52 protein-coding genes (2 of these 52 cut by a window edge) are annotated in these 56828 nt (G+C 65.5%); 41 read left to right on the top strand and 11 right to left on the bottom strand.

Features of this window, described 5'->3' with window-relative positions:
- Positions 1-616: the 5' portion of an L-ornithine N(alpha)-acyltransferase gene (gene olsB, locus AC1RGE_RS14100; protein WP_015634439.1), read on the bottom strand. 140 nt of this gene lie to the left of the window's left edge; only the first 616 of its 756 coding nucleotides appear in the window; it begins with the start codon at positions 614-616; its stop codon lies beyond the left edge, outside the window.
- A 140-nt stretch (positions 617-756) separates the two neighbouring features.
- On the opposite strand from olsB, the gene AC1RGE_RS14105 reads away from it, so the two are divergent.
- The 10 genes from AC1RGE_RS14105 (at position 757) to AC1RGE_RS14150 (ending at position 11634) form a co-directional block, all read left to right on the top strand.
- Positions 757-1635, top strand: a complete 879-nt coding sequence (locus AC1RGE_RS14105; RefSeq protein WP_401260730.1) for an acyl-CoA dehydrogenase middle domain-containing protein — start codon at positions 757-759, stop codon at positions 1633-1635.
- A gap of 195 nt (positions 1636-1830) precedes the next feature.
- Positions 1831-2928 carry a serine hydrolase domain-containing protein gene (locus AC1RGE_RS14110; protein WP_492584495.1) on the top strand — a complete coding sequence of 366 codons (1098 nt, stop codon included), beginning with the start codon at positions 1831-1833 and terminating at the stop codon, positions 2926-2928.
- Positions 2925-3254: a hypothetical protein gene (locus AC1RGE_RS14115; protein WP_011059685.1), complete on the top strand. Its 330-nt coding sequence runs from the start codon at positions 2925-2927 to the stop codon at positions 3252-3254. Before AC1RGE_RS14110 ends, AC1RGE_RS14115 begins: the two co-directional genes overlap by 4 nt.
- Positions 3255-3425: 171 nt before the next feature.
- Positions 3426-4601 (top strand): M20 aminoacylase family protein, encoded by a 1176-nt coding sequence (locus AC1RGE_RS14120; RefSeq protein WP_072451103.1) that lies wholly within the window; start codon positions 3426-3428, stop codon positions 4599-4601.
- A gap of 101 nt (positions 4602-4702) precedes the next feature.
- On the top strand, positions 4703-6013 hold the full coding sequence (locus AC1RGE_RS14125) for an MFS transporter (RefSeq protein WP_492584497.1): 1311 nt from the start codon (positions 4703-4705) through the stop codon (positions 6011-6013).
- Entirely contained in the window at positions 6010-7473 is a 1464-nt protein-coding gene (locus AC1RGE_RS14130; protein WP_492584499.1) for an amidase, read from the top strand. Before AC1RGE_RS14125 ends, AC1RGE_RS14130 begins: the two co-directional genes overlap by 4 nt.
- 80 nt (positions 7474-7553) lie before the next feature.
- Positions 7554-8321 (top strand): IclR family transcriptional regulator, encoded by a 768-nt coding sequence (locus tag AC1RGE_RS14135; protein WP_015634445.1) that lies wholly within the window; start codon positions 7554-7556, stop codon positions 8319-8321.
- A 183-nt stretch (positions 8322-8504) separates the two neighbouring features.
- Complete coding sequence (locus AC1RGE_RS14140) at positions 8505-9812, top strand: OprD family outer membrane porin (RefSeq protein ID WP_492584501.1); 1308 nt, start codon at positions 8505-8507, stop codon at positions 9810-9812.
- Positions 9813-9893: 81 nt separating this feature from the next.
- Entirely contained in the window at positions 9894-10475 is a 582-nt protein-coding gene (locus tag AC1RGE_RS14145) for a YceI family protein (protein ID WP_011059691.1), read from the top strand.
- A gap of 1 nt (position 10476) precedes the next feature.
- Positions 10477-11634: a phospholipase D-like domain-containing protein gene (locus AC1RGE_RS14150; RefSeq protein WP_015634449.1), complete on the top strand. Its 1158-nt coding sequence runs from the start codon at positions 10477-10479 to the stop codon at positions 11632-11634.
- Positions 11635-11877: 243 nt separating this feature from the next.
- Here AC1RGE_RS14150 and bglX read toward each other — a convergent pair whose 3' ends face one another.
- Positions 11878-14169 carry a beta-glucosidase BglX gene (bglX, locus tag AC1RGE_RS14155; protein WP_492584503.1) on the bottom strand — a complete coding sequence of 764 codons (2292 nt, stop codon included), beginning with the start codon at positions 14167-14169 and terminating at the stop codon, positions 11878-11880.
- Between the two features lie 382 nt (positions 14170-14551).
- On the opposite strand from bglX, the gene AC1RGE_RS14160 reads away from it, so the two are divergent.
- The 5 genes from AC1RGE_RS14160 to AC1RGE_RS14180 all read left to right on the top strand — a co-directional run bounded on the left by AC1RGE_RS14160 (position 14552) and on the right by AC1RGE_RS14180 (position 18994).
- Positions 14552-15160 carry a LemA family protein gene (locus AC1RGE_RS14160; protein ID WP_492584505.1) on the top strand — a complete coding sequence of 203 codons (609 nt, stop codon included), beginning with the start codon at positions 14552-14554 and terminating at the stop codon, positions 15158-15160.
- A complete protein-coding gene (locus AC1RGE_RS14165) occupies positions 15160-16080 on the top strand; it encodes a TPM domain-containing protein (protein ID WP_123397661.1) in 921 nt (306 codons plus the stop codon). Before AC1RGE_RS14160 ends, AC1RGE_RS14165 begins: the two co-directional genes overlap by 1 nt.
- Positions 16081-16113: 33 nt before the next feature.
- Entirely contained in the window at positions 16114-16872 is a 759-nt protein-coding gene (locus AC1RGE_RS14170; RefSeq protein ID WP_072443211.1) for a TPM domain-containing protein, read from the top strand.
- A gap of 29 nt (positions 16873-16901) precedes the next feature.
- Complete coding sequence (locus tag AC1RGE_RS14175; RefSeq protein ID WP_011059697.1) at positions 16902-17519, top strand: TPM domain-containing protein; 618 nt, start codon at positions 16902-16904, stop codon at positions 17517-17519.
- Between the two features lie 257 nt (positions 17520-17776).
- Entirely contained in the window at positions 17777-18994 is a 1218-nt protein-coding gene (locus AC1RGE_RS14180; RefSeq protein WP_015634453.1) for a class I SAM-dependent methyltransferase, read from the top strand.
- On the opposite strand, the gene AC1RGE_RS14185 is transcribed toward AC1RGE_RS14180, so the two are convergent.
- Positions 18982-19896 carry a DMT family transporter gene (locus AC1RGE_RS14185; protein ID WP_072443213.1) on the bottom strand — a complete coding sequence of 305 codons (915 nt, stop codon included), beginning with the start codon at positions 19894-19896 and terminating at the stop codon, positions 18982-18984. The genes AC1RGE_RS14180 and AC1RGE_RS14185 overlap by 13 nt on opposite strands.
- 196 nt (positions 19897-20092) lie before the next feature.
- Here AC1RGE_RS14185 and AC1RGE_RS14190 point away from each other — a divergent pair, with 196 nt between their 5' ends.
- Together AC1RGE_RS14190 and AC1RGE_RS14195 are read left to right on the top strand one after the other, a co-directional pair.
- The gene (locus tag AC1RGE_RS14190) at positions 20093-20674 is read left to right on the top strand and encodes a DJ-1/PfpI family protein (RefSeq protein WP_011059700.1); all 582 of its coding nucleotides are present in this window, start codon (positions 20093-20095) and stop codon (positions 20672-20674) included.
- Positions 20675-20688: 14 nt separating this feature from the next.
- Positions 20689-20994, top strand: a complete 306-nt coding sequence (locus AC1RGE_RS14195) for a ribbon-helix-helix domain-containing protein (RefSeq protein ID WP_011059701.1) — start codon at positions 20689-20691, stop codon at positions 20992-20994.
- A gap of 133 nt (positions 20995-21127) precedes the next feature.
- On the opposite strand, the gene AC1RGE_RS14200 is transcribed toward AC1RGE_RS14195, so the two are convergent.
- Entirely contained in the window at positions 21128-22129 is a 1002-nt protein-coding gene (locus AC1RGE_RS14200; RefSeq protein ID WP_011059702.1) for a GntR family transcriptional regulator, read from the bottom strand.
- Positions 22130-22524: 395 nt separating this feature from the next.
- Here AC1RGE_RS14200 and AC1RGE_RS14205 point away from each other — a divergent pair, with 395 nt between their 5' ends.
- The 8 genes from AC1RGE_RS14205 (at position 22525) to AC1RGE_RS14240 (ending at position 30324) form a co-directional block, all read left to right on the top strand.
- A complete protein-coding gene (locus AC1RGE_RS14205; protein WP_492584507.1) occupies positions 22525-23883 on the top strand; it encodes an amidase in 1359 nt (452 codons plus the stop codon).
- A gap of 45 nt (positions 23884-23928) precedes the next feature.
- A complete protein-coding gene (locus AC1RGE_RS14210) occupies positions 23929-24810 on the top strand; it encodes a polysaccharide deacetylase family protein (RefSeq protein WP_011059704.1) in 882 nt (293 codons plus the stop codon).
- A 28-nt stretch (positions 24811-24838) separates the two neighbouring features.
- Entirely contained in the window at positions 24839-26179 is a 1341-nt protein-coding gene (locus tag AC1RGE_RS14215; RefSeq protein WP_011059705.1) for an MFS transporter, read from the top strand.
- 12 nt (positions 26180-26191) lie between these two features.
- Positions 26192-26953, top strand: coding sequence for an SDR family NAD(P)-dependent oxidoreductase (locus AC1RGE_RS14220; protein ID WP_019094798.1), 762 nt, complete (start codon positions 26192-26194; stop codon positions 26951-26953).
- A gap of 96 nt (positions 26954-27049) precedes the next feature.
- Positions 27050-27799 carry an SDR family NAD(P)-dependent oxidoreductase gene (locus AC1RGE_RS14225; protein ID WP_015634457.1) on the top strand — a complete coding sequence of 250 codons (750 nt, stop codon included), beginning with the start codon at positions 27050-27052 and terminating at the stop codon, positions 27797-27799.
- A gap of 13 nt (positions 27800-27812) precedes the next feature.
- Entirely contained in the window at positions 27813-28112 is a 300-nt protein-coding gene (locus tag AC1RGE_RS14230) for a hypothetical protein (protein ID WP_011059708.1), read from the top strand.
- Positions 28109-29116 carry a CobW family GTP-binding protein gene (locus AC1RGE_RS14235; RefSeq protein ID WP_492584509.1) on the top strand — a complete coding sequence of 336 codons (1008 nt, stop codon included), beginning with the start codon at positions 28109-28111 and terminating at the stop codon, positions 29114-29116. Before AC1RGE_RS14230 ends, AC1RGE_RS14235 begins: the two co-directional genes overlap by 4 nt.
- Positions 29116-30324: an ABC transporter substrate-binding protein gene (locus tag AC1RGE_RS14240; protein ID WP_093404260.1), complete on the top strand. Its 1209-nt coding sequence runs from the start codon at positions 29116-29118 to the stop codon at positions 30322-30324. Before AC1RGE_RS14235 ends, AC1RGE_RS14240 begins: the two co-directional genes overlap by 1 nt.
- 3 nt (positions 30325-30327) lie before the next feature.
- Here AC1RGE_RS14240 and AC1RGE_RS14245 read toward each other — a convergent pair whose 3' ends face one another.
- From AC1RGE_RS14245 to AC1RGE_RS14275, 7 genes are all read right to left on the bottom strand, one after another.
- A complete protein-coding gene (locus AC1RGE_RS14245) occupies positions 30328-30948 on the bottom strand; it encodes a hypothetical protein (RefSeq protein WP_019094800.1) in 621 nt (206 codons plus the stop codon).
- 9 nt (positions 30949-30957) lie between these two features.
- On the bottom strand, positions 30958-31248 hold the full coding sequence (locus AC1RGE_RS14250) for a hypothetical protein (protein WP_225368733.1): 291 nt from the start codon (positions 31246-31248) through the stop codon (positions 30958-30960).
- 210 nt (positions 31249-31458) lie between these two features.
- Positions 31459-34020 carry a TonB-dependent receptor gene (locus AC1RGE_RS14255; protein WP_346624418.1) on the bottom strand — a complete coding sequence of 854 codons (2562 nt, stop codon included), beginning with the start codon at positions 34018-34020 and terminating at the stop codon, positions 31459-31461.
- Positions 34021-34141: 121 nt separating this feature from the next.
- Entirely contained in the window at positions 34142-35104 is a 963-nt protein-coding gene (locus AC1RGE_RS14260) for a FecR family protein (RefSeq protein ID WP_011059714.1), read from the bottom strand.
- Positions 35101-35649 carry an RNA polymerase sigma factor gene (locus AC1RGE_RS14265; RefSeq protein WP_011059715.1) on the bottom strand — a complete coding sequence of 183 codons (549 nt, stop codon included), beginning with the start codon at positions 35647-35649 and terminating at the stop codon, positions 35101-35103. Before AC1RGE_RS14265 ends, AC1RGE_RS14260 begins: the two co-directional genes overlap by 4 nt.
- Before the next feature lie 252 nt (positions 35650-35901).
- Positions 35902-37485: a rhodanese-related sulfurtransferase gene (locus AC1RGE_RS14270; RefSeq protein ID WP_492584511.1), complete on the bottom strand. Its 1584-nt coding sequence runs from the start codon at positions 37483-37485 to the stop codon at positions 35902-35904.
- Entirely contained in the window at positions 37482-38111 is a 630-nt protein-coding gene (locus AC1RGE_RS14275) for a cysteine dioxygenase family protein (protein WP_492584513.1), read from the bottom strand. The genes AC1RGE_RS14270 and AC1RGE_RS14275 overlap by 4 nt, the downstream gene beginning before the upstream one ends.
- 106 nt (positions 38112-38217) lie before the next feature.
- Between AC1RGE_RS14275 and AC1RGE_RS14280 the strand changes: the two genes are divergently transcribed.
- The 16 genes from AC1RGE_RS14280 to AC1RGE_RS14355 form a co-directional block, all read left to right on the top strand.
- On the top strand, positions 38218-39117 hold the full coding sequence (locus tag AC1RGE_RS14280) for a LysR family transcriptional regulator (protein WP_011059718.1): 900 nt from the start codon (positions 38218-38220) through the stop codon (positions 39115-39117).
- Between the two features lie 222 nt (positions 39118-39339).
- Entirely contained in the window at positions 39340-40161 is an 822-nt protein-coding gene (locus AC1RGE_RS14285) for an ABC transporter permease (protein WP_011059719.1), read from the top strand.
- Between the two features lie 3 nt (positions 40162-40164).
- Positions 40165-40944 carry an ABC transporter ATP-binding protein gene (locus AC1RGE_RS14290; protein ID WP_011059720.1) on the top strand — a complete coding sequence of 260 codons (780 nt, stop codon included), beginning with the start codon at positions 40165-40167 and terminating at the stop codon, positions 40942-40944.
- The gene (locus tag AC1RGE_RS14295; protein WP_011059721.1) at positions 40941-42146 is read left to right on the top strand and encodes an acyl-CoA dehydrogenase family protein; all 1206 of its coding nucleotides are present in this window, start codon (positions 40941-40943) and stop codon (positions 42144-42146) included. Before AC1RGE_RS14290 ends, AC1RGE_RS14295 begins: the two co-directional genes overlap by 4 nt.
- Positions 42143-43081, top strand: coding sequence for a D-isomer specific 2-hydroxyacid dehydrogenase family protein (locus AC1RGE_RS14300; RefSeq protein ID WP_492584515.1), 939 nt, complete (start codon positions 42143-42145; stop codon positions 43079-43081). The genes AC1RGE_RS14295 and AC1RGE_RS14300 overlap by 4 nt, the downstream gene beginning before the upstream one ends.
- Before the next feature lie 176 nt (positions 43082-43257).
- The gene (locus AC1RGE_RS14305; protein WP_011059723.1) at positions 43258-44067 is read left to right on the top strand and encodes a class II aldolase/adducin family protein; all 810 of its coding nucleotides are present in this window, start codon (positions 43258-43260) and stop codon (positions 44065-44067) included.
- A gap of 12 nt (positions 44068-44079) precedes the next feature.
- Positions 44080-45042 (top strand): ABC transporter substrate-binding protein, encoded by a 963-nt coding sequence (locus tag AC1RGE_RS14310; RefSeq protein ID WP_011059724.1) that lies wholly within the window; start codon positions 44080-44082, stop codon positions 45040-45042.
- 203 nt (positions 45043-45245) lie between these two features.
- Entirely contained in the window at positions 45246-46457 is a 1212-nt protein-coding gene (locus tag AC1RGE_RS14315; RefSeq protein WP_019094807.1) for a dipeptidase, read from the top strand.
- 266 nt (positions 46458-46723) lie between these two features.
- Entirely contained in the window at positions 46724-48301 is a 1578-nt protein-coding gene (locus AC1RGE_RS14320; protein WP_015634470.1) for a flavin monoamine oxidase family protein, read from the top strand.
- 88 nt (positions 48302-48389) lie between these two features.
- Positions 48390-48887, top strand: coding sequence for a RidA family protein (locus AC1RGE_RS14325; protein ID WP_015634471.1), 498 nt, complete (start codon positions 48390-48392; stop codon positions 48885-48887).
- A 25-nt stretch (positions 48888-48912) separates the two neighbouring features.
- On the top strand, positions 48913-51381 hold the full coding sequence (locus AC1RGE_RS14330; RefSeq protein ID WP_011059728.1) for a TonB-dependent receptor plug domain-containing protein: 2469 nt from the start codon (positions 48913-48915) through the stop codon (positions 51379-51381).
- 52 nt (positions 51382-51433) lie between these two features.
- Complete coding sequence (locus AC1RGE_RS14335) at positions 51434-52504, top strand: aliphatic sulfonate ABC transporter substrate-binding protein (protein ID WP_492584517.1); 1071 nt, start codon at positions 51434-51436, stop codon at positions 52502-52504.
- A gap of 292 nt (positions 52505-52796) precedes the next feature.
- Positions 52797-53573, top strand: a complete 777-nt coding sequence (locus AC1RGE_RS14340) for a 2OG-Fe(II) oxygenase (RefSeq protein ID WP_011059730.1) — start codon at positions 52797-52799, stop codon at positions 53571-53573.
- Positions 53574-53577: 4 nt separating this feature from the next.
- Positions 53578-54327, top strand: coding sequence for a tRNA-dependent cyclodipeptide synthase (locus AC1RGE_RS14345; RefSeq protein WP_011059731.1), 750 nt, complete (start codon positions 53578-53580; stop codon positions 54325-54327).
- Positions 54328-54457: 130 nt separating this feature from the next.
- Positions 54458-55885, top strand: a complete 1428-nt coding sequence (locus AC1RGE_RS14350; RefSeq protein ID WP_072443231.1) for an MFS transporter — start codon at positions 54458-54460, stop codon at positions 55883-55885.
- Positions 55886-55898: 13 nt separating this feature from the next.
- Positions 55899-56828 carry the 5' portion of an LLM class flavin-dependent oxidoreductase gene (locus tag AC1RGE_RS14355; protein WP_011059733.1) on the top strand. It continues 402 nt past the right edge of the window, so 930 of the gene's 1332 nt are visible here — the first part of the coding sequence; the start codon lies at positions 55899-55901; its stop codon lies beyond the right edge, outside the window.

Raw genomic sequence — 56828 nt, forward strand, 5'->3', positions numbered from 1 at the left:
TGAGCAGGGGCGGCATCTCGGCGATCACATTGGACGGAATGTCCAGGCTCGGCAGCGGGTTCTTCGGCTCGGCCCGCAGGTGCTCGGTGCACAGGTAGCGCTCGCGCAGGCGCTGCATGATCGCCTGGGCCTGCACGCCGCCGTCCTGCATGGGAATGCTGGCGCAACCCATCAGGTAGCTGTAGCCACCCTGATTGAGCACTTCCGCCAGTTCGCCCCAGAGCACGGCGATGGTGCCGCCGTTGCGGTAGGCCGGGTCGACGCAGGTGCGGCCGATCTCCAGGATCGGCCCCTTGAGCTGTACCAGGCCGTGCAGGCTGAATTCTTCTTCGCTGTAGAAACGCCCCAGGCTGCTGGCGGCCTGGTGGTCCAGCAGGCGGGTGGTGGCCACCAGGCGCCCGGTGTTCAGGTCGCGCACACCGATGTGGCTGCAATGAACGTCATAGTCATCCATGTCCAGACCCAGTTCCGCGCCCTTGAGCTTGGCGTTGAACTCGCCACTGAAGACGTTGAAACGCAGGGCCTGGGCTTCTTGCAGAGCCTTCGCGCCGATCAGGCGTTCGGCTTGCAGGCGGCGTTCAGTGCCGGTGTCGCTGATGCGGGCGATCTGAGTCATCGTGAATCTCCGTGCGGGCTACTGACCCGCCTTGGGTTGCAGCCAATCGACTTTGTTGTGCAAAGTCAGGCTATGTAGCCCCGGTGTCATCGCCATGAAGCTTTGGTGATGCTTATATGACAGCCCCTGAGGACCTTCGAATGCCCTGGCAAGCCCTGCTCGAGAGCCGTGAACGATTGCCCGCCAACCCCGACCTGGCCGAGGGCTACGGGGCTTTGCTGGCGCACCTGGGCAACGTCACGCCCTTCGAGCTGGCGGTGCGCGGCGGGCGCTTGATGGCCACCCCGGGGCTGGCCTTCCTGGTGGGCTACCAGGCGGCATTGCGCATGTTGTGGCCCAGCGCGCCGTCCAGTCTGGGGGCTTTGTGCGCGACCGAACGCCGCAGCCTGCGCCCGGCAGACATGCAGACCCGCCTGGAGGATCTGCGCCTGCACGGGCGCAAGGATTTCGTCACTGCCGGCGATGCCGCCGACTGGCTGCTGGTGGCGGCTCGCTGCGAAGCCCCGGGGGAGCGCGCAGCCCTGCGCCTGACGGTGGTCTATCCCGGCGAGCCCGGGGTCAAGGTCCAGACCCTGCCCGCCATTGCCTTGATGCCGGAGATCAGCCACGGCTGCCTGGAGCTGGACAACGCCGCCTGCGAGTTGCTCGCCGGCGACGGCTGGGATGCCTACGTCAAGCCGTTCCGCACCCTGGAAGACATCTATGTCCTGAGCGCCATGCTGGCCTGGCTGTATGGCGTGGGGCAGGACAGCGGCTGGCCGCAGCCCTTGCAATTGCAATTGCTGGGCTTGCTGGCCGGCTGCGCCGAAGCCAGCCGGCAGAACCCGGCGCTGAGCAGCGGGCACATTCTGCTGGCGGGCCTGTTCGTGCAGTTCGAGGCGCTGAAACCCGAGATCGGCATTGCCTTCGCCCAGGGGCCACAGCTCTGGCGCGAGCAATGGACCCGCGACCAGGCCCTGCTGGACCTCGCCGCCAGCGCTCGCGTACAGCGCCTGGCCAAGGCCCTGGCCTCCCTGTAGGAGCCGGCTTGCCGCGAGGAATGCGCAGTCTCCGAAACCGCATTCGCTGGCAAGCCAGCTCCTACAAGAAGCGGTTCTCGCGCCCTATCGAATATTCGCCCAACCCTGTAGGAGCCGGCTTGCCGGCGAAGGTTGTCGCGAAACGGTCATGTGCCCGCAATAGGCTCGGCCCCAGACGGCTCTCGAGTGTCCTTCATGCCCAAAGCTTGGTTGCTGCTGGCCCTGCTTCTATTACTCAGCCTGCCGGCCCGGGCCGAGGAGTGGCCGGCGCTGCAATGGAGCCAGGGCACGCCAGCCAGCGGCCCGGCGCTGCAGGCCCTGGAGGAATACGCCTTTGTGCCCCGGGACGATGAGTCCCGCCAGGGCATTCGCACCGACGCCTTGCTGGTGATCCGCGACGGTCGACTGCTCTACGAGCGCTACGCCGGGACAACCGGGCCACAGACGCCCCATCTCGCCTGGTCCGCCAGCAAGAGCCTGCTGGCGGTGCTGCTGGGGGTGGCCTTTGGCGAGGGGCGGTTCCAGTTGCAGGACCCGGCGGCGAAGTTCTACCCGCCGCTCGAGGCCCATCCCGACATCACCCTGGCGGACCTGCTGCACTGGGCCTCGGGCCTGGATTGGCAGGAAGACTATGAATACGCCCCTCTCAACTCTTCGGTGGTGGCCATGCTCTACACCCGCGGGCACCGGGACATGGCCGCCTTCACCGCGCAACAGGCCGCCTCCGGCCCGCCGGGCCAGGTGTTTCGCTATTCCAGCGGCGACAGCAACCTGCTGGCGGCCAGCCTGCGGGGCATGGTGGGGGAGGGGCAGTATGCGGACTATCCCTGGCGTGCCCTGTTCGAACCCCTGGGCATCACCCAGGCGGTGTGGGAGCGGGATGCTGCTGGCACTTTCGTCGCTTCCTCGTACCTCTACCTGACGGCCCGCGATCTGGCTCGCATTGGCCTGCTGATGCAGCGCGATGGCCGTTGGCGCGACCGGCAATTGCTGCCCAAGGCCTGGGTCGAATTCTGCCGCACGCCCTTTCGTGGCTATCGGGCCAACCAGGACGTGGCCGTGGCGGGCGGGCACTGGTGGCTCAACCGCGAGGTGGACGGGGCGCCACGGCCCTGGCCGGATGCCCCCGCCGATACCTACGCCGCGCTGGGACACTGGGGCCAGGCGCTGTATGTGCTGCCGGCGCAGCGCCTGGTGATCGTGCGCTATGGCGACGACCGTGACGGCAGCTACCAGCACAATGAATTGCTCAAGCGGGTGCTGGCCGCCTTCGCCACGCCGGAGCAGCCATGAAGCCCTGGCCCTTGATCCGTCGGCGTCCGCTGCTCAGCCTGCTGGCGCTCGGGCTGCTCCTGCTGCTGGGCTGGGGCTGGCAGCAGCGGGTGGCGTTGCAGGCCTTCCCGGACATCCTCGGGGCCTACACCGCCAAGGAGTACTGCTCCTGCCGTTACGTCATGCAACAACCTGCCGACTACTGCCGCGCCTACGTGCGCCAGTACCTGCCCACCAGCGCTTTTCTCGATGAGCCGCAGCCCCGTCGTGTCACCGCCAGCGCGCTGGGGCGCACCCATAGCGCGGTCTGGCGCAGTGCCCGTGAAGGTTGCCGCCTGGACCCCTGACCGGGGTCGAAACGATGGCGGCAGCTTTGTGTTCCATCCAGTGGAACCACATTTGATTGTCCTGTGCCCCGGCTCGCGGTTATCTGACGCAGAGCTTCGAGCACGCCCTGGCCCTCGTGCAGCGCTCCGAAAAAAAGAACGGGAACCCACCCGGCCCAGAGGAGATACGCCATGACCCGACACCAGCACATTCTTGCCTGGCTCAACGATGTCGCCAGCGACCTGCGGGCCATCCGCCAGGACATTCACGCCCACCCCGAGCTGGGTTTCGAGGAAAACCGCACCGCGGCGCTGGTGGCCCGCAACCTTGAAAAGTGGGGTTATGAAGTGCACACCGGCGTGGGCCGGACCGGCGTCGTAGGGGTGCTGCGCAACGGCAGCAGCCCCCGCACCCTGGGCCTGCGGGCCGACATGGACGCCCTGCCGATCATCGAGAACACCGGGGTGCCCTACAGCAGCCGCTACAGCGGTTGCATGCACGCCTGCGGGCATGACGGCCACACCACCCTACTTCTCGGGGCGGCCCGTTACCTGGCGGCGACCCGGCAGTTCGACGGCACCCTGAACCTGATCTTCCAGCCGGCGGAGGAGGGCCAGGGTGGCGCCGAGGCCATGCTTGCCGACGGCCTGCTGGAGCGTTTCCCCTGTGATGCCCTGTTTGGCCTGCACAACATGCCGGGGCTGCCGGCCGGGCACCTGGGCTTTCGCGAGGGGCCGATGATGGCCTCCCAGGACCTGCTCAACGTGATAGTCGAAGGCGTCGGCGGCCATGGCTCCATGCCGCACCTGACGGTAGACCCGCTGGTGGCAGCGGCGAGCATGGTCATGGCCTTGCAGACAGTGGTAGCGCGCAACATCGATGCCCAGGAAGCCGCGGTGGTCACCGTCGGGGCCCTGCAAGCGGGCGAGGCGGCCAACGTCATTCCCCAGCAGGCCCTGCTGCGCCTGAGCCTGCGGGCCCTCAACGCACCGGTGCGCGAGCAGATGCTGGAGCGGGTCAAGGCCATTATCCGCACCCAGGCCGAGAGTTTCGGTTGCTCGGTCAGCATCGAGCATCGCCCGGCCTATCCGGTGCTGGTCAACAGCCCGGAGGAAACCGAGTTCGCCCGCAAGATCGGTGTCGAGCTGGTGGGGGCCGAGGCGGTCAACGGCAATACGCCGAAGCTGATGGGCAGCGAAGACTTCGGCTGGATGCTGCAGCGCTGCCCGGGCAGCTACCTGTTCATCGGCAACGGCGTGGCCCAGCCGATGGTGCATAACCCGGGTTACGACTTCAACGACGACATCCTCCTCACCGGCGCGGCCTATTGGGGCGCCCTGGCGGAAAGCTGGCTCAAACCGTCCTGACCCTTCCTGTTCCCGTGTCCCTGACTGCCCCGGGCGTGTTGTAGGCGCCCGGCACTTTAGCGAGCCCGCCAGAAGGCTCAAAAGTCTCCAAGGAACATCCCATGAGCGTCTCGACTCCCTCTGTTTCCAGGACCCGGCAGGTGGTTGCCGCCGTGGTCGGCAACGCCCTGGAATGGTACGACTTCATCGTCTACGGCTTTCTCGCCAGCTTCATCGCTCGCCAGTTCTTTCCCGCGGAAGACGAATACACCTCGCTGCTGATGGCCCTGGCCACCTTCGGCGTGGGTTTCTTCATGCGCCCGGTGGGCGGTGTGCTGCTGGGGATCTATTCCGATCGCAGGGGCCGCAAGGCGGCGATGCTGGTGATCATCCAACTGATGACCCTGGCCATCGCGATGATCGTGTTCGCCCCCAACTATGCGGCCATCGGTATCGGAGCGCCGCTGCTGATCGTGGTGGCACGCATGCTCCAGGGCTTTGCCACCGGTGGCGAGTACGCCAGCGCCACGGCCTACCTGGTGGAGAGTGCGCCGCCCCACCGCAAGGGCCTTTACGGCTCCTGGCAGTTGGTGGGGCAGTGCCTGGCGGTATTCAGCGGGGCGGCGATGGTGGCGGCGGTGACCCATTTCTTCTCGCCCCAGATCCTGGAACTCTGGGGCTGGCGCCTGCCATTCGTGATCGGCCTGCTGATCGGTCCGGTGGGGCTGTGGATCCGCAAGTACATGGAAGAGCCGCAAGCCTTTGTCGAGGCACGCAAGCAGGTGCGTGGCAAAGGGCCCGGGTTGTGGCAGGTGGTATCGGCCTATCGCCGAGCGATCCTGGTGTCCATGTGCATGTGCTGCGGGGGCACCGTGTCCTTTTATGTGGTGCTGGTGAACATGCCGACCTTTGCCCACACCAACCTCGGCCTGCCCCTGGATCAGGTGCTGTTGGTGCAGATGTTCGCCGTGGCCCTGATGACCCTGGTGATTCCCTTTGCCGGGGCCTTGTCGGATCGCATTGGGCGACGTCCAGTGCTGATGGCGTTCACCCTGGCGTTTTTTGTCATGGTCTATCCCTTGTATGTGTGGGTCGCTGCGGCGCCATCCATCGAGCGCCTGCTGGTGATGCAGATGCTGCTTTGCGGGGCCATCGGCGGTTTCTTCGGCCCCGGCCCCACGGCCCTGGCCGAGCAGTTTCCCATCGAGGTGCGTTCCACCGGAGTGTCGGTGGCGTATAACGTCACGGTCATGCTGTTCGGTGGCTTTGCGCCGTTGATCGTGACCTGGCTGAGCAAGGTCATGGCCACGCCGGTGGCGCCAGCCTTCTATGTCCTGCTGACCTCGGTCCTCAGCCTGCTGGGTACCTACTGCATGTATGACGCGGTCAGAGACGAAAAACCCGATGCCGTGACCCTGGAAGGTGAGTCTTGATCAACCCCGCAGAACCATCGATCAATGCGTCGATTGTCGACCTGGATGCCCTGGCGCTGTCCCGGGCCATCCATGCCCGCGAGCTGTCCTGCCGCGAAGTGATGCAGGCCTACCTGGCGCAGATCGAGCGCTGCAATCCACTGGTCAATGCCCTGGTCTCGCTGAGGGACCCCGAGGCCCTGCTGGAGCAGGCCGACGAGCGAGACCGGCAGTTGGCCCAGGGCCAGTCCATGGGCTGGATGCACGGCATGCCCCAGGCGATCAAGGACCTGGCGGCCACCGCCGGGATGACCACCAGCATGGGTTCGCCGCTGTTTGCCGAGCATGTGCCCCAGCAGGATGCCATCAGCGTGGCGCGGGTCCGGGCCAGTGGCGCGATCATCGTCGGCAAGAGCAACGTGCCCGAGTTCGGCCTGGGCTCCCATACCTACAACCAGTTGTTCGGCACCACGGGCAACGCCTACGACAGCACCCTGTGTGCCGGCGGCAGCAGCGGCGGGGCCGCGGTGGCTCTGGCCCTGCGCATGCTGCCGGTGGCCGACGGCAGCGACATGATGGGCTCGTTGCGCAACCCCGCAGCCTTCAACAACGTGTTCGGCATGCGCCCCTCCCAGGGCCGGGTGCCGTTCGGCCCGACTCCGGAACTGTTCGTGCAGCAGTTGGCCACCGAAGGTCCCATGGGGCGCACGGTGGCCGACGTGGCGCGGCTGTTGGGTACCCAGGCCGGGTTTGACGCCCGGGCGCCTCTATCGCTGAAGGACCTATCGGCGCAACCGGAGGCGGCGCTGCAACGAAATGTGAAGGGCCTGCGCCTGGGCTGGCTGGGGGACTACAACGGCTACCTGGCCATGGAGCAGGGCGTACTGGGCCTGTGCGAAAAGGCCCTCGGGGATTTCGCCAGCCTGGGCTGCGAGGTGGAAAGCTGCCAGCCGGACTTTTCCCTGGCCCAGCTCTGGGATTGCTGGCTGGTACACCGCCACTGGCTGGTCCAGGGCTCCCTGGGGGCGCTGTACGACGACCCGGACAAGCGCCGCTGGCTCAAGCCGGAAGCGTGCTGGGAAGTGGAGGGCGCGGCGAAGCTGAGCGCGGCGGATGTGTATCGCGCTTCCCAGAGCCGCAGCGACTGGTATCGCGCGTTGCAGCGCCTGTTCGAGCGTTACGATTTCCTGCTGCTGCCCACCGCCCAAGTGTTCCCTTTCGATGCACGGCAAGCCTGGCCGCGGCAGATCGATGGGCAGGAAATGGACACTTACCACCGCTGGATGGAAGTGGTGATCGGCCCGACCCTGGCCGGCTTGCCCAGTATCAGCATTCCGGTGGGTTTCAACCTGGCCGGTTTGCCCATGGGGCTGCAGATCATCGGTCCGGCCCAGGCCGACCACGCCGTGCTGCAATTGGCTTACGCCCATGAGCAGCTGACGCAGTGGGTGCGGCAGCGGCCGCCGGGCAACCTGCGGTAATCAAAGGGGTGTGGTCGCCAAGGTCCGCAGGCCCGCATCTTGCTGGGTAAAACCTTTTCCTCAGTCAGGGAGCTCGGACTATGGCCAGCAAGGTAGAAACCGGCAGCGTGCGCTCAGTGGAGCGGGCCCTGGCCATTGTCGAGCTGATCGGCCAGCACCAGGCCCTGGGCCTGGAGGAGCTGCACTACCTGACGGGCCTGGCCAAGGCCACGGTATCGCGCATGCTGCTGACCCTGCAGGAACAGGGCTGGATCTATCGAGGCCTGAGTGACCGGCGCTACCGCCTGAGCGCCCGGAGCCTGTTCGGTGACAGCCGGCAGCGCTTCAAGCGCCAGATGGTGGAGCAGGCGGCGCCCTGGTTGCTGGAATTGAGTGCACGTACCGGATTGGTCACCGACCTGTCGAGCTTCGACGGCGAGAGCCTGGAGGTCCTGGAAAGTGCGGTGCCCGAGGTATTGCGCAAGCGCTACCCGAGCAACAGCCGGATTGTCGGCCAGCATGCCAGCCTGTTTCATTCGGCCATGGGCAAGGCCTGCCTGGGGGCCCTGGCCAGTGCAGAAGTCGAGCGTCTGGCCGAGCAGGAGCAGGTGCCGGCCGAAGCCCGGCAACAGTGCCTGGAATCCCAGCACCTGGGGTTCGGCCAGCGCACCGAAGGGCACTGGGAATACCCGGTGCGCCTGCCGTTCCTGATCCGCGCCGTGGCCTTGCCGCTGCAGGCCGAAGGCCGGGTGATCGGCAGTATCGCCCTGCACTGGCCGCGGGACCTGGCCTGTGTCGAACAGGTGCGCAACCGCCACCTGTGGCTACTGGCGGAAACCGTCGAGCAGGTGCAGAAAGACATCGCCTGAAACCTCCCGCTCGGGCCTTCCGGCTGCCCTGATCGTGCTGCGCGGACAACGCTCTCCTCAGACACCGGGTTCCATTCTGCGGAACCAGTGCCCATTGCCCTTTGCCCCGCTGCTCCGAGAATGAAGCCTGGTCCGCCTTCGGCGGCCATGACGCCAATTCCAATAATAAGAACAGGTGATCTCATGCGGGCTGAGCAACGTTATCTGAGCGGGCTGTTGTGTTGTCTGGTGGCCGGTGGGGCCTTGGCCGAGGGCTTTTTCGAGGACAGCCGCAGGTCCTTGCGTTACAGCCAGTCCTACTGGAAGGAAAACGACGGGGGAGGGTTCGGTCCGACCCGGGATGAATGGGTACAGGCCACCCAGTTCAGCTTCAGTTCCGGCTGGTACCGCGAGGTGCTGGGGCTCGACTACAGCTATGGCCTGGCCGATGCCTTGCACGTGGGGCGAGACGCCAACAACATCAGCAACCTGCGAGCCGACCGCAGCGTGCAGCAGCCCCATGGCATCGCCAAGCCACTCGAACTGTACCTGCGTGGGCGCTGGGTGGATGAAGCCGGAACCTTCAGCGCCGGAGTGGGGAAAAAAAGCCGGCAATACCAGCTTTACCGCGACGATCGCTATTCGCGCATCCTGCCGGCGGCCACCCTGGGCCAGGACCTGAGCTACGAGCGTGGCTCGCTGAGCCTGAACTTCAGCCGCATCGACGGTTTCAGCCCGCGCAACGACTCGGGCTGGAGCCAGGACCTGCGCAACTATCGAGGGCAGAGGATCGATGACCTGCGGCTCTATGCCCTGGGTCATGTGTTGCCTGGTGGCAGCAACCTGCAGCTTGAATACGGCGTGGCCCGGGACTACCTGCGCGCGTCCTCGGTGAAACTGACCCACAGTTTCGAACTGGCCCCCGAGCGCGGCATCGATGTGTATGCCATCTGGGGGCGCCAACAGGATGCCGGCAAGCGCTTCGAGTATTCCGGCGTGCGCGGGCTGTATGAGGCGGAGCGCTCTCACGATGCTCGGCATCTGGATCTGCTGTTCAAGTACCGGTTCAGCCGCTACTACGCCGGGCTGACCTGGAACAAGGTCTGGGGTGACGACTATGACCGCACCTTCTTCGCCCAGGACAACGGCACCTGGAACAGCAGCGGCAAGCTGTTCTACTACTTCGGCCTGCAGGACGAGGAGATGTTCAAGCTGCTGGGAGGCATGGATTTCGCCGACTTCGGCTTGCCGCGGCTGAAGTTGGATATGCACTACGCTGCCTCCAATCACGCCAAAGGCTACGCAGGTTTTTCCCGCCGGGAATTTCAGAGCGTGCTGCGCTATGCCTTCGACGGCTGGTTCGATGGGCTCGATGTCGCCTGGCTGCACGGGCGCTTTCGTACCCACGGCGAGCCCGACGGCATCCAGCGCCAGAGCCTCTCCAGAGGACCGGCAGGCATCATCAGCCATAGCGCCGAACGCTTCTACCTGAACTATACCTACCGCTTCTAGCTCTACTGCGCCGCCTGCCGTGACGTTTGCCAGCCTTCTGGCGGGCGGTTAAGGTGGCGCCTTCTGTTCATGGGAGCTTGCATGCGTACGCCGATCCGCCTTCTTTTCAGCCTGCTCGGGGTACTGGCCCTGCCGGCCCAGGCCAACTGGTACCTGGACAACGAATCTTCCCGCGTGTCCTTCGTCACCACCAAGAACGCCAGTGTTTCCGAGGTCCAGCGCTTTCTGGTGCTGCATGGCAAGGTCGATGGCAAGGGCCAGGCGCAGTTGCAGATCGAACTGGAGTCGGTGAGCAGCGGGATTCCCTTGCGCGATGAGCGCATGCGCCAGGAACTGTTCCAGATCGCCCAGTTTCCCGAGGCGCGGATCAGTGCACAGATCAACCTGCGACCGATCAACGACCTGGCCCCCGGCGCACAGATCGAATTGCTGCTACCGGTCACCGTCGCCCTGCACGGCGAGGAACACACCTACAACGCCGAATTGCTGGCCACCCGCCTGGATGACCGGCGCTTCCAGGTGGTGACCCTGGAGCCTCTGGTGCTCAACGCCGAGGACTTCAACCTGGCCCCCGGCCTCGACAGCCTGCGCAAGATGGCCGGGTTGTCGGCCATCAGTTTCTCGGTGCCGGTGGGTGCGGTGCTGATCTTCACGGCGCGCTGACATGCGCGCAGCGGTGTTCCCCTGGCGCGAAGGCAACCGCTTCGAGTTGCTGATCGACGGCCCGCAGTTCTTCCCGCGGATGCTGGTGGCCATTGCCCGCGCCCAGCACCAGGTGGAACTGGAGCTGTACCTGGTGGAAGCCGGGACCTGCGCCGAGGCCATGGTCCAGGCCCTGGTGCAGGCAGCGCAGCGCGGGGTACGGGTGCGCTGCCTGTTCGACGACTACGGCAGCCTGGCCTTTACCCAGGCCCTGCGCCGCAGCCTGACCGAGGCCGGTGTCGAGCTGCGCTTCTACAACCGGCTGAAATGGCGCCAGGGCTTTCTCAACCTGTACCGCGATCATCGCAAGCTGCTGCTGGTGGACCAGGCCCTGGCGGTGGTGGGCGGCACCGGAGTCACCGATGAGTTCTGGAAGCCCGAGGACAATAGCTGCGACTGGCATGAGGTGATGGTGGAGATTGCCGGCCCCATGGTCAGCGACTGGCAGCAGCTGTTCGACCGGCAATGGAGCGCCAACCTGTATCGCGGGGCCTGGAAGCCCGGTGCCGATTTCGGTCTGCCACGCCTGCCGCGCCTGCCCGATACCGGCGAGGGCATGGGCCGGGTGGCCTACGCCGACGCCCGTCAGCATCGCGACATCCTGCATTCGCTGATCCGGGCCCTGAGCAGCGGGCAGCGGCGCATCTGGCTGGCGACTCCGTATTTTCTGCCCACCTGGTCAGTGCGCCGTTCGTTGCGCAAGGCGGCGGCCCGAGGCCTCGACGTACGCCTGCTGCTGACCGGGCCGCGCACCGACCACCCGGCGGTGCGCTATGCCGGGCACCGCTACTACCCGCGCCTGCTCAAGGCCGGGGTGCGGATTTTCGAGTACCAGCCGCGTTTCCTGCACCTGAAGATGGCACTGGTGGACGACTGGGTGAGCGTGGGCTCGTGCAACTTCGACCACTGGAACCTGCGCTTCAACCTGGAAGCCAATCTGGAAGCCCTGGACCCTGCGTTGACCCAGGCAGTGGTGGCGAGTTTTGACGCCGACTTTGCCCAGAGCGAGGAAGTCAGCCTGGCGGTGTGGCGCAAGCGACCGCTGTGGCGGCGGATCAAGCAGCGGATCTGGGGTTGGGTCGACCGTCTGGTGGTCAACCTGCTGGATCGGCGCGGCTGACTCACGTGGCTGACTGTCACGGCTGACACGGCTGGCTGTGGCCGCTGCCGCAGGCTGCGAACGAGCGCGAAGCGGTCGCGGCGGTCGTGAGTCCGATGGAGGTTTGGCGGGAGATCGACAAGCACGGTCCTGCGGACCTTTGCGCAGCCTCGCAGGCTCGGCAGCGGCGACAGATATTGCAGCGATTGTGGGGGTTACAGAAGGAGTCGGCCGGCGCAGGTCCTGCGCCGGCCGCTGGCAGGCTCAGAGCAGTTCGAAGCTCTGTTGCTTGACGTCCTGGGAATCCAGGCCGATCTGCACATTGAAGTCGCCCGGCTCTGCGGCGTACTTGAGCTGCGCGTTGTAGAACTTCAGGTCGTCCTCGGTGATGGTGAAGTGAATGGCTTTCTCTTCACCGGCCTTGAGCATGACTTTCTGGAAGTTCTTCAATTCCTTGATCGGGCGGATCATCGAGCCGGCCACGTCCTGGATGTACAGCTGCACCACGGTTTCGCCGTCACGCTTGCCGGTGTTCTTCACCGTCACGCTGGCGTCGAGCTTGCCGCTCTTGTTCAGGGTGGTGGAGGACAGGGCCATGTCCGACAGGCTGAAGCTGGTGTAGCTCAGGCCATAGCCGAACGGGAACAGCGGGCCGGTGGTGTCGTCGAAGTACTGCGAGGTGTAGTTGCCCGGCTTGCCCGGGGTGAACGGCCGGCCGATGGTCAGGTGGTTGTAGTAGGTGGGGATCTGCCCCACGGAGCGGGGGAAGGTGATCGGCAGCTTGCCCGACGGGTTGTAGTCGCCGAACAGCACGTCGGCGATGGCGTTGCCACCTTCGGTGCCGCTGAACCAGGTTTCCAGGATCGCATCGGCCTGCTGGTTTTCTTCCAGCAGCGACAGCGGCCGGCCATTCATCAGCACCAGCACCAGTGGCTTGCCGGTGGCCTTGAGGGCCTTGATCAGGTCGCGCTGGCTGGCAGGAATGTGCAGGTCGGTGCGGCTCGAGGATTCGTGGGACATGCCCCGGGATTCACCCACCGCGGCCACGATCACATCCGATTGCCGGGCGGCCTTCACCGCTTCGTCGATCATCTGCTGCGCCGTGCGCGGGTCGTCCACCACTTCCGGGGCATCGAAGTTGAGGAAGTTCAGGTAGTCCACCACCTTCTTGTCGGCGGTGATGTTGGAACCCCGGGCGTACACCAGTTGGGCCTTGTCTCCCAGTACATTGCGCATGCCGTCGTAGAGGGTCACCGATTGCGCCGGCACCCCGGCGGCGGCCCAACTGCCCATCATGTCGATCGGCGCCTTGGCCAGCGGGCCCACCAGGGCGATCTTCGCGGTTTTCTGCAGTGGCAGGGTGTCGTTCTGGTTCTTCAGCAGCACCAGGCTGCGTCGCGCGATATCCCGGGCGTCGCTGCGGTGCAGGCGGCTTTCGGCGTTGGTGTCGGCGGGGTCGTCCTCGGCCTTGCCGATGCGCACGTACGGGTCCTTGAACAGGCCCATGTCGTACTTGGCGGCCAGCACTTCACGCACGGCGTTGTCGATGTCCTTCTGTTCGATCTCGCCGGACTTGAGCAGCCCCGGCAGCTCCTTGCCGTACAGCGAATCGTTCATGCTCATGTCGATGCCGGCCTTGATCGCCAGTTTGGCCGCTTCACGTCCGTCCTTGGCGACGCCATGGCGGATCAGTTCGATGATCGCCCCGTGGTCGCTCACCGCCAGGCCCTTGAAGCCCCATTCCTTGCGCAGCAGGTCGTTCATCAGCCAGGTGTTGGAGGTGGCGGGCACGCCGTTGATCGAGTTCAGGGCCACCATCACCCCGCCGGCGCCGGCGTCGATCGCCGCGCGGTAGGGCGGCAGGTAGTCCTGGTACATCTTCACCGGGCTCATGTCGACGATGTTGTAGTCGCGACCGCCTTCCACCGCGCCATACAGGGCGAAGTGCTTGACGCTGGCCATGATGCTGTCCGGCAGGGCCGGGCTCTGGCCCTGGTAGGCCTTGACCATGACCTTGGCGATGCGCGAGACCAGGTAGGTGTCTTCGCCAAAGCCTTCGGAGGTACGGCCCCAGCGCGGATCGCGGGAGATATCGACCATCGGTGCAAAAGTGATGTCCAGGCTGTCGGCGCTGGCTTCCTTGGCGGCAATGCGCCCGGAGCGGCCGATGGCATCCATGTCCCAGCTGGAGGCCAGGGCCAGGCTGATGGGGAAGATGGTCCGGTGGCCGTGGATCACGTCGTAGGCGAAGAACATCGGGATCTTCAGCCGGCTGCGCATGGCCGCGTCCTGCATCGGCCGGTTTTCCGGGCGGGTGATGGAGTTGAAGGTGCCGCCGATATTGCCCGCGGCAATTTCCTTGCGGATCAGCTCGCGGGGCATTTCCGGGCCGATGCTGATCAGCCGCAGCTGGCCGATCTTCTCTTCCATGGTCATGCGCTTGAGCAGGTCGCTGATAAAGGCTTCTTTGTTTTCCAGGGGGACCGGGGCAGTTTCGGCCAATACAGGGTGACTGGCCAGGCTGACCAGCAGGCCCAGCAAACACAGCTTCTTCATGAATATTGTTCTCAAGGGCTCAAGACCGACGCATGAGTGACGCGTCGAACAGCCAAAATTTAGGGAGCGACTATTGTTGTTCAGATAATTCCCGCACACTTCAGGCCATGTGAAAACTGCTGCGTTCGGCAATACGGCGTTAAAAACAGGCTCGGAATGCTCATGTAGGCTCCTACACTCCGCTTCCTCGCCTGTTTTTGCCTTGTCTTGCCTTCACTCGCGACGTTTTCACACCGCCTTATTTCTGAACTCTTTTTCGCGCTGGGCATCTTTTAGCCCATCAGCCCGATGCATTCCAGTGGCGCAGGCAGATTTTGCCCACAGGATGTGTGAAAGCGGGCAAAAGCTTCATTTCAATCAGGTTGTGCAAGGAGCCTCACCCATGAACATCACTCAAAGCCTGCGTTCGAGCTGGCCCATCGCTGCCTTGTTGCTGCTTACCAGCCTGCTCAGCGGCTGCGGCATCAACAACATTCCGACCCTGCACGAGCAGGTCAAGGCCGACTGGGGCCAGGTGCAGAACCAGTACCAGCGCCGCGCCGACCTGATCCCCAACCTGGTGGAAACCGTCAAGGGCTACGCCAAGCACGAAGAGCAGACCCTCACTGCGGTGATCGAGGCGCGGGCCAAGGCCACCTCGATCCAGGTGGACGCCAGCACCCTGGACAACCCGGAAAAACTCAAGCAGTTCCAGCAGGCCCAGGACCAGTTGAGCGGTGCCCTGAGCCGCCTGATGGTGGTCTCCGAGCGTTACCCGGACCTCAAGGCCAACCAGAACTTCCTGGCCCTGCAATCCCAGCTTGAAGGCACCGAGAACCGCATCGCCGTGGCCCGTCGCGACTTCATCCTGGCGGTGCAGAAGTACAACACCGAGATCCGTACCTTCCCCGGCCGCCTGTGGCACAGCCTGATGTACAGCGACATGCCGGTGCGTGAATCCTTCGAGGCCACCAGCCCCGACGCCGACAAAGCGCCGCAAGTCAAATTCTGATGAGCCATGGGCGGCGCGTGCTGCAAGGCGCGCTGCTGTGGCTTTGGCTGGTGGGTGGCGCCGTACTGGCGCAAACACCCGGGCCCACACCCACGGATGGGGTGCCGTTGCGTTCGTCGCAACCCGCTGTCCAGGTCGAGCCCGCACCGACCACTGCGACAGCGGCACCGATTGAACGCCTGTTTCCCAAGCTGACCGGGCGGGTGGTGGACACCGCGCAGTTGCTCACGCCATCGGCGCAGGTCTACCTGGCGCAGATGCTGGAGCGGCTCGAGCAGACCACCACCGACCAGGTCGTGGTGGCCACGGTGCCTAGCCTGGGTGGCCATAGCATTGAGGAGTTCGGCCTGCAGTTGGGCCGGCACTGGGGGATCGGCCGGAAGGACAAGAACAACGGCGTCCTGCTGCTGGTGGCCAAGGACGATCGCAAGGTGCGGATCGAGGTCGGTTACGGCCTGGAGGGGCGGCTCAACGACATGGTGGCCCACTTCATCATCGATGGTTCGATCATTCCGTACTTCAAGGACGACCTGTATTCCTCGGGGATCATTGCCGGGGCCACGTCCATCGTGAGCGTATTGTCGTCCACCGACCGGCCGATGCTGGTGTACCGCTCGGTGGAGAAAAGCTGGTACCAGGACATCGAGTGGATGTGGTGGTTCGAGAGGTTGTTCTACCTGGTGTTCGTCGGTGTACCGTTGTTCGGGTTCCTGACCCAATGGCGCAGCGGCGATGACTCGCCGGTTGTTGCCAGCGGCGATTCGGCCAGGCGCGAAACCAGGGCCGAGCGCGACACCGGTTCGAGCAGCAGTGCGTTCGACTGGTTCGACTCCAGCAGCTCCAGCTCCAGTTCAAGCTCGGACAGTTTCAGCGGGGGCGGCGGCAGTTTTGGCGGTGGCGGGGCGTCCGGCAGTTGGTAGCACACGCGGACAAACATTAAGGATGAGGTGCTGATGCGACTCTATAAAATTGGCCTGGTGCTGTTGCTCTGGGTCTTTGCGGTCTCGGCCCAGGCCGAGCTGAGGTTTCCGGCCCTGAGCGGGCGGGTGGTGGACGACGCGCAGATGATCGAGCCGAGCATCAGCGCCCTGCTGACTCGGCAACTGCAAGCCCACGAACAGGCCACCGGCGAACAGTTGGTGGTGGTGACCCTGCCGAACCTGCAAGGCGTCAGCATCGAGGAGTTCGGCTACCAGTTGGGGCGCCACTGGGGCATCGGCCAGAAGGACAAGAACAACGGCGCGCTGCTGATCGTCGCCCGGGACGAGCGCAAGCTGCGCATCGAAGTGGGCTACGGCCTGGAGGAGCGCCTGACCGACGCCCAGGCCTCGGTGATCATCAACCAGGTGATCACCCCGGCGTTCAAGACCGGGCAGTTCAGCAAGGGCATCAGCGACGGGGTTTCGGCCATGCTCCTGGTGCTCGGCGGCACGCCGCTGGACGAGCCGGCCACGGCCTATGACAGCGGCGGCCAGAGCAGCGACCAGGACGATTTTGTCCAGCGTCACCCGTGGCTGTTCATCTTCATGGTGCTGCTGTTCATCCTGGTGGTGATGGTGGCGCAGGCGCTCGGGTTCATCACCACCACCAGCGGGCGCGGCGGTGACGGAGGCGGTGGCTTCGGCGGTTTTGGTGGCGGCTCCGGCGGCGGGGGCGGCTTCAGTGGGGGCGGCGGCAGCTTTGGCGGCGGCGGTTCCTCCGGCGGCTGGTAACTGACAATAAAAAGCGGAAATCCAACGACATGGCATTACTCAGTGAATTCGAACAACGGCAGGTGGCCGAAGCCATCGCCCGGGTGGAACAGCAGACCGACGCCGAACTGGTGACGGTGCTGGCCGCCCGGGCCGACGACTACGCCTATATCCCGCTGCTCTGGGCCAGCCTGCTGGCGCTGGTGGTGCCGGGGCTGGTGCACTACGCCACCGGCTGGCTGAACATGCACCTGTTGCTGCTGGCGCAGTGGGCGACCTTTATCGTCTTGTGCCTGGTGTTCCGCCTGCCGCGGGTCACCACCCGGCTGATTCCGCGATCGGTGCGTCACTGGCGCGCTTCCAACCTGGCCCGGCGCCAGTTCCTCGAACAGAACCTGCACCACACCGTGGGCGGCACCGGGGTGCTGATCTTTGTCAGCGAAGCCGAGCGCTATGTGGAGATCCTGGTGGACGAAGGCATTTCCAGGCGCCTGGACAACAAGCACTGGAACGCGATTGTCCAGGCCTTTACCCAGCAGGTCCGGCAAGGCCAGACCCTGCAGGGCTTCCTTGATTGCATTGAAGCCAGCGGCGAGTTGCTCAAGACCCATGTGCCCCTGACCCAGGTACGCAACGAATTGCCCAACCGCCTGGTGGTGCTCAACTGACCCACCCAGCTGGGGACTATGGCGTGCTACCTGTGTAGGAGCCCTTGCCGGCGAAGAGGTCCGTGAGCCTTGCACCGCCTTTGGGGACGCCTTCGCTGGCAAGCCAGCTCCTACGGGGCTGGATTGGGGGGATTTTTCCGGGGGGCGACAAAATTTTACCCTCGGGTCAATAACTCCGTGCCCTGAGGGGCCATCCCCCCCTAAAATACCCGCCATTCCCTGATCGACACCGCGCATCGCCCGAGGCTCCCGCCCCCATGTCTGTTACCGCACCTTCCGCCCGCCCCGCGCCGGATCATCACGCCCAGTTCCTGCAACTGCTCGACACCAGCCTCACGCAGAACGCCTTTATCAAGCTGGTACTGGCCAAGCACGTGGGCCCGGAGGCGGACCTGCAACGCCTGATCATCAAGCAACTGACGGTCAAGGAGCAGCCGTGCCTGTCCTTCGTCTATCGCTACAAGACCCGGGACATCACCAAGAACTTCTCCCTGGACGAAGGCATCGCCGCCATCGCCGAGCTGCTGCCGGCTGCGTTCAAGAACGCCCACCTGCTGACCCTCACCGACGAGGTACAGCTCGAATACAGCAAGAAGGGCAAGAGTTCGCTGTTCAAGGGCAAGCCGCAAACCCAGCGCGATGCGCCGTCCGCCGAGCACAACCGGGAGAAGAACCGCTTCCTCGACCTCAGCCGGCCGTTTCTCGCCGACCTGGGGGTGACCAACAAGCAGCATGAGCTGATTCCGGCGATGTCACGCAAGTGGAAGCAGATCAACAAGTTCATCGAGGTCTTCAGCCACGCCCTGGGCAGCTCGCCGATCAAGCTCGACCAGCCGGTGCGGGTGGCGGACTTCGGCTCCGGCAAGGGCTACCTGACCTTCGCCATCCACGACTACCTGCGCAATACCCTCAAGGCCGAGGGCGAAGTCACCGGCGTCGAGTTGCGTGAAGACATGGTGACCCTGTGCAACGCCGCCGCGCAGCGCCTGGAGCACCCGGGCCTGGTGTTCAAGTGCGGTGACGTGCGCAGCGTGGCCCCCAGCCAGCTGGAAGTGATGATCGCCCTGCACGCCTGCGACATCGCCACCGACTACGCGATCCACACCGGTATCCGCTCCGGCGCGGCGATCATCATGTGCTCGCCGTGCTGCCACAAGCAGATCCGCCAGCAGATCCAGAGCCCGCTGCTGCTCAAGCCGATGCTGCAATACGGCCTGCACCTGGGGCAGCAAGCGGAAATGGTCACCGACAGCCTGCGGGCGCTGTTCCTCGAAGCCTGCGGTTATGAAACCAAGGTCTTTGAATTCATCTCCCTGGAGCACACCAACAAGAACAAGATGATTCTGGCGGTCAAGCGTGCCGAACCGCAGGATCCCAGCCAGCTGCTGGCCAGGATCGAAGAGCTCAAGGCCTTCTACCAGATCAGCGAACACTGCCTGGAAACCCTGCTCAAGGCCGACGGTTACCTCGGCTGAGGGCTGGCCGGCGGCGTGGGCAGCGGTGTGGCCGGGCGCACCGCGGTCTTGCGCCCCAGGACCACGGTAAGGATCACGCCCACCGCGAACACCCAGGTAATGGGCTGCACCTGCTCACCGAAGAACAGGGCGGAAAAGGCGATGGTGAAGAAGATCTGCAGTAGCTGGATCTGGCTCACCCGAGCAATTCCGCCCATGGCCAGCCCGGCATACCAGGCGAAAAAACCCAGGAACTGCGAGAACAGCGCAACGTAGCCGAAGGCCCACCAGGTCCTCATGGAAATCGCCCCCTGGTGCTGCGCCGCCAGGTACCACACCGGTCCGATCAGCAGCGGCGTGGACAGCACCAGAGCCCAGCAGATCACCTGCCAGCCACCCATCTCCCGCGCCAGCCGGCCCCCTTCGGCATAACCCAGGCCGCCCACGGCAATCGCCCCGAGCATCAGCACATCACCGGCCTGGATGCTGCCCGCGCCACTGAGCAGCGCATAACCCAGCACCAGCGCACTGCCCAGGGCGGCGCAAGCCCAGAAGGCCTTCGACGGCCGCTCGTGGGACAGCCACGCCGCATACAGCGCCACGCACAACGGTTGCAGGCCATTGACCAGCGCGCCGTGGGACGCGGGCAGGGTCTGCATGGCCCAGGCCGAAAGCACTGGAAAGCCGAGGATCACCCCGAGAATCACCACGCTCAGGCCCTTGACCTGTTTCCAGGTCGGCCATCTTTCCCGGCGCCAGAGCAGCAGCAAGGCCGCCGGGATCGCCGCGAACAGCGCGCGGCCCAGGCCGTTGAGCAAGGGGTGCATCTGCTCCACCACTATCCGGGTGAAGGGCAGGGTCAGGCTGAAAATGATGACACCCAGCAGGCCGAGGGCCATGCCGGTGTTTTCGCGCGAGGACATGATGGCTACCAGAATTCGTACAGGGACACAGGTGCCTGCATCTAGCCATAAAGCCGCGCGATCCTGGTGCTACAGCTGGGTGCAGAGTTGTCCGTACAGTTGTCGCTGTAGTACCGGGTTATTACCCGGGCCGGTGGATTGGGGCTACCTTGAATACTCCTTGCGCCCCCGTCTTTCACTGAAAGGAGTCCACTCCATGGCCGCGAAAAAGATTCTCATGCTGGTTGGCGATTACGTCGAAGACTACGAAGTGATGGTGCCGTTCCAGGCCCTGCTGATGGTCGGTCACAACGTGCATGCGGTGTGTCCCGACAAGAGCGCCGGGCAGACCGTGCGCACGGCGATCCACGACTTCGAGGGCGACCAGACCTACAGCGAAAAGCCGGGCCATCTGTTTGCCCTGAACTTCGATTTCGCCCAAGTGAAGTCCAGCGATTACGACGCCCTGCTGATCCCCGGTGGCCGTGCCCCGGAATACCTGCGCCTGAACGAAAAGGTCCTGCAACTGGTCAGGGAATTCGACCAGGCCGGCAAGCCGATTGCCGCGGTGTGCCACGGCGCGCAACTGCTGGCGGCGGCCGGCATCCTCGAAGGCCGCGAATGCAGCGCCTACCCGGCCTGCGCCCCGGAAGTTCGGCTGGCGGGGGGCACCTATATCGATATCCCGGTGACGCAGGGCCACGTTCAAGGCAATCTGGCCACCGCCCCGGCCTGGCCGGCGCATCCCAGTTGGCTGGCCGGTTTCCTGGGCCTGCTGGGCACCAAAATCACCCTGTAAGCGAGGGCCACGCCATGTGCGAGCTGTACGTCAAAGCCGACCCGATTCTCTACGAATCCCGTTCCCGCTCGTTGCGCATCTGTGGCGTGGTCACGACCTTGCGCCTGGAAAACCAGTTCTGGGACATCCTCAGCGAGATCGCCGAAGTGGACGGCATGACCACCAACCAGCTGATCGCCAAACTGTATGAAGAGGTCATGGATTACCGTGGCGAAGTGGTGAATTTCGCCTCCTTCCTGCGGGTCAGTTGCACCCGCTACCTGAGCCAGCGCCGCAGCACCGTCCCCGACCTCAGCCTGGTAAAGCGCAACGCACTGTAGCCGCTGCCGCAGGCTGCGAACGGCCCGCAGGGACGCGGGGTTCTGAGGGCCGCTGGAGGTTTGGCAGGCGATCGCCAGGCAAGGTCCTGCGGACCTTTGCGCAGCCTCGCGGGCTCGGCGGCGGCTACGGGGCTCAGCTGATTTTGCTGAGGAAGCCGGGTAGTTCCGGTTCCGGGAGCACCGACAGCACTTTGAGGCGTTGCAACATGCGCTGGCGGGCGCGTTGCAGGTGTTCTCTGAGGTTCAGGGCCGCAGCGTCGTAGGCCCCGTGCAGCAGCAGTTCGAGGATCAGTCGGTGCTCGGCGAGCATCGCCGGGTCGGCGCCGATGCCCAGCAGGCGGTAGAAGATCCGGTTGATGATCATCGGGCTCTGGGCCTGACGGATCAGCGCCGCCATCTTGCGGTTCTGCAAGCCGCCCAGGCATTGCTGGTGCAGGTCTTCTTCCAGGCGTTCCAGGGCCTCCAGCCCACAGTGCTCGGCCTGTTGCGCCTGGGTCACCCGTTCCAGCATCTGTTCCAGGCGTTCGCGGCCCAGGCCCGGCGCGCTCTGGCGCAGGGCTTCGGGTTCCAGGCAGGCGCGCAGTTCGTAGTCTTCGGTGACTTCCCGGGCGGTCAGCGGTCCGGCCAGCCATTGGGAGTAGGGTTCCTTTTCCACCAGGCCGCGATCGCGCAGGCGCATCAGTGCTTCGCGGACCACCGCGCGGCTGACGCCGTAGTGCTCGGCTGCGGCCTGTTCGTCGAGGCGAAAGTGACCGAAGGCGATGCAGGTGGAGAGGGCACTGCCCAGTTCTTCGTAGATCCGTTCCCCCAGGGGCCGGGTGTCCACCAGTTCTTCGTCGCTGGCCAGCCCCAGGTGGGCATGGCTCAGGGGCAGGCGCAGCGGTTCGATCTCCAGGCCCTGGGGGTTGATCAGGTAGCCGCGGCCGTCAAAACGGCTGATCAGCCCTTCGCCGTGCAACAGATCGAGGGCCTTGCGCACCGGCACTCGGCTGGTGCCGAACAGTTCCGCCAGGGGCGCTTCCAGCAGCACCAGGCCCTGCAGGGCGGTGCCCTGGAGGATGGCGTCGCGCAAGACCTGACGGATCATGGCGTAGCGCGATGCGGTGCGCGGGTCCTCTGCTGACACTGCTTTCATCGGTTCCTCTAGGGGCTGTTGCCGGTGGGTGACGAGCCCGTTGCCGGGCCGCGGTGGCCGGGGATTCTCTCACAGTTGCCAAGTGTCACTGAGTGCCACGTTTGGTTGCCCCGTCCTGGGGCCGCCCTGGGTGGGTTGTTACCTTTCTGCACCAAAATGTACTTTTTAATAAAAGATACATTATTTCAATGGCAGACCCTTGGGCGAGGATTTTCTCCGTCGGTTGTCGCGCGATCTCTGTCAGTAACCCACTCTGGCTCGCTATTACAGGCGAATCTGGGGGATTTTCCGAAAGCACGCGGTGCTCCCTGCGTTTTGAGCTGGCACGGAATCTGCTCTGTATAAAATGTACATTTTAATATTTAGTACATTTTTAGATTTTTGCGGAGTGAGCCATGCCCCCTGATTCGCTGAACGACGCCACGGCCATGGCGCAAGCCTTTGCCTCGGGCCGCACCGATCCGGTCCAGGTTCTGGAGCAGGCCCTGGCGTTGGCCGAGGCAACGCCCCATGTGTTCATTTCCCTGTGCCCGGCCCGGGCCCGGCGCGAGGCTGAGGCGGCGGCTGCCCGCTGGCGGGCGGGCCAGCCGCTGAGCCTGCTGGATGGCGTGCCCCTGGCCTGGAAGGACCTGTTCGACCTGGCCGGCAGTATCACCACCGCCGCCGCCCAGGTGCGTCGCGAGGCGCCGCCGGCCAAGGTGGATGCGCCCAGCGTGCGGCAGCTGTGCCGGGCCGGGCTGGTCAGCCTGGGCAAGACCAACCTCAGTGAGTTCGCCTATTCCGGGCTCGGCCTGAACCCGCACTTCGGCACTCCGATCAACCCCCACAGTGATGCCCAGCCACGGATTCCCGGTGGTTCCTCGGCAGGTTCCGCGGTGGCGGTGGCGGCCGGTATCGTGCCGATCTCCATGGGCACCGACACTGCCGGTTCGATCCGCGTTCCCGCAGCCTTCAATGGCCTGGTGGGCTACCGCGCCACCTCCCTGCGCTATGACCGCGAGGGGGTGTTTCCCCTGGCCGAAAGCCTCGACAGCCTCGGGCCGCTGACCCGCAGCGTGCGCGATGCCTGGCTGATCGACGGGCTGTTGCGCGGTGGCGACCCCCGGCAATTGCCGCCGCCCCGCAGCCTGGCGGGGCAACGCTTCTGGGTCGATTCGCAAGTGCTTGACGACAGCCGTACCCAGGCCGCCGTGCGGGCCAATCTGCTGGTGGTCATCGAAAGCCTGCAACAGGCCGGGGCGCTGGTGGAGCAACGGCCGCTGCACAGCCTGCAAGCCACCCTGCAACTGATCCAGGAACAAGGCTGGCTCGGCGCCGCCGAAGCCTTCGCCCTGCACCAGCCGTTGCTCGACAGCGAGTACGCCGAACAGCTCGATCCGCGGGTGCGACGGCGCCTGGAAAGCGCCCGGCAGATGCCCGCCAGCCAGTTGCTGCGGCTGTACCAGGCGCGGCGCCAGTTGCAGCAACAGGTGCAGGACGAACTGGACGGCGCGGTGCTGATTACCCCCACCGTGGCCCATGTGGCGCCGCCCCTGGCGCCCCTGGAGCAGGACGAAGAGCTCTTTGCCCGGACCAACCTGGCGACCCTGCGCCTGACCATGCCCGGCAGTTTTCTCGACATGCCCGGCGTGGCCCTGCCTAGCGGCCGCGATGCCCAGGGCTTGCCCACCGGGCTGTTGCTGAGCCTGCCCCAGGGCCATGACCGGCAACTGCTGGATGCGGCCCTGGCGCTGGAGGCGGCGTTGCCGCGCTAGCTCCGACGATTTTTTTCAACCACAAGCAATCACTGGAGGCCGCTCATGGCTAAAGAAATTCTCTGTGCATTTGGTGTCGATGTGGACGCGGTGGCCGGCTGGCTCGGTTCCTACGGCGGCGAGGACTCGCCGGACGACATCTCCCGCGGCCTGTTCGCCGGCGAGGTCGGCGCGCCGCGCCTGCTCAAGCTGTTCGAGCGTTATGGCCTGCGCACCACCTGGTTCATTCCCGGCCACTCCATGGAGACCTTTCCCGAGCAGATGAAGGCGGTTGCCGAGGCCGGCCACGAGATCGGCGTGCACGGCTACAGCCACGAAAACCCCATCGCCATGACCCCGGAACAGGAAGAGATCGTCCTCGACAAATCCATCGAGCTGATCACCCGGGTCACCGGCAAGCGCCCCACCGGCTACGTTGCGCCCTGGTGGGAATTCAGCAAGGTGACCAATGAGCTGCTGCTGAAAAAGGGCATCAAGTACGACCACAGCCTGATGCACAACGACTTCCATCCCTACTACGTGCGGGTCGGCGACAGCTGGACCAAGATCGACTACAGCCAGCACCCCGACACCTGGATGAAACCTTTGGTGCGGGGCCAGGAAACCGACCTGGTGGAGATCCCGGCCAACTGGTACCTGGACGACCTGCCGCCGATGATGTTCATCAAGAAGGCGCCCAACAGCCACGGTTTCGTCAACCCGCGGCACCTGGAGGAAATGTGGCGCGACCAGTTCGACTGGGTCTACCGCGAGCATGAGCACGCGGTGTTCACCATGACCATCCACCCCGACGTCTCCGGCCGCCCGCAAGTGCTGTTGATGCTCGAACGCCTGATCGAACACATCCAGAGCCATGCCGGCGTGCGCTTCGTCACCTTCGACGAGATCGCCGACGACTTTATCCGCCGCCACCCGCGCAACCGCTGACCCCGGCCACTTCATCGAGGCGTGACTGATGTCTATCTATAACAAGCTCGACCTGACTGGCTGGAAACCCCAGCAGTTGACCCCGGCCCAAGTGCGCTTCGCCACCTGGATCGCCTTCTTCGCCTGGGTGTTTGCGGTGTACGACTTCATTCTGTTTGGCACCCTGCTGCCGGAGATCGGCCGGCACTTCGGCTGGGGCGAGGTCGAGCAGGCCGAGATCGCCACCTGGGTGGCGGTGGGCACCGCGGTGGTGGCCCTGGCCATCGGGCCGCTGGTGGACAAGCTGGGCCGGCGCATGGGCATCATTTTCACCGTCAGCGGCTCGGCCATCTGCTCGGCGCTGACCGCCATCGGCGGCGCCTGGGGCAAGTCGCCGCTGATCCTGATCCGCTCCCTGGGCGGCCTGGGCTATGCCGAGGAAACGGTGAACGCCACCTACCTCAGCGAGTTGTACGCGGCATCCGACGACCCGCAACTGGCCAAGCGCCGGGGCTTCATCTACAGCCTGGTGCAGGGTGGCTGGCCGGTGGGGGCGCTGATCGCCGCCGGGTTGACCGCGGTGCTGCTGCCGATCATCGGCTGGCAAGGCTGCTTCATCTTCGCCGCGATCCCGGCCATCGTCATTGCGGTGATGGCGCGCAAGCTCAAGGAGAGCCCGCAGTTCCAGATCCACCAGCGCATCAGCCAGCTGCGCAAAAGTGGTTCGGTGAGCGAGGCCCAGGCGGTGGCGCTGACCTATGGCGTGGACTATGACGAGCACAGCAAGGCCGGCCTGGCTGCGGCCTTTCGTGGCCCGGCGCGGCGCGCGACCCTGGTGATCGGCGCGGCGATCCTGCTCAACTGGGCGGCGATCCAGGTGTTCAGCGTGCTCGGCACGTCGGTGATCGTCAGCGTGCACCACATCTCCTTCGAGAACTCGCTGATCATCCTGGTGCTCTCCAACCTGGTGGGCTACTGCGGCTACCTGAGCCACGGCTGGATGGGCGACAAGATCGGCCGGCGCAATGTCATCGGCCTGGGCTGGATGCTCGGCGGCCTGTCGTTCGCCGGCATGCTCTACGGCCCGAGCAACATGCCGATGGTGGTGGGTCTCTACAGCCTGGGCCTGTTCTTCCTGATCGGCCCGTACTCGGCGGCGCTGTTCTTCATCAGCGAAAGCTTCCCTACCAGCATCCGCGCCACCGGCGGCGCGATCATCCACGCCATGGGGCCGATCGGCGCGGTGGTGGCGGGTTTCGGCGCCACCCAGGTGCTGTCCGCCGGTGGCGACTGGCAGACCTCGGCGCTGTATTTCGGCGCGCTGCCTTGTTTCCTCTCCGGTGCGCTGATGTTCGCCGCGCGCCATGTGCGTCCTGAATCCGTTCAATAAGGAAAGTTATCCATGACTCAAAAAGTCGCCGTGATCACCGGTGCCGCCAGCGGCATCGGCCAGGCCCTGGCCGTGGCCTATGCACGGGCCGGTGTGGCGGTGGTGGGCGGGTATTTCCCTGCCGACCCCCATGACCCGCAAGCCACCCGCGACCTCGTGGCCGAGGCGGGCGGGCACTGCCTGATGCTGCCCCTGGACGTGACCGACAGCGCCTCGGTGGACGCCCTGGCCGAGCAGGCCGTGGCGCACTTTGGCCGCCTCGATTACGCCGTGGCCAATGCCGGCCTGCTGCGCCGCGCACCCTTGCTGGACATGACCGACGCGGCCTGGAACGCCATGCTCGATGTGGACCTGACCGGGGTCATGCGCACCTTCCGCGCGGCGGTCAAACACATGGGTGAGGGCGGTGCCCTGGTGGCGATTTCCTCGATTGCCGGTGGCGTCTACGGCTGGCAGGAACACGCTCACTATGCAGCGGCCAAGGCCGGGGTGCCGGGGTTGTGCCGCTCGCTGGCGGTGGAATTGGCGGCCAGGGGCATTCGCTGCAACGCGGTGATCCCAGGGTTGATCGAGACCCCGCAGTCGCTGGACAGCCAGAACTCCCTGGGCCCGGAAGGCCTGGCCAAGGCGGCCCGGGCCATCCCCCTGGGCCGGGTCGGGCGGGCCGATGAAGTGGCGTCCCTGGTGCGCTTTCTCACCAGCGAGGAGTCCAGCTACCTCACCGGGCAGAGCATCGTCATCGATGGCGGCCTGACGGTGCGCTGGCCGGATTGAACCCCTTCGCCAGCCAGCCGGCTCGTGCAGGCGGCTCACCGCCTCCGTAGGAGCTGGCTGGCCAGCGAACCGCACACCTTTGAAGGAGAAAGTCCCATGCAACACCTGCACAACCGCCGCGCCGTGATCACCGGCGCCGGCAGCGGTATCGGCGCCGCTATCGCCCGGGCCTACGCGGTGGCGGGAGCACGCCTGCTGCTGGCTGACCGCGACCCCGCGCGCCTGGCCGAGAGCGCCCAAGCCTGCCGCGAGCTGGGCGCTGAAGTCGTCGAATGCGTGGCCGATGTCGGCAGCGTCGAAGGGGCCCAGGCCGGAGTCGATGCCTGTGTCGAGCATTTCGGCGGTATCGATATCCTGGTGAACAACGCCGGCATGCTGACCCAGGCGCGCTGCGTCGATCTGTCCATCGAGATGTGGAACGACATGCTGCGGGTCGATCTCACCAGCGTCTTCGTCGCCAGCCAGCGGGCCTTGCCCCATATGCTGGCGCAGCGTTGGGGGCGGATCATCAATGTCGCCTCGCAGCTGGGAATCAAGGGCGGCGCCGAGCTGACCCACTACGCCGCGGCCAAGGCCGGGGTCATCGGCTTCACCAAGTCCCTGGCCCTGGAAGTGGCCATGGACAATGTGCTGGTCAACGCCATCGCCCCGGGGCCGATCGAGACGCCGCTGGTGTCTGGCATCAGCAGCGCCTGGAAAACCGCCAAGGCCGCCGAGCTGCCCCTGGGGCGCTTCGGCCTGGCCGATGAAGTGGCGCCCACCGCGGTGCTGCTGGCCAGCGAGCCGGGGGGCAACCTGTTCGTCGGCCAGACCCTGGGCCCGAACTCCGGGGATGTCATGCCATGAAGGAGGGCTGAGCATGTGCGGGTTATGCGGGCTGCTGGGCGAAGACGTGCACTGGAGCGACCCGCTGGGGGATGAACTGCCCCGGCGTCGCGAACGCTTGCGCAGAATCGCCGCGATCAACCGGGTACTGGTGCCGTTGCGGCTCAAGGTCGAAGACTTCCAGGGCTCGGCCTATCTGCTGCTGGGGGCGACCGGCCGCCAGGAACTGGCCAGCGGCCTGGAGCAGTTGTGGAGCCTGGCCGAATCCATGCTCGGCCGGCCCCTCGATCCTCTGGACCCTGTGATCCTCAAGCACCTGGAGCAACAGCCATGAGCCTGCCCCTGAACGTCATCACCGGGTTTCTCGGCAGTGGCAAGACCACCTTGCTCAACCGCCTGTTGCAGGACCAGAGCCTGGGGGACACGGCGCTGCTGATCAACGAGTTCGGTGATATCGGCATCGATCATTTGCTGGTGCAGGAGGTGGCGCCGGACACGGTGCTGCTGCCCAGCGGCTGTGTCTGCTGTTCGGTTCGCGGCGAACTGAAAGAGGCGCTGTTGGCGCTCCTGGCGCGGCGTAGCCGGGGCGAGGTTCCGGCCTTTCGCCGGGTGCTGCTGGAAACCACCGGGCTGGCCGACCCGGCGCCGATCCTGGCCACGGTGAACAACGATCCGCAATTGCGCGGGCGGGTGCACATCGGCCTGCTGGTGACCCTGGTGGACGCCAGCCACGCGGCGTTGCAGGAGCGCCTGCACCCGGAGTGGCTGGCCCAGGTGGCGGCCGCGGATCGCTTGCTGCTGAGCAAGACCGATTGTGTCGACGAAGCAACCCAGGCGGCATTGCGCGAGCATTTGCAGCGGCTCAATCCCGGGGCGCCCCTGTTGCTGACCCAGGCGATCCAGAGTGGCGATCAGCTGTTGCTGGGGGAGGGGCTGCGCGGTGCGACGGCAGAGCGGGAAGTGGCGCGCTGGCAGTTGCAGGGGCCACTCAAAGCGGCTGCGCCACAGCATGGCGCGGCGCAAGTGTGCAGCCTGGAGTTCGAGCAAACCCTGGATTGGGTGGGCTTCGGGGTCTGGTTGTCGATGCTGCTAAGATGCCACGGCGAACGAATTCTGCGGGTGAAAGGATTGCTCAACATCAACGCCAACCAGGCCCCCATCGTCATCCATGGCGTGCAGCATTGCCTGCACGCCCCCGTGCATCTGCCCCGTTGGCCCAGTGCCGACCATCGCTCGCGGCTGGTGTTTATCCTGCGCGGGCTGGAGCCCGAACAACTGCGCCGCTCCTTCGAGGTGTTCGCCCGCAGTTTCGCCCCGGCCGCCGGGGAGGGTGCCTGATGGCGGCGACGCAACCGGTCACCCTGCGGGTGCTGGGCACCTCGGTGACCCTGCTCGAATCCCTGCGGGTGCGTGCCGAGCAGGACCTGGGCATCCGCCTGGTGTATCAGGTACACGATGTGGAGCAGGCCCAGCGCATCGCGGTGATGCAGCCGGACAGCTACGACCTCTATGACCAGTGGTTTCACAACGTCGATTTTGTCTGGCCGGCCCAGGCGATCCAGCCCATCGATACCCGGCGCATTGCCCTGTGGCACGAGATCAACGACCTGCCCAAGCGCGGGCGCCTGTCGCCGGACGATCGCCTGGGCAGTGGCAGCGTGCCCAGCGAACGGCTCTATGTGCAGCACGACGGTAGCCTGGGCAGCACGGCCAGCGAGCGCATCAGCATGCTGCCGCTGACCCACAACGCCGACAGTTTCGCCTACCGCCCGGAGCGCCTGCCGGCGGGTTTTTCCAGCGCCAACGAAAGCTGGGGCTGGCTGCTGGAGCCGGCCTGGAGCGGGCGCATTGCCTTGCAGAGCGATGCGGCGATAGGTGCCCTGGACGCCGCCCTGGCGGTGCAGGGCTGTGGCCTGGAAGCCTTCAAGGACATCGGCAACCTGAGCATCGAAGAGATCGACCGACTGGCAGGGATCCTGGTGCGCAAGCAGCGTGAAGGGCATTTCGCGGCGTTCTGGTCGGACGATGAAGAGGCCGCGCAATTGATGCTCAGCCCGCGCATCGATATCCAGAGCCTGTGGTCGCCGACGCTGATGCGCCTGCACCGGGCGGGGGTCAAATACCGCCTGGCAGTGCCGAAGGAAGGCTACCGCGCCTGGTTCGGCGGGCTGTCGTTGTCGCGCCACGCCAAGGGCGCGGTGCTGGATGCAGCCTATGCCTACCTCAACTGGTGGCTGTCGGGCTGGCCCGGTGCGGTGATGGCACGCCAGGGCTACTACATCGGCAACCCGGCGCGTACCCGCGATCACCTGAGCAGCGCCGAGTGGGATTACTGGTACGCCGGCAAACCGGCCCGGGAAGAGTTGCCGGGCAGCGACGGCGAACCGCTGATCGATATCGGCGAGACCCGCGATGGCGGTTCCTACCAGCAGCGCATGGGGCATATCGCCGTGTGGAACTCGGTGATGGACGAGCACAACTACCTGGTGCGGCGCTGGGGGGATTTCCTGCGGGCGGGGCGGGTCGCGGGCCGGGGCAAAGGCTGAAGGTCAAAGCCCCAGGCGCGCCAGCTGGCGCAGGTCGGCGATCACCGCGGGGTTGCCGCCTTCGAGCACATCCAGGCGCATCTGCGCGATCAGCGCTTTCAGCAGCTCGGTCTGGGTCATCCGGGTGGCTTGCAGCAGGCGCGCAAGATCCTCGGCCACATAGTGGTTGACCTTCAGCGACAGGCGTTTCATGGCATGCACGGCAGGCAACTGGCGGGCCTCGGCCTGCTCGGCCAGGTACGCGGCGAAGCCGCTGTGCACTTGCTCCAGGGAAGACGCCGCGGGGGCGCTGAAGTAGTAGCCGAGGAACAGTTTGCGCATCTGCACTCCGGCATCCGGGGCCACGCAGTGCATCGCCGCATCCAGTACATCGAGGTAGACCGCCGGCAGCCGCGCCTCGATGGAGGTCAATGACTGCTTGCGTGCTTCCTTGATCGCCGGAGTGGACTGGGGCGGGATGGCCACCACCGTGGCGCAGAGGTCGCAAACCCCCACCAGGATGTCCCGGGCCAGGCCATGGCCGTCGCTGAAAGGGACGTCGCGCCGCAGGTAGGTGATGCCGACGACCTGTTGGCAATGCTCGCAGAGCGCCTTGCCCCGGTCGCCTTGCAGAAAGAGTTTCATGGGATGCCCTCATCGGTGAACGCTGATGAACCACGCATCTGGCTCGATAAAGTAGAACTTGATGTACCAGCCGGCCTTTTTCAGCACGTGGACCGCGATGCCCGGGACGCTGTGGTGGGCGCTGCAACTGTGGTCCTGGCCCTTGCAGGCATTGATGACCTCGATCAGTTGACTGGTCGAGATCTCGCCGGTGGCCAGCAGGTTCTTGACCTCGATCGAGCCGCGCGCGGCATGCAGATAGTGGCCGCTTTGTAAGGCATTGATCAGGTCCCGCCTGACCTTCCTGAAGCCTCTGTCCATGACGTCTTCTCGTTTGTACGACAAGTGTCGTACGGAATCAATGGGAAGTTGACTGAAAGCGCCCAAAGGCATTTCAGCGGTTTTCAGAGGGGAGTCGATCTTAGCCCGGCAGGTGCGGGCGGCAGGGCTTGGCTAACGGTTTGCAATACATCCGTGATGGCCAACGGCTGGCCTGTTGCGGTGCGTCCGATGCACCGCAGCCAGTTGCCGTCAGAAGAAGCGGGTCACGCTGATCTTGGCGTTGCGCCCCAGGCTGGATGCGTTATCGCCGCTCAGTGGTGGGCGATAGTCACGGTTGAACATGTTGTCCAGGGTGAAGTTGACTTCGGTGCCCTTGAGGTAAGGCTGCTGGGGTTTCCAGTTGGCGAACAGGCCGTGCACGTTGTAGCGGTCGTTCTTGTACTGGTCCCAGTAGGCGTCGCCCAGGGCGCTGGCCGGGCCGCCGGCATAGATGTCGCTGGGTACCCGGTCAGTCTGGCGCACCCACTGGCCCTGCCAGCCCACTTGCGCATCCCACTGTGGAATCTTCACCCCCAGGCTGGCCACCCACTTGCGTGGCGGAATGTCCCGGGCCCAGACGTTCGGCCCCCAGGGGTTGGTGTAGGCGCCTTCATGCTTACCGGTAATCCACGAGTAGGACAGCGAGCCGAACAGGTAGGTCGAGTCGTAGAAGCTTTCCACCTCGAAGCCCTTGATGGTCAGGTCGCCGATATTGCGGTAGACGCCTATGGTCGGCTGGTTGCACACCTGGCCGATGCTCTTGCCGCTGCTGAGTTGCTCGGGGCAGCCGATCCCGAGGTTCTTCATGATTTCGTCTTTGATGGTGTTGTGGAACAGCGTGGTACGCACCTGTACGCGGTCGGCCTGGGTGAACACGTCGGAGAAGCTGGTGATGTTACCGGCGCGCAACGCGGTGATGCGTTCCGGGTCGAGATTGCGGCTGGTGGCGGAGCGGGTGGAGGCGGCCGACTGGACCTCGTACTGCTCGTCGATCACCGGCGCGCGCCAGGTCTTGCTGTAGTCGGCGAACAGGGCGAATTGCGGGGTCACTGTCCAGAACGCCGACAGCCGAGGCGACCAGCCGGTGTAGGTCTTGTCGCCGTAATCGTGGCCCGCCACCGGGTCGGGGCTGTTGTAGAACGGTGCGTCGTTCTTCTCGCCGCGGTTGCGCACATGGTCGTAGCGCAGGGACGGGGTCAGGGTGAAGTCCCCCAGGGTGATGGCGTCCTGGATGTAGAAGGCATTGTTGTCGACCTTGCCGTGGGGCATGAAGCCAGGCTGGTAGTGGCCGTAGTTGTACTTGGGTACTTCATAGGTCTTGCCCGGCATCCACATGTCCACTTCGCGAGTGTGCTTGCGGATCTGGATGCCATTGGTCAGCGCGTGTTCCAGCGGGCCGGTGCTGAAGCGGCTGGTGTTTTTCAGGGCCAGGATCTTGTCGTCATAGCCCACGGTGATCTTGCGGCCACCGGAGGCCGGCTGGAAGAAGGCGTTCGGCCCGCGTTCGTCGGTCTGGTCGGTGGTGGAATCGGAGTACTTGGCCTCGAAGTCGATCCATGGATTGTCCACGGGGGTGTACTGGTACTTGGCGATCCAGGTGGTGTCGATGGTATTGCGCTGGGCCAGGAAGCGGCGGGTGGCGCCGTCATAACCGTACTTGTTGATGTCGCTCTGGCTCGGTGGCGTCGGGTAGCTCTTGGCCGAGAAGGGCGCCCAGATGTCGCTGTTGGAGCGCATGTAGCTGAAGCCCAGGCGATGTTCGTCGGTCAGTTGCATGTTCAGCTTGAACAGCTCGCCTTCCATGTCCTGGGCGGTATTGGGCAGGCGCTTGGGGTTGATCGGGTAGGCGTTGCGCGGGTCGGGCTGGGCGCTGGCGATCTTCATGTCGTCGCCGTCGCGCTTGGTCCAGTAGGCCAGGGCATCGAAGCGGTGATCATCGGTACGGCCGTACACCGCGCCGGTGTAGGCCTGTTCATGGCTGTTGCTGCTGTAGCCGTACTTGACCATGGCGCCGGCGTTGCGACCTTCCTGCAGCAGGTCCGGGGCGTCCTTGGTCTCCATGTGCACGGTGCCGCCGAAACCACCGTTGCCGGTCTCGGGGGAGTGCGGGCCTTTTTCCACTTCGATGCGCTTGATCAGCTCCGGCTCGATGAACACCGAACCCTGCTGGTAGCGTTCGAAGCCGCTCTTGGTGGCGCCATCAACGCTCATCGGTACGTCTTCGGCATCCCCCAGGCCCCAGATGTTGATGGTCTGGCCGCCGGGTTTGAGCGAGCCGCCCAGGCTCACGCCGGGCAGGGTGTCGATCAGGCTGACCACGTTGGTGGCCTGGTGGCGATCGATTTCCGCCTGGTTCAGGGTCGAGCGGCCGACACTCGAGGAATCCACTTCGGTGCCGTTGCCGATCACGCTCATGGCCCCCAGTTGCAGGGCCGAACCACTGCTCAGGTTGGTGTCGGCGGGGCGCACGATGTAGGTGTTGTCGACCTTCACCAGGTTGAACCGACCGTCCTGCAGCAAGGTGCGAATCGCCTCTTCCGGGCTGTAGTCACCCTGCAGGGCCGGCGCCTTGGCGTTGCGCAGCAGTTGCTCATCGAACAGCAGCTGGATCTTCGCCTGCTGGGCGATCTGGCTCAGGGACGCGGCCAGAGGCTGCGCCGGCAACTGGAAATGCAGCGGCCCGGCGTAGGCCTGCAGGCTGAATGCCAGGCAGGCGGCGAGCAGGGTAGGGCGGGTACGGACTAACGGAACAGGCAAGAGCGCGCGAAACATGACTTCCCCCAGAGCGGCTTAAAGGCCAAAAAAGCGCTGCGTACAGATCGCAGACGGGAGGAAGACGCGGCAGTGAAAAAAAACCTCATATGCGAATGCAAAATATTCTCATATGAGTGGATCAACGAGCCTCGAGCCTCAGCTGGCCGTCGGCCAGGGGTACGGCTTTTACCGGAATCAGCACGGGCAGTGCCTTGATCAGGGCGTCGGGGTCGTTGACATCGAGGTTGCCCGAGACCTTGTAGGCCCCCAGCGAACCCTCGGCCAGTTGCACCGGCTGGCGCCGATACAGGTTCAACTCATCCACCAGGCTGGCCAGGTCGCGGTTGCGAAAGGCCAGGTGCCCGCTGCGCCAGTCCGCGACCTCATCGCTGTCCAGGGTCTGCTGGCGCAGGGTGCCTTTGTGCAGGTCATAGGTGGCTTGCTGGCGGGCGCCGAGCAGGGTCAACTCCCCGGGCTTGCCGTCCGGGCTGAAGGCCACCTGGCCGTGGGCGACGCTGACCACCAGTTGGCGCTGGCCACGACGCACGTCGAAGGCGGTGCCCACCACCCGCACTTTGGCCGCGCCGCTGTGCACCCACAGCGGGCGCTCCTTGTCGGCGGCCACTTCCAGGTACAGCTGGCCCTGTTGCAGGTAGATATCACGCTGCTGGGCGCTGAAATCCACTTTCACCTGGGTGTTGGCGTTGACGTACAGGGTGCTGCCATCGGGCAGCTTGAAGGCGCGGGCGCCCTTTTCCTGGGCCGCCACCTGCTGGATGTAGGGCCCCTGGGGCGTGCCCAGGTTGACTGCCAGCACCGCACAGAGCACCGCCGCGGCCGCCGCCAGGGCCGGGCGCCAGGGGGCGGGCTTGCGCCGGGGCAGGGGAATGGGCCGGCTCAGTTGCTGCAATTGCGCAAGATCGACCCACAGTTCTTCGAACTCGGCATAGGCCCGGGCGTGGGCCGGCTCGCTGACCCAGGCATCGAAGGCCTTGCGCGTGGCGCGGTCCGGGTCGTTGCGGTTGCGGGCGAACCAGCTGGCGGCCTCGGCGTCGATCTGCTCGCTGTCGAGGTCGTTGTGGGTGCCGGAAAAGCGGGTCATTCAGGCTGCTCCTTGCCGTTTTCTCGTTGTAGGTGCTGCTTGCAGTGCAGCAGGGCAAAGGCGATGTGTTTTTCCACCATGCTCACGGAAATGCCCATGCGCTCGGCGATCTGCGTCTGGCTCAGCCCTTCGAAGCGGTGCAGCATAAGGGCTTCGCGGCGGCGCGGCGAGAGTTGGGCGAGGACTTCTTTCAACTGTTCCAGGCGTTGCAGGCGCTGGGCCGCGGGCAGGGGCTCGTGCTGCTCGTCGGCCAGGGGTTCGTTGTCCAGGCTTTGCTCGTGGTGCCCGTCCTGATGAGCCCGGGAGCGTACCTGCTGGCGCCGCCAATGATCACGCAGCAGGTTGCGTGCCATCTGGAACAGGAAGGCCCGGGGCTGTTCGACCTGGGCCCGGTCACGGTAGTCGAGCCATTGGGTGAACACGTCCTGGGTCATGTCCGCCGCGTCGCTGGCGTTGTCCGTGCGTTTACGCAGGAAATGCAGGATGTCCGCATAGAACCCGCGAACAGAGTCCGCCGACGCAGAGTCGGGCTTGGAGCGAGACATGGATATCCTTCTTGACGACGCGGTGAGCACAAGGTCGCGAATGATATCGAGAATTATTGCTATTTGCCATCCGGGCAGATTGATGATCGACCAGCACCGCCTACGCGCCCGAAATACCCCTCCTCGCAGGAGCGGGCTTGCCCGCGAGGGTGCCCTTGCGAGCGATGCCAGGCCTGCGGCCTCTTCGCCGGCAAGCCGGCTCCTACAGTGCAGAGGCGGGGTCTGTAGGAGCTGGCTTGCCAGCGAAGCGGTTCAGATGACGAAGAAGCCGTGGGTGCCATCCCGGCCCAACTGCGCCACCAGGCCGAATTCCCAGTCCAGGTAGCCCTGCATGGCTTCTTTCGGGTTGTCGGTGCCTTCATAGGGGCGCCGGTAGCGGTCGATCCGGGGTGAAGCCAGTTGCTGGCGGCTTTCTTCCACGGGCAGGCCGGCTTCGATCCAGGCCGCGGTGCCACCGCTGAGGAGGAACACCGGACGCTGGGTCAGGGCCTGCAGCTGCGGCACCACGAAGCGCGCCAGCAGGCTGCTGCCGCAGGTCAGGACATAGCGCTCCGCCTGTGGCAACTGGGCCAGGGCTTCCTGCAACTGGCTGGGCAATGCCCACCAGGCGCCGGGGATGTGGCGCTGCACGTAGTTGGCGCTGGCGGTGAAGTCCAGTACCAGGGTGCCGGGCTCCTGGAGCCAGGTGGCGAGGGTGCGGGGGCTGATTTCTTCGGCCGGCGAGGTGTCCGGCAGTGGCGCCTGCCAGGGGCCGCGCACGCTGAAGTCGCTGTCGCGCAGGCCGTCCAGCACCGCCACCTGCCAGCCCATCTGGGCCAGCCAGGAAGCGCTCATGTTGGCGCGCACGCCGTCGTCGTCCACCAGGACCAGGCGCGCACCGCGCACGCTGGCGAAGTGGTCGGTTTCCTGCACCAGTTGCCCACCGGGGGTGGAGCGGGCGCCGGGCAGGTGGCCAGCGGCGAATTCCTCCGGGGTGCGCACATCGAACAGGTAGCTGGTGCGCTTGGGGTCGGCCTGCCAGCGCCGCCACTGGGCCAGGTCGATGCGTGCCACGTCGGCGCGGTCGGCCACGGCCCGAGCGGCATCCTGGGCTGGGGCCCGCTGGGCCTCGTTGATGACCTTGAAGCGCCGGCTCTGACCGTGTTCGAGCTTCTGCCCGGCCAGGGTCCAGCCGATGGTGCCATTGCGCAGTGCCGCCACCGGGTTGGGGATGCCGGCATTCACCAGGGACTGGGTGCCGATGATGCTGCGGGTGCGCCCGGCGCAATTGACCACCACCCGGGTGCGGGGATCGGGGGCCAGCTCACGCACCCGCAGCACCAGTTCGGCCCCGGGCACGCTGGTGCTGCCGGGGATGCTCATGGTCTGGTATTCGTCGAAGCGCCGGGCATCGAGCACCACCAGGTCGGCCTGCTGGTCGAGCAGTGCCTGGAGCTCCTCGGCGGCCAGGGACGGAGTGTGGCGCTCGGCTTCCACCAGTTCGCCAAAGGCCTTGCTCGGCACGTTGACGTCCTTGAACAGCTCGCCGCCGGCGCTGCGCCAACCCTCCAGGCCGCCTGCCAGCAGGGCGACATCGCTGTAGCCCAGTTGCCGCAGGCGCGTGGCGGCGCGCTGGGCCAGCCCTTCGCCCTGGTCGTAGAGGGTGATCGGGGTGTCGCGGCGGGGGATGCGCGCATACACCTCCAGCTCCAGTTTCGACAGCGCGATGTTGGCCGCGAACAGCGGGTGGGCCTCGGCGAAGGGCGCTTCTTCACGCACATCGATCAGTGCCAGCTCCTGGCGGTCGAGCAGGGCCTGGCGGATCTGTGCCGGGCTGCGGGTCGGGAAATCGGTCATTGCAGGGGCTCCTTCGACAAGTCCCAGAGGTTAGGCAGCAAATGGTTGGAGTAGCCGGAGACAAAGGGTTTTTCCTGGCCGTCCAGGTCGTACACGGCGCGCTGCACGGCACCGATATTGGCGCCATACACATGGATGCTGACGGATACCCGATCGGCATGGGCATTGCTCACCTGATGGATGTCGCCAATGCGTGGCGACACCGCTTCCACCTGGCCCGGCACCAGGCGCAGCGGCGCGCCGGCAGGCTGCAGGCGGCCGTCGGCCAGGCGTTGGAACCCCTGGCTGTCCTCGGCGCCGCGCAGCATGCCGATCAGGCCCCAGACCCGGTGGTCGTGGATCGGTGTGCGCTGCCCAGGGCCCCAGACGAAGCTGACGATGGAGAAGCGCTGGCGCGAGTCGGCATGCAGCAGGAACTGCTGGTAGCGCTGCGGATCCGGCTGGGCGAAGGCCGCGGGCAGCCAGTCGTCCTGGCTCACCAGCTGGTGCAGCAGCGCGGCGCCCTGGTCCAGCACCCGGGCTTCATCGGGATGGCTGTCCAGCAGCTCGGCCAGAGCGGCGATAAAGTCCCGCAGGCGGGCGAAGTTGGCTGATTCGATGGCGACTGTCGTGGCGTTGTGGGGCATGGGCTCCCTCCGTGGACACAAGGCAAATGACGCGAACTACACGGGCGAGCTAAAAGGTATTATTCTTATCGAACATTTTTCCAGTCATTTATTATGCGAAAAAAGAATGAAGATAGATGATCTGAATGCGTTCGTGGCGGTAATCCGCTGCCAGACCATCAGCCAGGCGGCCGATGCCCTGCAGTTGACCCAGCCAGCCATTACCCGCCGGGTGCAGAATTTCGAGGAAGCCCTGGGGGTGGAATTGCTGGACCGCAACACCAAGCCGCTCAAGCCCACCAGCATGGGCTTGCGGGTCTATGGCCAGTGCCTGGAAGTGCTGCGCAGCATTGACGCGCTGAATGAACTGGTGGCCAATGACGGCGCCCCCAGTGGTGCCCTGCGCATCGGCGTGCCGCAGACCATCGGCGATGTGGTGCTGCTCGATGCCCTGAGCCAGTTGAAGGCGCTGTATCCGCAGTTGCAGACCTCGGTGGCCACGGGCTGGGGCAGCCACCTGTTGAGCAAGGTCGAGAACGGTGAGCTGGATGTGGTGGCGGCGCTGTTTCCCGCTGGCAAGGTCTTCCCCGAAGGGGTGGTGGGCCGTTCCCTGGGCAGCATGAACCTGGTGGTGGTGGCGGCCAAGGGCGAGGTGCGCAAGCGCTCGTGCAAACTGGCCGACTGTTACCAGCGCGGCTGGGTGCTGAACCCGGACGGCTGCGGCTTTCGTGCCGGCCTGCAACGGGCGCTGAGCGCACAGGGGCTGTCGTTGCAGATCAACCTGGAAACCTTCGGCACCGAGCTGCAACTGGGGTTGATCGCCAATGGCCTGGGCTATGGCCTGGTGCCGCTGCCGCTGCTGGAAAACAGCAGCCATCGGGACAAGCTGGAGATCGTCCCGGTCAGCGACTTCAAGCCGGTGATCGACCTGTGGCTGGTCCACCCGCGGTTCCTCGGCAACCTGCAAGAGCCGGTGAGCATGTTCGGCGAGATGGTCGCCGCCCGCGTCGGCAAGGCTGCGCCGTAGGAGCTGGCTTGCCAGCGAAGGCGCCCTCAAGGCCGGCGCAAACCTCAGGGGGCTGTTCGCCGGAAAGCCGGCTCCTTCGGATTGTTTTTGATTATTGATTTGCATGTCTTGGCAATCATTGAATGCAATTTTTGTATATTAAGTTAGAACCAAAACGAATTTCACGGACGTTTTTTATGTAGTTAGCATGGGGCTCGAACGCGCTGAAATAAGGATGTTGCGATGCCTGCGCCAGCCCCCCTCACCTCGTCCCGTCGCTGGGCCGAGCGCCCCGGATACCAGCTCCTGGGCAACCTGCTGCTGCGCCTGGTCAGCCCGTTGCTGCTTCTGCTGGTGTGGGAACTGGCCTCGCGCAGCGGGCTGTTGCCGGCGCGGATCATCGCCGCTCCCAGTACCATCGGCGGCACCCTGTGGCAGATGCTCGGCAGCGGCGAACTGGCCGGGCACCTGTGGGTGTCCCTCAAGCGCGCCCTCAGTGGCCTGACCATCGGCGTCAGCCTGGGCACGCTCCTGGCCCTGGTGGCCGGGTTGTCCCGGCGCGGCGAGCTCGCCATCGATTCCCCCATGCAGATGCTGCGCACCCTGCCGTTCCTGGCCATAGTGCCGCTGTTCATTCTCTGGTTCGGCGTGGGCGAGACGCCGAAGATCGCGCTGATCGCCCTGGGCACTACCTTTCCTATCTACCTCACGCTGTTTTCCGGCATTCGCAGCCTCGATCCCAAGCTGGTGGAGGCCGCGACCCTGCTGGGCCTCAAACGCTGGGAACTGATCGTCCACGTGATCCTGCCCGGGGCCCTGCCGGCGTTCTTCGTCGGCCTGCGCTATGCCTTCGGCATCAGTTGGCTGGGGCTGGTGGTGGTGGAGCAGATCAACGCCAGCGCCGGTATCGGCTACCTGGTCAACGACGCGCGGGACTTCATGCGCACCGACGTGATCGTCATCTGCCTCCTGGTCTACAGCGTGCTCGGCCTGGGCATCGACGGGCTGGTGCGCGGCCTTGAACGTTGCGCCCTGGCCTGGCGCCCGACCTTTATCAGGAACTGACCCATGACTCTGTCATTGCCCCAGCAGGGCCGCCTGCGCGCTGCCGTCGAATGCCGCCGGATCACCCGGCGCTTTGCCGGGCAGGCGGTGCTCGATGGCCTGGATCTGGACATCGCTCCCGGGGAGTTCGTGGCCCTCCTGGGCAGCAGCGGTTCGGGCAAGACCACCTTGCTGCGAACCCTGGCCGGGCTGGAACCCATCGACCAGGGCCAGTTGCAGGTGCCTTCGGCCATGGCCGCAGTGTTCCAGGAGCCACGGTTGATGCCCTGGAAGCGCGTGTGGCGCAACGTTGCCCTTGGCGTGCGTGGGGCCGGGGCCCGGGAGCGGGCCGAGGCAGCGCTGGAGGAGGTCGGGCTGGCCCACCGGCTCAATGCCTGGCCAGGCACCTTGTCCGGCGGCGAGGCCCAGCGAGTGGCGTTGGCCCGGGCCCTGGTACGCGAGCCGCACCTGTTGCTGCTGGATGAGCCCTTCGCCGCTCTGGACGCCCTGACCCGGATCCGCATGCACCAACTGATCATCCGCCTGTGGCGGGTGCACACCCCGGCGGTGCTGCTGGTGACCCACGATGTCGACGAGGCGCTGCTGCTGGCCGATCGGGTGCTGGTGCTGGCCAACGGGCAAATCGCCGAGCAATTGCCAATCCGCCTGCCGCGTCCGCGTCAGGCCTCCACCCCTGGGTTCCAGGCACTGCGCGCGCGGTTGCTGCAACTGCTGGGTGTGGAAACCGAGGCCGAGCCGGCCGTCGACATCTCCCTTCCCTTGAGCAGGACCGCCAGCCGATGAGCCTTTCCAGCGTGCAACCGTCTCCGTCCGTGTCCCGTCCCGTCCCTGATCCAGACTCCAGCGAGTTCGCCGACCTGCTGCAGCAACTGAGTGAAGAATTCGCCGCTACCGCAGCGCACTACGACCGTCACAGCGAATTTCCCCACGCCAACCTGCAACGCCTGCACCAGCATGGCCTGCTGGCCCTGACCGTGCCCCGGGCCCTGGGCGGCAGCGAGGCGACCCTGGCCCAGGCGCGACGAGTGATAGGCGCCGTGGCCCGGGGCGAGCCTTCCACTGCGCTGGTGCTGGTGATGCAGTACCTGCAGCACACGCGCCTGCAACAGAACACGGCCTGGCCGCTGCACCTGCGCCAGCGCGTGGCCCGGGAGGCGGTGCAAGAGGGTGCCCTGATCAACGCCCTGCGGGTCGAGCCGGACCTGGGTACCCCGGCCCGGGGCGGTTTGCCGGCGACCCTGGCACGACGAGTCGAGGGCGGCTGGCTGCTCAGCGGGCGCAAGATCTACTCCACCGGCATTCCCGGGCTGACCTGGCTTGCGGTCTGGGCCCGCAGCGACGAGGCCGAGCCGCAAGTGGGTACCTGGCTGGTCCACCGTGACAGCCCCGGGATCAGCGTCGAGGAAACCTGGGACCACCTGGGCATGCGCGCCACCGGCAGCCACGACGTGATCTTCGATGAGGTGTTCGTGCCCGAGGAACAGGCGGTGGATATCCAGCTGGCTCACGTGCCCCGGCCTTCCGAGCTGGACAGCAAGGGCGTGCTCTGGCTGGCGGTGCTGCTCTCTGCCATCTACGACGGCGTGGCCCGGGCCGCCCGCGACTGGCTGCTGGGCTGGCTGGCCCAGCGTGCCCCGGCCAACCTTGGCGCACCGTTGTCGAGCCTGCCGCGCTTTCAGGAACTGATCGGGCGCATCGACGCCTTGCTGCTCAACAACCGGGTGCTGCTCGATGCCGCCGCCGAAGGGCGGATCGCCCCGGGGGAGGCGACCCAGATCAAATACCTGGTGACCAGCAACGCCATCAGCGCCGTGGAGCTGGGCATCGAAGCCATCGGCAACCCCGGGCTGGCCCGGGGCAACCCCATCGAGCGGCATTACCGCGATGTGCTGTGCAGCCGCATTCATACCCCGCAGAACGACGCGATTCTCGGTGCCGTGGGGCGCGCCGCCTTTGCCTTGCCCAGCCGCGGAGCCCAGGCGTGACGCGCATCGCCAGCCAGCTCGACGAGCACTTCAACCAGCAGTTGCGCCAGTGGCTGCCGGGGGTGGAAGTACTGAGCCTGCCCCGGGGCCTGCCGTGTGGCTTGCCCGCCGATATCGAGGTGCTGCTGGCCGCGCCCCACGCCGATTTTCGCAACGCGCCAGTGCCGCCGGCGGGCTGGCCGTTTGGCCTGCGCTTCGTGCAACTGGTGACTTCGGGCCTGGATTATTTTCCTCGCTGGCTGTTCCAGGACCTGCCGGTGGCCAGTGCCCGAGGCAGCACCGCCGAAAGCATTGCCGAGTTTGCCCTGGCGGCGATCTTCGCCGCCGCCAAGCAACTGCCCCAGGTGTGGATCGAGCGCGCCGAGCACTGGCAGCAACGGCCGCTGGCCTCGGTGGCCGGCAGCACCCTGGGGCTGTTCGGCTTTGGCAGCATCGCCCGGGAGCTGGCGCTCAAGGCCCAGGCCCTGGGCATGCAGGTACTGGCCCTGCGGCGTTCGGCGCAGCCGTTCGAGGTGCCCGGGGTGGAGGCGGTGGCCGACCTGCAGGAGCTGTTTGCCCGCGCCGATCACCTGCTGCTGGCGGTGCCGTTGACCGAGCAGACCCGGGGCATCATTGATGCCGATGTACTGGCAGCGGCCAAGCCAGGGTTGCACCTGATCAATATCGCTCGCGGTGCGCTGATCGATCAGCCGGCGCTGTTGCAGGCCCTGGACACCGGGCGCATCGCCCTGGCCAGCCTGGACGTGGCCGACCCCGAGCCGTTGCCCGAGGGGCATCCTTTCTATCGCCACCCGGGTATTCGCCTGTCGCCCCACACCTCGGCCAATTCGCCCCGGGTCTACCTGAATATCGCGCGCCTGCTGGGACGCAATCTCCAGCGCTGGGGCGATGGTTTACCCCTGGAAAACCCGGTGGAGATCCAGCGTGGCTACTAACGCGCGGTTCCAGCCTTGGCCGGCAGCGCTTCGTGTAGCCGCTGCCGCAGGCAGCGCACGGACCGAAGGGCCGCCGGGGTTCTCAAGACCGCTGAAGGTTCGGCGGGAGATCGCCAAGCAAGGCCTTGCGGGCCTTTTCGCACAGGGTGTTCATGACAATTTCAAGGAGAGCGGATATGACCGCACATTTTCGCCCCGCGGTGTATGACTTGCCCCGCGATGGCCATACGGTTTTTCGCTGGGAGCATCCGCCCCAGCAGGCCACCGTCGAGCTGGAGCGCCTGCAGCGCAAGCAGAGCCTGGCCGCGGCGTTCCGGGTGTTCGCCCGGCTGGGGTTCGACATGGGCGGCGCCGGGCATATCACGGTGCGTGACCCGGGGCGCCCGGACCATTTCTGGGTCAACCCGGTGGGGGTGTATTTCGGCCATGTACGGGTCCGCGACCTGTTGCTGGTCAACCCCGAAGGGGCAGTGATCGAAGGCGAGGGCGCGTTGAACCTGGCGGCGTTCGCCATCCATGCGGCGCTGCATGAAGCCCATCCCGAGGTGGTCGCCGCGGCCCATGCCCATTCGCTGTACGGCAAGGCCTGGTCGAGCCTGGGGCGCTTGCTTGATCCGCTGACCCAGGACGCCTGCGCTTTCTATGAAAGGCACGGGCTGTTCGACAACTTTTCCGGGGTGGTGCTGGAGGCCAGCGAGGGCGTGCGGATCGCCGCCGCACTGGCGGGGCGCAAGGCGCTGATCCTGCAGAACCACGGCCTGCTCACCGTGGGTGAAACCGTCGAGGCGGCGGTGTGGCGCTTCATCGCCATGGACAACGCCGCCCAGACTCAACTGCTGGCCGAAGCTGCCGGCACCCCGCGGCCCATTCCCCATGAGGTGGCGCGCCACACCGCACGCCAGGTCGGCACCGAGTTTGGCGGCTGGTTCAGTTTCCAGCCTTACCGCGAGCGGATCGTGCGCGAAGAACCGGACTTTCTCGATTAAGGACCATTGCCCATGCAGCGTCGTCATTTTCTCCAACTCTCGGCCCTGGCCGGTCTGGCCGCCGCCTTGCCACGCCTGGGCCTGGGAGCCTCCGTGGACCTGTCCGGGGTCACCCTGAACGTCGCCACCTACAAGGGGGCGGCGCCGAGCTTCTTTGCCGAGGCGGGCATCGAGCCGCCGCCCTACAAGGTCAAGTACGCTGAGTTCACCGGCGGCAACCTGAGCTTCGAGGCCCTGGTCAGCGGCACCCTGGACATCTCGCCGATGAGCGAGATCCCGCCGATCTTCGGGATCAAGAACCACGCCCCGGTGAAGCTGATCGCGGTGCTCACCGGCGACGTCAACAACCAGGCCTTCATCGTGCCCAAGGGCTCTGCAGTGCAGTCGGTGGCCGAGCTCAAGGGTAAGCGCATCGGTTATATCCGCTCCACCAGTTCCCATTACTTTCTGCTCAAGGCGCTGAAGGAGCAGGGCCTGGGCTTTGCCGATATCGTGCCCATGGCGCTGACTGCGCAGGACGGTTTCGCCGCGTTCCAGAACGGTGCCCTGGATGCCTGGGTCAGCTTCGGCTACTTCATCCAGCTGGCGGAACTGCGGGCCGGGGCCCGGGTATTGAAGACCGGCCAGGGCTACCTGTCCGGCAACTACGTGATCGCCGCCAACCAGCAGAGCATCGCCGACCCGGCCAAGCACGCGGCGATCACCGACTACATCCTGCGCGAGTACCGCTCCTGGCAGTGGATTGCCAGCCACCCCGAGGAATGGGCGACCAGGAGCGCGCAGATTCTCGGCATGCCCCGGGAAGTGTTCCTTGCCCAGTACCGGGCCCAGAGCGGCCCGCGCCTGCTGCAACCGGTGGACGACGCAGCGGTGAAATCCCAGCAGGACGTGGCCGACCTGTTCTTCGAGGCCGGCGTACTGCCCCAGCAACTGGATGTATCCGGCCTGTGGGACCGCAGCTTCCACTGGACCTGAGCCTGTAGCCGCCGGCTTGCCGGCGAAAGGGCGATGACGCCTTCGCTGGCCAGCCAGCTCCTACGGAACACCCGACACCCCATGTAGGAGCCGGCTTGCCGGCGAAGAGGCCCTCAAACCTTGCACTGGCCAGGATGACGCTTTCGCTGGCCAGCCAGCTCTTGCGATCCGGGGGGAAATTCTTTCATTGGCCAGGAGGCCGCATGTTTACCCGAACCTTGCTGTGCCTGGCGCTGGCCAGCCCCTGGGCCTTGGCCGACAGCCCCGCCCAAGCCCTGCACCAGCGCCTGATCGTGCTCGACAGCCACCTCGATACCCCCATGCAACTGGCCCGCCCCGGTTGGGACATCACCCAGCGCCATCGCTACCAGGACGACCTGTCCCAGGTCGATCTGCCACGGATGAAAGAGGGCGGCCTGGACGGCGGTTTCTGGGCCATTTTCACCCCCCAGGGGCCGCTCACCGCCGAAGGCCGGACCCTGGCCAGCGAACATGGGCTGGCGGTGCTGGCGCGGATCCGCGACCTGCTGGGCGCCCACCCCGATGATTTCGCCCTGGCCCTGACGGCTGGCGATGTACCGGCCATCGTCGCCCGTGGCCAGCGTGTGGTTTTCATCAGCATGGAAAACGCCCAGCCCCTGGCCGCCGATCCGGCACGCTTGCACACCTATTACCGCCAGGGCCTGCGCATGCTCGGCCTGGTGCACTCGGCCAACAACGATTTCGCCGACTCGGCCACCGCCCTGCCGCAGTGGCGCGGCCTGAGCCCGGCGGGCCGGGAGCTGGTGGCCGAGGCCAATCGCCTGGGGATACTGCTGGATGTCTCCCATGCCTCGGACCAGGTGTTCGACCAGGTCCTGGCGCTGTCGAGGGCGCCGATCATTGCCTCCCATTCCAGCAGCCGTGCAATCACCGCCCATCCACGCAACCTGGATGACCGGCGCCTGCGGCAACTGGCGGCCAGGGGCGGTGTGGTGCAGGTCAACAGCTTTCCCAGCGACCTGATCAACCTTGCGCCCAATCCCGAGCGGGACAAGGCCCTGGGGCCGTTGTACCGCGAGTTCCGCCTGGCGGCGAGCATGAGCCCGGAACAGGTGGCGGACCTGGCCGAACGCATTCGCCAGGTCGAAGCCCGCTACCCGCAGCCCAGGGCCAGCCTGGACGATTACCTGCGCCACCTGCTGCACATCCTGGAAGTGGTCGGCCCGGATCATGTGGGCATCGGCGCCGACTGGGACGGCGGTGGCGGGGTACAGGGGCTCGAAGATGTCGCGCAACTGCCACGGATTACCCAGCGCCTGTTGGCGGCGGGCTACAGCGAAGCGGACCTGGCGAAGATCTGGGGCGGCAACTTGTTGCGCGTTCTCGACGCCGCCCAGGCCGTAGGAGCCGGCTTGCCGGCGAAGGGGCGCTGATGCCGGCGCGAGCCGTGGGGCTTCTTCGCTGGCAAGCCGGTTCCTGGCGGGGCGAGTATGGCCAGGCACGGCCAGGCGCAGGGCTATGCGCGGAGCGCAGAATCTTTTGGCTTGAATATGAAACAAAGTAATATTTGCATATGCTTAAAATGTATTTCTCTTATTAAATAAGCGCCCCTAGGATGGCTTCACATAGACCCAAGTGACTGCATAAGTCGCCGATCTATAACCGAACGCACTATCCATCCGCAGCAGGGAGCGCTTGCATGCCACTGACCAGAAGACAATTGATCGCCCGTATTGCCGCTGTCGGCGGGGTCCAGGCGGCGAGCGCGGTCATGGGCCTGTTCGGCGCCAGCGCAACGGCCGAAGCGTTCGAGGAAAACTACGCGGCGCTGCCCACGGCGGCGCTGGGCAAGGGCGCCAGCGTGGTGGTGATCGGCGCCGGGATCGGTGGCCTGGTCAGCGCCTACGAGTTGAGCAAGGCCGGGTTCAAGGTGACCTTGCTGGAAGCCCGGGACCGGGTCGGCGGGCGCAACTGGACGGTGCGTGGTGGCGATCGGGTGGAGTACAGCGACGGCAGCACCCAGGTCGCGCAATTCGGGGAGGGGTTCTACCTCAATGCCGGGGCCGGCCGCCTGCCCAGCCACCATCAGTTGATGCTCGGCTACTGCCGCGAGCTGGGGGTGGAGCTGGAGGTGCTGGTCAATACCAGCCGCAACGCCCTGGTGCGTCCGGACCTTGACCAGCCAGCGTTGCAGATCCGCCAGGCGGTCAATGACAGCCGCGGGCATTTTTCCGAGCTGCTGGCCAAGGCCGTCAATCGCCATGCCCTGGATCAGGAGCTGACACCAGCCGATCGCAGCAACCTGCTGAGTTTCCTGAAAACCTGGGGTGATCTTTCCGACAAGCTGGAGTACCTGGGTTCGGCCCGCTCCGGCTACAAGGTCTGGCCCGGCGCCGGCGACCAGCTGGCGCAGAAGAATGATCCGCTGCCGTTGCAGACCCTGCTCAACCCGGCGCTGACCACGGCGTTGATGATCGACGAATACCCGGAGTTCTCGCCCACCATGTTCCAGCCGGTGGGGGGTATGGACCGCATTCCCCAGGCCTTTGCCCGGCGCCTGAAAGGCCAGTTGCGGCTGCACAGCGAGGTGCGTTCCATCAGCAACCAGGCCGACAGCGCCGAAGTGGTCTACCTGGACCGGCGCACCGGCCGCACCCACAACCTCAAGGCCGACTACGTGATCAGTAGCCTGCCCCTGCCGCTGCTGGCCAAGGTGCAGAACAACTTCAGCGCCCCGGTGCGCCAGGCCATCGGCGCGGTGCAGTTCGGCTACGCCAACAAGGTGGCCTGGCAGTCGCGGCGCTTCTGGGAAAGCCAGTACCAGATATACGGCGGGCTGTCGTTCATCAACCAGGAAGCCTCCGGGCTGTGGTACCCCAGCGGCGGTTTCAACCAGGCCGAAGGGGTGCTGGTGGCGGCCTACAACAACGGCGAAACCGCCCGACGGTTCGGGGAGAAAACCCTGGCCCAGCAGATCGAGATTTCCCGTCAGGCGGTGGAGCTCCTGCACCCCGGGCACAGCCAGGAACTGCGCAATCCGCTGGTGATTGCCTGGAGCAAGATCCCCTACAACTTCGGCCCCTGGATCAGTCATGAAGTGGCTGAGCCGGACTACGGCCTGCTCAACCAGCCCCAGGGCCGGGTCTACCTCACCAGCGACGGCCTGGCCCACAGCGGCGTGGGCATCTGGCAGGAAGCCGCCGCCGGCGCGGCGCGGCGGGTGGTGCGGCAACTTTTCCAACGGGCGCAAGGCTCGTCGCTACAGCAAACGGCCTGAAAAAGCCGAGCACTCACACAACAGCGGTAACCCATGCCGGGTAGCGGACCTCCGAGGCTGGCACACACAACCTTGGGAGCGTCTTTGCATGTCTTTGAAAAACACCGTCGTAGGGCTGGGGCTGTTGTTCGCCGCCAGCAGCAGTTGGGCCGCGGGAATCCAGCGCGTGCCGTCCAGCTACCCCAATTCGCCGATCCTGCAATCGGTGACCCTGCCCGCCAACAGCGAGGTGACCTACCTCTCCGGGCTGCTGCCGGACCCGGTGGACCCCAAGGCGTCCAAGGAGCAGATCCACGCCGAGGGCAACACCGAGGCCCAGGCCCGGGTGGTGCTGCGCAAGGTGGAGACGATCCTCGCCAGCCAGGGCCTGACCCTGGGGGACGTGGTGCAACTGCGCATCTACCTGGTAGGGGACCCGGCCCTGGGCGGCAAGCTGGATTTCGACGGCCTGCAAGTGGCCTTCCGCGAGTTCTTCGGCACCCAGAAGCAGCCGCTCAAGCCCGCCCGGACCACGGTGCAAGTGGCGGGGCTGGTGCTGCCCGGCGCCTTGATCGAAGTCGAAACCGTTGCCGCCCGAGCGCGCTGAGCCGCCTGTCAAAGGATCTGAAGTCATGAGTATTTCCTTGCATAAAATCCTCTTCGGCGCGGCCCCCCTGAGCCTTGGCCTGCTGGGCCTGGCGCTGCCCGCCGAACTGCTGGCGGCCGACGAAACCCTGGGCACGGTGGTGGTCACCGGGGTGCGCGGCAGCCAGCAACGCACGGTGACCGACAGCCCGGCGCCGATCGATGTGATCGACAGCGAGCAGTTGCGCAGCATCGGCCAGAACGGCCTGAAAGAAATGCTCGGGCGCCTGCTGCCGTCGTTCAACGTACCGACCATCAACGGCGGCGGCACGGCGTTCCTGGTGCGCGGGGTGAGCATGCGCGGCCTGGGCGGCGACCAGGTGCTGGTGCTGATCAATGGCAAGCGCCGGCACAACTCGGCGCTGATCAACAACGGCGCACGGGTCGGCAACGCCTCGGTGCCGGTGGACCTGGACCTGATTCCCACCGCCGCCATCGAGCGCATCGAAGTGCTGCGCGACGGCGCGGCGGCGCAGTACGGCTCCGACGCCATCGCCGGGGTAATCAACATCATCCTCAAGCGCAATGCCGAAGGCCTGACCTCCGACACCACCCTGGGCCAGTACTACGACGGCGACGGCACCACCGGCCACGAAGCCTTCAACTGGGGCAACAAACTGGGAGAGAACGGCGGCTTCATCAACCTGTCCTGGGACGCCAAGCTGCAGGAACCCTACGAGCGCTCCAGTGCCGCCAGCGGCCAGCTGTACTTCAAGCAGGCCGACGGCTCGCCGGACCCCCGGGAAAGCAATCGCCAGGGCTGGGGCACCGAGTACGGCCTGGGCCGCGATCGCACCACCAGCCTGGCCTACAACGCCGAGCTGCCTCTGGAGGACGACCTCAAGCTGTACTCGTTCTCGACCCTGAGCTACCGCAACAGCAACAAGGACCTGGGGCACCGCAAGCCCACCGACATCACCAGCCTGGCGGGCATTCCCAATGCGCCTTACCCCAACGGCGGCCAGGCGCGGCGGGAAATCCACGAGACCGATTTCCAGGTCGCCGGTGGTGCCAAGGGCCTGCTCGGTGGCTGGGACTGGGACCTGTCGAGCACCTACGGCAAGGATCGCGGCGTGCTCGACACGGCCAACAACCTGAACATTTCCAATGGCCCCTACAGCCAGCACGACTTCCACCTGGGCAACCTGGTGTTCGACCAGTGGACCAACAACCTGGACTTCTCCCGGGCCCTGGACATCGGCTGGAGCAGCCCGCTGGAAACCTCCTTCGGCGTGGAATACCGCTGGGAGAAATATGCGCTGGAGGAGGGCGAGCCCAACTCCTACAACCAGGGCAGCTATGTCCCCAACACCGGGCCTTTCGCCGGTGTGGTGCCGGACCCGGGGTTGTTCTCGGTCAACGGCACGACCCCGGAAGATGCCTACAGCCTCAAGCGCCACAGTGAGGCGGCCTATATCGACCTGGGCCTGAACATCACCCCCAACTGGTACGTCGGTGCGGCGGCGCGCTACGAGAAGTACAACCTAGGGGTAGGCGACACCACCAGCGGCAAGCTCACCACCCGTTACGAGTTCCTCCCCGGGTACGCGGTGCGGGCTGCGGTGAGCAACGGCTTCCGTGCACCGTCCCTGGCCCAGAGCGTCTTTTCCACCACCAGCACGGTCACCGAATTCGGCGCCGGTGGCACCACCACCTCGGTGCGTACCAAGCAGATGCGCCCCAACTCGCCGGAAGCGGTGGCCCTGGGCGCCAAGGACCTGGAGCCGGAAACCTCGCGCAACTACAGCCTGGGGTTCACCGCCGAGCCCACCGATCGGCTGCGCCTGACGGCCGACTTCTACCTGATCGACATCGACAAGCGCATTCTCCAGACCGGCATCCTCAAGGGCCCGGCGGTGTCGCAGATCCTGGTGGAGAACGGCCTCTCGCCGAACCTCGCCGGGCAGTACTACACCAACGCTGCCGACACCCGGACCAAGGGCGTTGACCTGGTGGCGGACTACCGCCAGTCCTTCGGCGAGTACGGCACGGCGAAATGGAGCGTCGCCTACAACCACAACAAGACCACCATCCGCGACCTGGCGGACACCCCGGCGGCCCTGTCGCGCCTGGGGGCGGGGTATGTGCTGTTCGACCGCCAGCAGCAGATCGACCTGACTAAATCCACGCCCAAGGACAAGTGGATCCTCTCCGGCAACTACAAGGTCGGCGACTGGACCACCAACCTGCAGTTGACCCGCTTTGGCGAGTACACCGAAGGCTCGAACATCCCGAGCAACGATCGCACCTACAGCGCCAAGTGGATCACCGACCTGGACGTGGCCTACGACGTGACCCAGAACCTCACCGTGGCCGTGGGCGCCAACAACCTGTTCGACGTATACCCGGACAAGATCGGCCTCAAGGCCTGGGCGGGAACCTATGAATACGGAATGTTCTCGCCCTATGGCCTGGGCGGCGGCTACTACTACAGCCGCGTCAGCCTGGCGTTCTGAGCATGACCACGATCACTCTCGCAGGAGCTGGCTTGCCAGCGAAGGCGGCGGCATGACCGGCGCAGGGTTCAAGGGCCATTCGCCAGCAAGCTGGCTTCTACAGCCGTGGCGTCCTGCCGGTCGTTCACCTGGTAGGAGCTGGCTTGCCAGCGAAGGCGGCGGCATGAAGGGCGCAGGGGGCAGGGGTGGTTCGCCGGCAGGCCGGCTCCTGCAAGGGCTGGTGCTGTGCCTGTGGCTGGGTAGTGCACTGGCGCAGCCGGCGCTGCGGGTGTCCAGCCAGAAGCAGTCGCTGAAGATTCTGCTGCAGGCGGCAGGCGAGCTGGAGCAGGTGCCGTACCCCATCGAGTTCGCCTCCTTCGCAGCCGCGGCCCCCACCGCCGAGGCCCTGGCCGCCGGGGCGGTGGATATCGGCAGCCTGGGGGATGCGCCCTTTGTGTTTGCTGCCGCGGCCGGGGCGCCGCTCAAGACCGTGGGGGTGATCAAGCTCAAAGTCACGCCGACCGCGGTGGCGATCGTGGTCAAGGAGGATTCGCCGCTGAAGCAGGCCGCCGACCTCAAGGGCCGGCGCATCACCACCACCCGGGGCTCCATCGGCCATTTCCTGGCCCTGGCCGCCCTGCGGTCGGTGGGCCTGCACGGCGCGGATGCGCAGTTCATCTTTCTCCAGCCGGCCGAATCCCGCAGCCTGCTGAGCAACGGCCAGGCCGATGCCTGGTCGACCTGGGACCCCTATACCAGCATGGTGCAGATGGAGGGCGGCAGCCGGGTGCTGGTCAGTGGCGAAGGGCTGTTCGCCGGGCACATGCTGCTGGTGGCCAACGACCAGGCGATTCGCGACAAGCCGCAGCAGATCGCCGACTTCCTGCAGCGCCTGGATCGTGCCTATGCCTGGGCCAACCAGCACCAGAGCGAGTTTTCAAAGATCCAGGCCGGCTACAGCGGTTTGCCGGTGGAGGTGCATGAGCGTTCCAATCGCTACTCGGTGCCCCGGCGTATCGCCGTAGGCCCGGCCGTGGTGGAGGACGTGCAGCACACCGCCGATCTCTACCGCGAGGAGGGCATTATTCAGAAGACTTTCGATGCCGCAGCTTACATGGATGCTCAATTCAATGAAGTTGAATGAGTGTGTGGCAGTTTTATTAATTGATCTCGGGAGGTTTTAAATAAATAAAGAGCAATAATGTCCTTCGCTTAATTTAACTATCAGCAAATTTCATAATCTTCTCGCAGCACTTTCAAAGTGCCTGTGGTGGCCGCTATTTGCCTGATTTTCGATACATTTTTAAGTTTGGATATTAGAGATAAAGGATATTTCACAAGGCCATCGCAACTGCCTAAGGTGGCCCTGAAACAAATTATTACGTTCTACCGATGTTGTACTTCGTCGCTACTTCCAGGGAATTAAGGGAGCTTGCATGTTCACAGTCACTACGGCCGACAAACTTGAAGCGCGGCATATCCTCGATGTTGTGGAAAAACGCTCTTACGGCGTTCAGCTCAAAGGTTTCTGCCCACCGGATACCTTGCAGGTGGCGCGGGATCATCTGTATCAGCAGGAACTGCGCAGTGCCTTCAGCCAGCAGCAGGAGTTCGTCCGGGTCGGCAAGGCTTATATCGAGATCCAGGATGAGCAGAGCCGGGCCGAATACCACGCCCTGGCCCTGCCCAACATTCGCAAGATCCGCAATCTGTTCCGGCCACTGGCCTCGCCCATCGACGAACTGCGCCTGCTGCTGGACGAAGTCTGGCCGCAGGGCGCGCACCTGTTGCAGGTGGACGGGCAGAAGTGTTTCGTCGGCATTGCCCGCTTCCAGGGTTCGGGGGTCGATCTCACGCCCCACACCGACAAGCTTGAACGCAATGCCCCCGAGGGCCACAGCCCGCAGTTGCTGACCCAGCTGTCCACCAACATCTACCTGGAGATCCCCGAGGATGGCGGCGAGCTGGAGATCTGGGGCATCGAGCCGGACGAGCAGGAGTACAACCGCCTCAAGGGCGAACGGGCCTACGGCATCGAACGCCACCTGCTGCCGCCGCCGGATTTCGTGGTCAAGCCCGAGCCCGGCGACCTGATCCTCCTCAATCCGCGGCTTATCCACGCCGTGCGCCCTTCGGCCAGCAGCACCCGGGTCACCCTCGGGGTCTTTATCGGTTACTACGGCGAACACCAGCCTTTGGCCTACTGGAGCTGAACTCATGAGCAAGGTGCAGGAAATCAACCTCAAGGCCTACTTCAACAAGGGCGGCGAGGAGCACGAATTCGACGGCAAGCGCGTGGTACTGGCGGTCAGCGTCGGCCAGGAATATCACGAGGACCAGAAGCTGCGGTCCACCATTCACTTGATCAACCAGTCCGGCTTCAGCCACGTCAAGGTGGTGGTGGCCGATACCCTGCAACGCCACAACAAGCACGGCAAGTCCCCCGGGGAGGCGCTGTCGGCGGCGATCCGCGATGGCGATGCCTGGCTGGCGCGCAACCAGAGCATCCTCGACGGCCTGCGGGTGCCGTACCACATCACCCGCTGGAACCAGGAACTGGCCAGCGACCGCTATGCCGAGCTGCGCCAGCAACTGAACCAGGTCTACCAGCAGCGCGAGGAACTGCGCGACGCCATCGACAGCACCATCGGCGTATTCACCGAGCGCCTGCGCCTGCGTGACGAACACGCGGACATCGAGCGGGCGGCGGCCCAGTGCCGGGAGTACATCCTGGAAGAGATCCCGATCATCCTGCCGCTGTGGGCCGACGAGGGTTACCACTACGTGCTCTACCCGCAGCAGATGACCACGGCCATGGCCACCAGCCGCGAGTTGCTGATCGAACCCCACAGCCCGGACCGGGTGCGCTGGCTGCCCCTGAAGTTCAAGAAGCGGGGGATCCCGATTCCCTTCACCTTGCCCGGCGCCATTCACCCCAACTGGACCAGCGGCGCCATCGCCATCTGATCCGCCGCGATCAATGTAGGAGCTGGCTTGCCAGCGAAAGCGCCCTTGCCGGCGATGCCGGACTCAAGGGGCTGTTCGCCGGCAAGCGGGCTCCTACAGAGCGTTTTTTTTTGACTGACAAGGAGTTTCCATGAGCGTTTTTGCGCAACAGCAACGCAAATGGTGGGCATTGCTCGGTGTGAGCATCGCCAGTTTTCTCGGCTGTGTGGATTTCACCATCGTCAACACCGCGTTACCGGCCCTGCAGGCCGACCTCGGGGCCTCGGTGGACGCCCTGCAATGGGTGATCAACGGCTTCATCCTGGCCCTGTCGAGCTTCATGGTGCTGGTGGGGCGCCTGGCCGACCTGCACGGGCGCAAGCGGGTGCTGTTCATCGGCCTGACGGTGTTCGGCCTGGCTTCCCTGGCGGCCGGGCTGGCGGGGCAGATCGATACCCTGATCGGTGCGCGGGTGGCCCAGGGGCTGGCATGCGCGGTGCTCTATACCGCCTCGGGGGCGATTGTCTCCAGCACCTTCGAGACCGCCGAGCAGGGCCGGGCCTTCGGCGTGCTGTTCGGGGTCAATGGAGTGGGGCTGGCGGTCGGCCCGGTGTTGGGCGGGCTGATAACCAGCGCCTTCGGCTGGCAGTGGATCTTTCTCATCAACGTGCCCTTCGTACTGCTGAGCCTGGGCATTTGCAGCTTCAGCGTGAAGGAGTCGCGTTCGGCCGAGACCGGGGCGCGCCTGGATGGTTGGGGCGCGCTGCTGTTGCTGATCGGCCTGCCGAGCCTGGTGCTGGTGATCGTCCAGGGCGGCAGCTGGGGCTGGGGCTCACCCCTGACCCTGGCCCTGGTGGCGCTGGCGGTGCTGGCCCTGGGCGCATTCCTGGCGGTGGAGCGGCGGGTGGCCGCGCCGATCATCGACCTCAAGCTGTTCGCCAACCGGCGTTTCGTTGCCGGAGTGGCGGCCAGTTTCGGCCTGGCGCTGTTCTACTGTGTGGCGTTTTTCGTCATGCCGCTGTACCTGGCGCAGATCCGCGGCGAAACGGTGCAGGCCAGCGGCCTGCTGTTGCTGCCCACCACCCTGGGGGTGGCGCTGCTGTCACCGCTGGTGGGGCGCCTGGTGGATCGCAAGGGGCCGGCGCTGCTGATCAAGACCGGGCTGCTGCTGTTCGTGCTGTCGGCGCTGTTGCAGGCCGGTTTCGATGGCCAGACTTCGCTGCCTTATCTGCTGGGCGCCTTTGTCGTCATGGGCCTGGGGTGGGCCAGCATTCTCGGGCCGTCCACGGTGCTGGGGATTTCCTCGGTGCCCCAGGAAGTGGGCTCGGTGGCCATGGGCTCGCTGATGACCTTGCACAACGTCGGTGGCGGTGTCGGGCTGGCGGTGGGGGTGGGGCTGTTCCATCACTTTTCCGCCACGCCGCTGGACGATGCCCAGGGCGCCTTTCTCAATGGTTACCGCGCGGTGATGGGCTTTCTGGCGGTGATCACGCTGCTGGTCTGGGCCTCGGTGAGCCTGCTCTTGCGCACGGCCCCGGCGCCGGTGCCGACGGCCGAGGAGGGCACCAGCCGTGGCTGAGCGCGGCGGGCAGATGGGGCTGGGGGCCTTTCTCTCCGGCTCCGGCGCCCATGGCGGCAGTTGGCGCCATCCCCAGGCGGATGCCGACGCCTCGTTGAATTTCCAGCGCTACCGGCACTACGCGCAAACCCTGGAGCGGGGCTGTTTCGACGCCCTGTTTCTCAACGACAACGTGGCGGTGGGGGACCTGGACCCGCAGGTACTGGCCCGCAGTTCCTACAGCCTGCGCTGGGACCCGCTGACCCTGCTGCCGGCCCTGGCGGTGGTGACCCGGCATATCGGCCTGATCGCCACCGCCAGCACCTCCTACAACGAGCCCTACAACCTGGCGCGCAAGTTCGCCTCCCTGGACCACCTGAGTGAGGGCCGGGCTGGCTGGAACCTGGTAACCGGGCTGGTCGGCGGCGAGAACTTCAACCACCCCGAACCCCTGAGCCACGCCGAGCGGTACGCCCGGGCCGAGGAGTTCTTCAGTGTGGCCAGCGGGCTGTGGGACAGCTGGGCCGACGACGCCTTTCCCCGGGACAAGGCCAGCGGCCAGTGGCTGCGCCCGGAGCGCATGCACCTGTTGCAGCACCGGGGGCGGCACTTCCAGGTACAGGGGCCGTTGAATGCACCGCGGCCATTGCAGGGCTGGCCGGTGATCGCCCAGGCCGGGTCGTCCGGGCCGGGCTGTGAGCTGGCGGCGCGCTGCGCCGAGCTGGTGTTCACCGCCCAGACCGACCTGCAGCAGGCCAAGGCTTTCTATCGCGAACTCAAGGAACGGCTTCCCGCTTACGGGCGTCATGCCGGGCAGTTGAAAATCTTCCCCGGCATCGCCCCCACGGTGGGCCGCACCCTCAACGAAGCCGAGGAGAAGTACCAGCAATTGCAGGAACTGCAGGACCCCCAGGCACAACTCAAGGCCCTGTCCTACCTGCTGGACCTGGGTATCGACCTGTCG

It is taken from the genome of Pseudomonas sp. GW823-FHT02C05, assembly GCF_058797595.1.

Coding starts and splice junctions, on each gene's coding strand:
- AC1RGE_RS14120 (WP_072451103.1), top strand. CDS start 3,426: ATGACCCGACACCAGCACATTCTTGCCTGGCTCAACGATGTCGCCAGC.
- AC1RGE_RS14160 (WP_492584505.1), top strand. CDS start 14,552: ATGAACATCACTCAAAGCCTGCGTTCGAGCTGGCCCATCGCTGCCTTG.
- AC1RGE_RS14135 (WP_015634445.1), top strand. CDS start 7,554: ATGGCCAGCAAGGTAGAAACCGGCAGCGTGCGCTCAGTGGAGCGGGCC.
- AC1RGE_RS14295 (WP_011059721.1), top strand. CDS start 40,941: ATGAGCCTTTCCAGCGTGCAACCGTCTCCGTCCGTGTCCCGTCCCGTC.
- AC1RGE_RS14235 (WP_492584509.1), top strand. CDS start 28,109: ATGAGCCTGCCCCTGAACGTCATCACCGGGTTTCTCGGCAGTGGCAAG.
- AC1RGE_RS14305 (WP_011059723.1), top strand. CDS start 43,258: ATGACCGCACATTTTCGCCCCGCGGTGTATGACTTGCCCCGCGATGGC.
- AC1RGE_RS14220 (WP_019094798.1), top strand. CDS start 26,192: ATGACTCAAAAAGTCGCCGTGATCACCGGTGCCGCCAGCGGCATCGGC.
- AC1RGE_RS14330 (WP_011059728.1), top strand. CDS start 48,913: ATGAGTATTTCCTTGCATAAAATCCTCTTCGGCGCGGCCCCCCTGAGC.
- AC1RGE_RS14315 (WP_019094807.1), top strand. CDS start 45,246: ATGTTTACCCGAACCTTGCTGTGCCTGGCGCTGGCCAGCCCCTGGGCC.
- AC1RGE_RS14320 (WP_015634470.1), top strand. CDS start 46,724: ATGCCACTGACCAGAAGACAATTGATCGCCCGTATTGCCGCTGTCGGC.
- AC1RGE_RS14170 (WP_072443211.1), top strand. CDS start 16,114: ATGCGACTCTATAAAATTGGCCTGGTGCTGTTGCTCTGGGTCTTTGCG.
- AC1RGE_RS14185 (WP_072443213.1), bottom strand. CDS start 19,896: ATGTCCTCGCGCGAAAACACCGGCATGGCCCTCGGCCTGCTGGGTGTC.
- AC1RGE_RS14310 (WP_011059724.1), top strand. CDS start 44,080: ATGCAGCGTCGTCATTTTCTCCAACTCTCGGCCCTGGCCGGTCTGGCC.
- AC1RGE_RS14275 (WP_492584513.1), bottom strand. CDS start 38,111: ATGCCCCACAACGCCACGACAGTCGCCATCGAATCAGCCAACTTCGCC.
- AC1RGE_RS14280 (WP_011059718.1), top strand. CDS start 38,218: ATGAAGATAGATGATCTGAATGCGTTCGTGGCGGTAATCCGCTGCCAG.
- AC1RGE_RS14240 (WP_093404260.1), top strand. CDS start 29,116: ATGGCGGCGACGCAACCGGTCACCCTGCGGGTGCTGGGCACCTCGGTG.
- AC1RGE_RS14260 (WP_011059714.1), bottom strand. CDS start 35,104: ATGACCCGCTTTTCCGGCACCCACAACGACCTCGACAGCGAGCAGATC.
- AC1RGE_RS14270 (WP_492584511.1), bottom strand. CDS start 37,485: ATGACCGATTTCCCGACCCGCAGCCCGGCACAGATCCGCCAGGCCCTG.
- AC1RGE_RS14215 (WP_011059705.1), top strand. CDS start 24,839: ATGTCTATCTATAACAAGCTCGACCTGACTGGCTGGAAACCCCAGCAG.
- AC1RGE_RS14290 (WP_011059720.1), top strand. CDS start 40,165: ATGACTCTGTCATTGCCCCAGCAGGGCCGCCTGCGCGCTGCCGTCGAA.
- bglX (WP_492584503.1), bottom strand. CDS start 14,169: ATGAAGAAGCTGTGTTTGCTGGGCCTGCTGGTCAGCCTGGCCAGTCAC.
- AC1RGE_RS14210 (WP_011059704.1), top strand. CDS start 23,929: ATGGCTAAAGAAATTCTCTGTGCATTTGGTGTCGATGTGGACGCGGTG.
- AC1RGE_RS14105 (WP_401260730.1), top strand. CDS start 757: ATGCCCTGGCAAGCCCTGCTCGAGAGCCGTGAACGATTGCCCGCCAAC.
- AC1RGE_RS14230 (WP_011059708.1), top strand. CDS start 27,813: ATGTGCGGGTTATGCGGGCTGCTGGGCGAAGACGTGCACTGGAGCGAC.
- AC1RGE_RS14190 (WP_011059700.1), top strand. CDS start 20,093: ATGGCCGCGAAAAAGATTCTCATGCTGGTTGGCGATTACGTCGAAGAC.
- AC1RGE_RS14335 (WP_492584517.1), top strand. CDS start 51,434: ATGACCGGCGCAGGGTTCAAGGGCCATTCGCCAGCAAGCTGGCTTCTA.
- AC1RGE_RS14115 (WP_011059685.1), top strand. CDS start 2,925: ATGAAGCCCTGGCCCTTGATCCGTCGGCGTCCGCTGCTCAGCCTGCTG.
- AC1RGE_RS14325 (WP_015634471.1), top strand. CDS start 48,390: ATGTCTTTGAAAAACACCGTCGTAGGGCTGGGGCTGTTGTTCGCCGCC.
- AC1RGE_RS14110 (WP_492584495.1), top strand. CDS start 1,831: ATGCCCAAAGCTTGGTTGCTGCTGGCCCTGCTTCTATTACTCAGCCTG.
- AC1RGE_RS14165 (WP_123397661.1), top strand. CDS start 15,160: ATGAGCCATGGGCGGCGCGTGCTGCAAGGCGCGCTGCTGTGGCTTTGG.
- AC1RGE_RS14350 (WP_072443231.1), top strand. CDS start 54,458: ATGAGCGTTTTTGCGCAACAGCAACGCAAATGGTGGGCATTGCTCGGT.
- AC1RGE_RS14180 (WP_015634453.1), top strand. CDS start 17,777: ATGTCTGTTACCGCACCTTCCGCCCGCCCCGCGCCGGATCATCACGCC.
- AC1RGE_RS14145 (WP_011059691.1), top strand. CDS start 9,894: ATGCGTACGCCGATCCGCCTTCTTTTCAGCCTGCTCGGGGTACTGGCC.
- AC1RGE_RS14225 (WP_015634457.1), top strand. CDS start 27,050: ATGCAACACCTGCACAACCGCCGCGCCGTGATCACCGGCGCCGGCAGC.
- AC1RGE_RS14200 (WP_011059702.1), bottom strand. CDS start 22,129: ATGAAAGCAGTGTCAGCAGAGGACCCGCGCACCGCATCGCGCTACGCC.
- AC1RGE_RS14265 (WP_011059715.1), bottom strand. CDS start 35,649: ATGTCTCGCTCCAAGCCCGACTCTGCGTCGGCGGACTCTGTTCGCGGG.
- AC1RGE_RS14150 (WP_015634449.1), top strand. CDS start 10,477: ATGCGCGCAGCGGTGTTCCCCTGGCGCGAAGGCAACCGCTTCGAGTTG.
- AC1RGE_RS14285 (WP_011059719.1), top strand. CDS start 39,340: ATGCCTGCGCCAGCCCCCCTCACCTCGTCCCGTCGCTGGGCCGAGCGC.
- AC1RGE_RS14140 (WP_492584501.1), top strand. CDS start 8,505: ATGCGGGCTGAGCAACGTTATCTGAGCGGGCTGTTGTGTTGTCTGGTG.
- AC1RGE_RS14205 (WP_492584507.1), top strand. CDS start 22,525: ATGCCCCCTGATTCGCTGAACGACGCCACGGCCATGGCGCAAGCCTTT.
- AC1RGE_RS14245 (WP_019094800.1), bottom strand. CDS start 30,948: ATGAAACTCTTTCTGCAAGGCGACCGGGGCAAGGCGCTCTGCGAGCAT.
- AC1RGE_RS14250 (WP_225368733.1), bottom strand. CDS start 31,248: ATGGACAGAGGCTTCAGGAAGGTCAGGCGGGACCTGATCAATGCCTTA.
- AC1RGE_RS14340 (WP_011059730.1), top strand. CDS start 52,797: ATGTTCACAGTCACTACGGCCGACAAACTTGAAGCGCGGCATATCCTC.
- AC1RGE_RS14255 (WP_346624418.1), bottom strand. CDS start 34,020: ATGTTTCGCGCGCTCTTGCCTGTTCCGTTAGTCCGTACCCGCCCTACC.
- AC1RGE_RS14345 (WP_011059731.1), top strand. CDS start 53,578: ATGAGCAAGGTGCAGGAAATCAACCTCAAGGCCTACTTCAACAAGGGC.
- AC1RGE_RS14125 (WP_492584497.1), top strand. CDS start 4,703: ATGAGCGTCTCGACTCCCTCTGTTTCCAGGACCCGGCAGGTGGTTGCC.
- AC1RGE_RS14195 (WP_011059701.1), top strand. CDS start 20,689: ATGTGCGAGCTGTACGTCAAAGCCGACCCGATTCTCTACGAATCCCGT.
- AC1RGE_RS14175 (WP_011059697.1), top strand. CDS start 16,902: ATGGCATTACTCAGTGAATTCGAACAACGGCAGGTGGCCGAAGCCATC.